This is a genomic window from Clostridium gasigenes, assembly GCF_017348895.1.
Classification (GTDB): Bacteria; Bacillota; Clostridia; order Clostridiales; family Clostridiaceae; genus Clostridium; species Clostridium gasigenes.
In genome coordinates, this window is record NZ_CP071376.1 from 749731 (window position 1) to 792500 (window position 42770).

Annotated in this window: 35 protein-coding genes, 1 tRNA gene, 1 rRNA gene and 1 pseudogene (2 of these 38 only partly in view); 8 read left to right on the forward strand and 30 right to left on the reverse strand. The window is 29.7% G+C overall.

Features of this window, described 5'->3' with window-relative positions; translation table 11 throughout:
- From J1C67_RS03630 to J1C67_RS03645, 4 genes are all read right to left on the reverse strand, one after another.
- Positions 1-438: the start of a DUF3794 and LysM peptidoglycan-binding domain-containing protein gene (locus J1C67_RS03630; protein WP_089973255.1), read on the reverse strand. It extends 1143 nt beyond the left edge of the window; 438 of the gene's 1581 nt are visible here — the first part of the coding sequence; the start codon lies at positions 436-438; its stop codon lies beyond the left edge, outside the window.
- Positions 439-898: 460 nt separating this feature from the next.
- Positions 899-1135 carry a Veg family protein gene (locus J1C67_RS03635; protein ID WP_089973252.1) on the reverse strand — a complete coding sequence of 79 codons (237 nt, stop codon included), beginning with the start codon at positions 1133-1135 and terminating at the stop codon, positions 899-901.
- Between the two features lie 246 nt (positions 1136-1381).
- Positions 1382-2263 (reverse strand): sporulation peptidase YabG, encoded by an 882-nt coding sequence (gene yabG, locus J1C67_RS03640; RefSeq protein ID WP_089973248.1) that lies wholly within the window; start codon positions 2261-2263, stop codon positions 1382-1384.
- Between the two features lie 168 nt (positions 2264-2431).
- Positions 2432-3442 (reverse strand): CotS family spore coat protein, encoded by a 1011-nt coding sequence (locus tag J1C67_RS03645; protein WP_167865805.1) that lies wholly within the window; start codon positions 3440-3442, stop codon positions 2432-2434.
- Between the two features lie 106 nt (positions 3443-3548).
- Here J1C67_RS03645 and J1C67_RS03650 point away from each other — a divergent pair, with 106 nt between their 5' ends.
- Positions 3549-4667, forward strand: a complete 1119-nt coding sequence (locus tag J1C67_RS03650; RefSeq protein WP_089973240.1) for a glycosyltransferase family 4 protein — start codon at positions 3549-3551, stop codon at positions 4665-4667.
- A 50-nt stretch (positions 4668-4717) separates the two neighbouring features.
- On the opposite strand, the gene J1C67_RS03655 is transcribed toward J1C67_RS03650, so the two are convergent.
- The 3 genes from J1C67_RS03655 to J1C67_RS03665 all read right to left on the reverse strand — a co-directional run bounded on the left by J1C67_RS03655 (position 4718) and on the right by J1C67_RS03665 (position 7662).
- Entirely contained in the window at positions 4718-5764 is a 1047-nt protein-coding gene (locus J1C67_RS03655) for a CotS family spore coat protein (protein WP_089973236.1), read from the reverse strand.
- A 36-nt stretch (positions 5765-5800) separates the two neighbouring features.
- Complete coding sequence (locus J1C67_RS03660) at positions 5801-6604, reverse strand: hypothetical protein (RefSeq protein WP_167865806.1); 804 nt, start codon at positions 6602-6604, stop codon at positions 5801-5803.
- 65 nt (positions 6605-6669) lie between these two features.
- Positions 6670-7662 carry a CotS family spore coat protein gene (locus J1C67_RS03665; protein ID WP_175490915.1) on the reverse strand — a complete coding sequence of 331 codons (993 nt, stop codon included), beginning with the start codon at positions 7660-7662 and terminating at the stop codon, positions 6670-6672.
- 224 nt (positions 7663-7886) lie between these two features.
- Between J1C67_RS03665 and J1C67_RS03670 the strand changes: the two genes are divergently transcribed.
- On the forward strand, positions 7887-9002 hold the full coding sequence (locus J1C67_RS03670) for a glycosyltransferase family 4 protein (RefSeq protein ID WP_167865807.1): 1116 nt from the start codon (positions 7887-7889) through the stop codon (positions 9000-9002).
- A gap of 177 nt (positions 9003-9179) precedes the next feature.
- Entirely contained in the window at positions 9180-10064 is an 885-nt protein-coding gene (locus tag J1C67_RS03675) for a LysR family transcriptional regulator (RefSeq protein ID WP_167865808.1), read from the forward strand.
- Positions 10065-10080: 16 nt separating this feature from the next.
- Here the strand turns inward: J1C67_RS03675 and J1C67_RS03680 are convergent, their stop codons facing one another.
- From J1C67_RS03680 to J1C67_RS03695, 4 genes are all read right to left on the reverse strand, one after another.
- Positions 10081-11046 (reverse strand): polyprenyl synthetase family protein, encoded by a 966-nt coding sequence (locus J1C67_RS03680; RefSeq protein ID WP_089973215.1) that lies wholly within the window; start codon positions 11044-11046, stop codon positions 10081-10083.
- A gap of 19 nt (positions 11047-11065) precedes the next feature.
- Positions 11066-11560: a Gx transporter family protein gene (locus tag J1C67_RS03685; RefSeq protein WP_207713856.1), complete on the reverse strand. Its 495-nt coding sequence runs from the start codon at positions 11558-11560 to the stop codon at positions 11066-11068.
- 30 nt (positions 11561-11590) lie between these two features.
- The gene (locus J1C67_RS03690) at positions 11591-11971 is read right to left on the reverse strand and encodes a NusG domain II-containing protein (RefSeq protein ID WP_089973207.1); all 381 of its coding nucleotides are present in this window, start codon (positions 11969-11971) and stop codon (positions 11591-11593) included.
- Between the two features lie 165 nt (positions 11972-12136).
- The gene (locus tag J1C67_RS03695) at positions 12137-14041 is read right to left on the reverse strand and encodes an FAD-dependent oxidoreductase (protein ID WP_089973203.1); all 1905 of its coding nucleotides are present in this window, start codon (positions 14039-14041) and stop codon (positions 12137-12139) included.
- Between the two features lie 403 nt (positions 14042-14444).
- Here J1C67_RS03695 and J1C67_RS03700 point away from each other — a divergent pair, with 403 nt between their 5' ends.
- Both J1C67_RS03700 and J1C67_RS03705 read left to right on the forward strand, forming a co-directional pair.
- The gene (locus J1C67_RS03700; RefSeq protein ID WP_167865809.1) at positions 14445-14867 is read left to right on the forward strand and encodes an FMN-binding protein; all 423 of its coding nucleotides are present in this window, start codon (positions 14445-14447) and stop codon (positions 14865-14867) included.
- A gap of 105 nt (positions 14868-14972) precedes the next feature.
- Positions 14973-16034: an FAD:protein FMN transferase gene (locus tag J1C67_RS03705; protein ID WP_167865810.1), complete on the forward strand. Its 1062-nt coding sequence runs from the start codon at positions 14973-14975 to the stop codon at positions 16032-16034.
- Between the two features lie 143 nt (positions 16035-16177).
- Here the strand turns inward: J1C67_RS03705 and J1C67_RS03710 are convergent, their stop codons facing one another.
- The 9 genes from J1C67_RS03710 to tsaD all read right to left on the reverse strand — a co-directional run bounded on the left by J1C67_RS03710 (position 16178) and on the right by tsaD (position 27539).
- Positions 16178-17452 (reverse strand): PTS sugar transporter subunit IIC, encoded by a 1275-nt coding sequence (locus tag J1C67_RS03710; RefSeq protein WP_167865811.1) that lies wholly within the window; start codon positions 17450-17452, stop codon positions 16178-16180.
- Positions 17453-17919: 467 nt separating this feature from the next.
- Positions 17920-19011 (reverse strand): DUF871 domain-containing protein, encoded by a 1092-nt coding sequence (locus J1C67_RS03715; protein ID WP_167865812.1) that lies wholly within the window; start codon positions 19009-19011, stop codon positions 17920-17922.
- Between the two features lie 59 nt (positions 19012-19070).
- On the reverse strand, positions 19071-19964 hold the full coding sequence (locus tag J1C67_RS03720) for an N-acetylglucosamine kinase (RefSeq protein WP_167865813.1): 894 nt from the start codon (positions 19962-19964) through the stop codon (positions 19071-19073).
- Positions 19965-20078: 114 nt separating this feature from the next.
- A complete protein-coding gene (locus J1C67_RS03725) occupies positions 20079-20384 on the reverse strand; it encodes a PTS sugar transporter subunit IIA (protein WP_089973182.1) in 306 nt (101 codons plus the stop codon).
- An 84-nt stretch (positions 20385-20468) separates the two neighbouring features.
- Entirely contained in the window at positions 20469-20777 is a 309-nt protein-coding gene (locus J1C67_RS03730; RefSeq protein ID WP_167865814.1) for a PTS sugar transporter subunit IIB, read from the reverse strand.
- 242 nt (positions 20778-21019) lie between these two features.
- Positions 21020-23779 (reverse strand): sigma-54-dependent transcriptional regulator, encoded by a 2760-nt coding sequence (locus J1C67_RS03735; protein WP_167865815.1) that lies wholly within the window; start codon positions 23777-23779, stop codon positions 21020-21022.
- Between the two features lie 219 nt (positions 23780-23998).
- On the reverse strand, positions 23999-25291 hold the full coding sequence (locus J1C67_RS03740; protein WP_167865816.1) for a S1C family serine protease: 1293 nt from the start codon (positions 25289-25291) through the stop codon (positions 23999-24001).
- A 166-nt stretch (positions 25292-25457) separates the two neighbouring features.
- Entirely contained in the window at positions 25458-26504 is a 1047-nt protein-coding gene (locus J1C67_RS03745) for an alpha/beta fold hydrolase (RefSeq protein ID WP_167865817.1), read from the reverse strand.
- A 24-nt stretch (positions 26505-26528) separates the two neighbouring features.
- Positions 26529-27539 carry a tRNA (adenosine(37)-N6)-threonylcarbamoyltransferase complex transferase subunit TsaD gene (gene tsaD / locus J1C67_RS03750; RefSeq protein WP_089973161.1) on the reverse strand — a complete coding sequence of 337 codons (1011 nt, stop codon included), beginning with the start codon at positions 27537-27539 and terminating at the stop codon, positions 26529-26531.
- A gap of 286 nt (positions 27540-27825) precedes the next feature.
- Here tsaD and J1C67_RS03755 point away from each other — a divergent pair, with 286 nt between their 5' ends.
- Entirely contained in the window at positions 27826-28449 is a 624-nt protein-coding gene (locus tag J1C67_RS03755) for a RusA family crossover junction endodeoxyribonuclease (RefSeq protein ID WP_167865818.1), read from the forward strand.
- 15 nt (positions 28450-28464) lie between these two features.
- Positions 28465-29046: a GDSL-type esterase/lipase family protein gene (locus J1C67_RS03760; RefSeq protein ID WP_167865819.1), complete on the forward strand. Its 582-nt coding sequence runs from the start codon at positions 28465-28467 to the stop codon at positions 29044-29046.
- A 168-nt stretch (positions 29047-29214) separates the two neighbouring features.
- Here J1C67_RS03760 and J1C67_RS03765 read toward each other — a convergent pair whose 3' ends face one another.
- Positions 29215-30171, reverse strand: coding sequence for an NAD(P)/FAD-dependent oxidoreductase (locus J1C67_RS03765; RefSeq protein ID WP_089973150.1), 957 nt, complete (start codon positions 30169-30171; stop codon positions 29215-29217).
- A gap of 485 nt (positions 30172-30656) precedes the next feature.
- On the opposite strand from J1C67_RS03765, the gene J1C67_RS03770 reads away from it, so the two are divergent.
- Positions 30657-32516: an LTA synthase family protein gene (locus J1C67_RS03770; RefSeq protein WP_089973147.1), complete on the forward strand. Its 1860-nt coding sequence runs from the start codon at positions 30657-30659 to the stop codon at positions 32514-32516.
- An 85-nt stretch (positions 32517-32601) separates the two neighbouring features.
- Here J1C67_RS03770 and J1C67_RS03775 read toward each other — a convergent pair whose 3' ends face one another.
- The 9 genes and pseudogenes from J1C67_RS03775 to J1C67_RS03810 all read right to left on the reverse strand — a co-directional run.
- Complete coding sequence (locus J1C67_RS03775) at positions 32602-33561, reverse strand: TldD/PmbA family protein (RefSeq protein WP_423231046.1); 960 nt, start codon at positions 33559-33561, stop codon at positions 32602-32604.
- 138 nt (positions 33562-33699) lie between these two features.
- Positions 33700-33945, reverse strand: a pseudogene (locus J1C67_RS19840) (PmbA/TldA family metallopeptidase); the annotation flags it as partial.
- 8 nt (positions 33946-33953) lie between these two features.
- Positions 33954-35333, reverse strand: coding sequence for a TldD/PmbA family protein (locus tag J1C67_RS03780; protein ID WP_167865820.1), 1380 nt, complete (start codon positions 35331-35333; stop codon positions 33954-33956).
- 12 nt (positions 35334-35345) lie between these two features.
- The gene (locus J1C67_RS03785) at positions 35346-36815 is read right to left on the reverse strand and encodes a hypothetical protein (protein ID WP_167865821.1); all 1470 of its coding nucleotides are present in this window, start codon (positions 36813-36815) and stop codon (positions 35346-35348) included.
- A 2-nt stretch (positions 36816-36817) separates the two neighbouring features.
- Positions 36818-38212 (reverse strand): sensor histidine kinase, encoded by a 1395-nt coding sequence (locus J1C67_RS03790; RefSeq protein ID WP_167865830.1) that lies wholly within the window; start codon positions 38210-38212, stop codon positions 36818-36820.
- A gap of 11 nt (positions 38213-38223) precedes the next feature.
- Positions 38224-38910: a response regulator transcription factor gene (locus J1C67_RS03795; RefSeq protein WP_089973132.1), complete on the reverse strand. Its 687-nt coding sequence runs from the start codon at positions 38908-38910 to the stop codon at positions 38224-38226.
- Between the two features lie 183 nt (positions 38911-39093).
- The gene (locus J1C67_RS03800; protein ID WP_243176688.1) at positions 39094-40041 is read right to left on the reverse strand and encodes a polysaccharide deacetylase family protein; all 948 of its coding nucleotides are present in this window, start codon (positions 40039-40041) and stop codon (positions 39094-39096) included.
- Positions 40042-40306: 265 nt separating this feature from the next.
- Positions 40307-40381: transfer RNA gene (locus J1C67_RS03805), tRNA-Asn, on the reverse strand.
- Positions 40382-40433: 52 nt separating this feature from the next.
- Positions 40434-42770: ribosomal RNA gene (locus tag J1C67_RS03810) — 23S ribosomal RNA — on the reverse strand; it runs 569 nt beyond the window's last position.

Below are 42770 nucleotides of genomic sequence, written 5' to 3' on the forward strand. Positions count from 1 at the left end.
ACTTCTATAAATTTCCCATTTTAATTCAATGACCCCATCTATTCCTACTTTTCTTTCATTTATTAAATTTGCCTCAATATGTTCAATATCACACTCAACTTCACAAATCACCCTATGTTCATCATTTTCAAGTTCAATGTAATTTGCGAACTTTTCTGTAAATGTAACTGAGTGAATTTTTCTTGAAGCATTTTCCGATATTGCTTCCTCCTTTGGTAGATAAAACATAGTGTAGTTTAATAACCCTTCCACCATTACCTTATCTCCAAGAATTTCTTTATTTGTTATTGTAGCCTTTGCTTCAACTCCTAAAACCTCTTTCATATCAGGATGAGAATCCCTTATTAAATATTCACCCTTTAAAATATGGTTTGATGAGCTTTCTTTTAAAAGTTGCTCATATTGAACTCTTTCTTTTATTACATCAATCTGTGACATATTATCCCTCCTATAGAATACTTCCTACCATAAATATATTTCCATCTCTATATATTTATTCATATATATTTTTATTGTTTATAAAATCATACCCTTTTCTTCGACAAATACTTCTTTTTGTTATGGGATAATATGTATTCAATAATATTATTGTCGAATTTCAAACATAATTTTATTGTTTTTTTTAATTTAATGTTGACAACATAAGAAATTTGTCGTATCCTAATAGAGGTTATTGACCATATAACCTCTCATAAATTCTCAATACCCTTTTATACCATAGTTGAAAGATGGGAACCCACCATCTTTCTTTTTTTTATACTTTTTTATAATATTAAAAATATAAGGCATCTTAAAAAAATAACTAGTCAAAGTTTCCATGGATATTGACTAATTATTTTTCTAGGATGCCTAAATAATATAAAAAAATATAGAACTTCGAAAATCGAAGTTCTATTGTCTATACAGCAAAATATAATTGCACAGTATTTGTTAGTACATCTGAATAACTGTATGTTACAGTTCTTTCATTGTCACTTTCTAATCTTACTACGAAAATGCTTGGATAAACACTTTCTATTACTCCGTTGTTTACTAGGATCTTCTTCCTTCCACCGTTAGCTTTAAGTGTAACCTTTTCGCCTAAATGTCCTTCGATATCTCTTTTGATGGTTGCAATAGTTTTTAACCTTTCCATATAAACACCTTCTTTCCAATTTACATTATACACTACACACCAGTTTTTGTCAAATAAATTTTATATTTTAACACTTTTCTAGTATATTTGTCAATGTAAACTTTTAACTTATTTGTATTGCTAATACACAACTATTAGTATTCCTTTTAACCCTATTTTTATGCACTCTAATTTTAATTATCTATATTAATCATTATAAACATCTAGAATTTCAACTAATCCAATAACTTTGATATGCCTCTTAAGTTAGATATATGTTGACTTTGGGTAACCTTCCCTATATTTCCCTCTTGTTTGAAGCCCTCCTATACCTTTAATTCCTGTTATTGTATTGTTTATCAATTCTTGAATAGATACTATCTCATCAATTCTAGTATAAGCTATTTTTTCACACACAAAAACTGGATCTAAACAATGTATTAACACGCGACTTGGAGAACTTGCAAAATTAGCTCCTGCATCTAACATACATTCATAGCAGGATTGGCATGCCCCTGCAAATATAACTAACTCATCATAGCTTGAATTATAGTCTCTTAAAGCTCTAACCGCTTGAGTATAATACTTAGAATTTCTATAATTATCTAAATCAAGGTAATCTTGCGCCCCTCTAATAACTCCGTCATGGCCCGTTAAAACAACTATATCAGGCTTTATTTCCTTAACTAATGCCACAATAGCTTCTGGTTGTTTACTTTCTGTCACCACTCTTCCTACAGCATTTAAAGATAACTGTTTATATACCTTTAAGCATGTTTCTAAATACTGACTATCTCCATCTACATGTAATATTTTCCCCGGCCGTCCAAACATTAAGTCCTTATTTGCTGCTAACTTTTGAGTTTTTGCCCCTCTACTATTTATCGCTTTGATTGCAACATCATCACCTCTTAATGATATTGCATTTTTAATAGCCGCATTAACTCTACTATTTAAAATCTTTTCCTTTTCACCTATAAAACTATTATCAACTTTCTCAAGATCATCTTTTGATGAATCCGCTATTATTCTTATACTTATTCCTTTTAAAAAATATATTAAGTTTCCATCTTCTTCCTTTATATCGATTATTTTAAATGTAATATCTCTATCATAAGACTTTCTAACAACTAAATCTCCTATAATCATATCTAACCTCTTACTTATTACTTATTACTTATTATTTATAATATGATAAGTAAGATATTTTGCTACATAAAAAAAGCGCCTAAGCACTTTTTCTATTTATAAGTTGTTCTCTGGATAAGTTCTTTTAGGTTTCTGATTTAATAATATACTTCTTTAAATAACCTAACTCTAAGAATCACTTGATAAAAAATATTCATTTTTAAAATTTTCTAAGAATAGTAGAAATTGTTCTTGCTCTTTTATTATAGATTCTATTTTACTTGCGAAAGTATTTTGTCCCCAGTTAACTTCATTGTAATAATATCTATTTGCAAGTCTCCAATACCTTTGTGGAAATTGCATATATGCAAACAACACTTTATATTCATCTTCTCTTAACTCGGATACTTCATTATAAGAATCTATAATTGCTTTTGCAAAATTCATATCCCAATTAACTCTTTTTAGTACCTTTGTCATAAAGTTAGAAATATCAAAGGTTCTTACCTCTCTCTTACAATAATCAAAATCAATTATATTTACATTTTCATCTTTATCAATAATAATATTATGATAAGTATAATCATGGTGGCAGAAATTTTTATCATTTTCTGCTATCTCACATAATTCAATATAGTTTGATTCCTCTAATGTTTTTAATGCTTTTTTACCGATTTCTTTATAAAATTCCATAGATTTTAGATATATTAAATCGAAGTTATTTTTATTATTTTTTTTCCTTACCATATCCCTCATTTTATCAAGAGACTTGATTCTTTTTGCCATAAGGCTCGGCCATCTGCCTAAATCACTTTTAAGCTTTGAATTCTCCGGTGGGTCATACCCCTTAGAAGCTTCGTGCATTTTTGCTAATGTTCTTGCTGCAATTTTCACTTCTTCTATGTTATGAAAATCACATTCTCTTCCATCTAACCACTCAGATAATGTATAAAGATCTTCATTTACTAGTGCATATGGTTCACCTTCTATGTTTAAATAATATTTATCCACACCTTTAAATCCATTATTAATTAAATGATCCTTTGCCCCACATACAAACAATAATTTTTGTGGCCCATAATTTATCCTTTTTAAACACCTTTCGCCCTTATTACTCTTTAAATAATAAATCCCTTTGTTCGCTTTTATAACTTCGATTTTTATATCAAATTGCCTTTCTATTTCAAATTCTCTCATCATAGTGCTCACCCCCTTTTATATTTATATGTGGTTACTCATTCTTTTATTAACATTTTTTCACCTTCTTTAATATAATAAATTAAAAGCATTATGAAAGGATTAAATCATGAAGATAGGCATAGATGGAAGAGCTGCTAAATGGTATAGGGGAACTGGTATAGGAACTTACACTTATCAACTTATAAATAGCTTAAATAAAGTTGATTCTAAGAATGACTACTTAATTTTCTTACCCAACGGCTCCTCTCTAAATTTAAAAGATAATTTTGCAGTGGAGACTGCAGAAGAATTATCTAAAAAAAACTTTTGGGATGACGTTAGAACACCTAATACTTTCCCCTATCACGATATGGAACTATATCATGTTCCTCAAAACGGAGTAGGACTTTCTGAAAATATAAATTGCCTTAAAGCAATTACATTACATGATATAATTCCCTTGAGAATGCCTGAAACAGTAAGTGATAGATATCTTAATATTTTTAATAATGAACTTCCTAAAATTATAGAAAATTGCGATGGTATCTTAACAGTTTCAGAATTTTCTAAGCAAGATATAGCAAAGGAATTTAACTTTCCTAAAGAAAAAATATTTGTTACTCATCTCGCTGCAGAGGATATATACAGACCTTTAAACAAAGATTTATGTAAAAAGAATTTATGTGATAAATATGGTATTAAAGATGATTTTATTTTATATGTTGGGGGCTTTAGTCCTAGAAAAAATATTTTAGGTATTATAGAGGCATTTTCTCTTTTAGATAGTACTATAAAAAAAGATTTAAAATTAGTGATTACAGGTAAAAAGGGAATTTCATACGAACTATATAAAAAGCGTACAGAGGATCTTTTCATAAGTAGCTCTGTAATTTTTACAGATTTTATTCCTTTAAATGATCTTCCTACTTTTTATAATGCTTCAAAGTTATTAGTTTATCCATCATTTTATGAAGGATTTGGTCTTCCCCCACTTGAAGCTATGGCCTGCGGCACTCCTGTAATTTCATCTAATGTAACTTCATTGCCAGAAGTTTGTTTAGATTCTGCTATTTTAATAAATCCATATTCTATATCTGAACTAAAATTATCTATAGAAAATGTTTTAACTGATGATACACTTAGATTAACTATGATACAAAAGGGCCTTTTAACAAGTTCTCTTTATACTTGGGAAAACACTGCACTACAGACAATTAAAGCATATGAAACTATATTAGGCACTTAAAAAAAAATAAGCTAGTTATAATTTAATATAACTAGCTTATTTTCATGTCCCTAATAAAAATATTCTTTAAATTCTTGTATAAAATTATTCAAAAACTCTTTTCTATGAGTTTCATTTTCAAGCTTGCTTTTAAACCTATTTATAAAAACATCTTCATCCCAGCTCTTTTGCTTATAGTAATAATCTGTTACTATTGTTACAAAATCCTTTGGAAATGATAGTATTACGTATAATAACCTTATTTCTTCGTTATCTAATTTTTCTACTTCATTATAGCTATCCAATATAGCTTTTACCTTCTTACTATCATATGCAAAATTCTTTATTACTTTTAATGTGTAATTAGCTACATCAACTACCCTAGTATCAAATTTACAATAATCAAAATCAATTATTTTAACTTCTTCTCCATCTATTATGAAATTGTGATGAGCTAAATCATTATGACATAATACCATCTTTGATTTATTTAATAAAATATTATTATAATCACTTAGGGCTAAAAACTCTAAAGATTTTTCAATTTCCTTTAAATTATAATCTACATTTATAATAAACATTTTATCAAACTCATTTTTATATCTATATTTATTAACATTATATTTTATATTTTCTAATATTTTATAACTATCATTCATTACTCTAATTAAATTTTCCCCTGAATTTTCAATAACTATATCTTCATCCATAGTATCTAATATTCCTTTTGATGCTAAATGCATATTTGCTATTGCCTTAGAACAAAGATTAATTTCAATGGGATTTGAAAAAGTTGCCTCCCTTCCATCTATCATATCTAAAAGCACATAGGTTTCCCCTTTCCAAATCTCATAAACCTTATTGTTTTTATTTTTATAATAACTTAATACATTTGAGTATCTTTTAGATATATAATCTAATGACTTATCTATAAATTCTAATCTTTCTTCTGTAGAATTTACTATTTTCAATATTTTTTTACCTTCTGAAGTTACAAGTACAAAAACCTTTCTTAGAGGTACTATATCATTTATTTCAACTCCTAAATTTTCAAAAAACTCTTCACTTAAATCATATTTACATAATATTTTTTTATCTATATACCTTAACTTATTCACTAAAGTCCTCCTCTCTTAGGAATCTTGAAAAAATAACTAGTAAACAATTTTCTCACGTTGACTATTATTTTTTTCATATTCCCTAGCTATTAATTCCTTCCCATCATTTTTCTTAGCCCTATAGAACCCATCCATATATTCTTCTTCCGTTAAGTTTTTTTTATTTATCCTATATTTTTCCCATAATTTCAAACTCTCCACTGGGTAAGATAGTAGCCCTCTTAAATATTCAATGCTATCATCTTTAAGTAATGATTTTTCTGCAAAATATTTAATTAAACATTCAATATCTAATATATTATTTTTCTTTCTTAGTCTCTTTAAATACGAATAAAAATCATGTTCCACTAAATTATAAGTTAGGTATTTAATTGTTCCAATTTCAACTTTTCCATTTTCGTCCATCCTAAGATTCCCTTCACAAACCCTTCCTAAACATACTTCATAGTTAGCCATACTTCTTCTAATTAGTTTACTATAATTACTATTTTCAACATGATTAATAGCTCTCCTACCTCTACTTAAAAGCATCTCCCCTTCTTCTAATATAAATATATCTACGCTATTCTTATCTATTTTATCAGTTATATAGTCTAAATCTAATTCCAAGTTTTTAACTTGAACCTTGTAGCCTTCTAGATCCCGACCTATGCTACTACCTATTCTAGGCAATATATTATCCTTATAGCCCTTGGCATTATTTTGAAAAACTACTATATTGCTTATTTGTCTTTTAATACTCTCTAAGGATATCTCTCCTCTATTTTCAAAACTATGGTTTACTAATTTTATATCTCTCTTTGTGAAATACGAATATAAGTTGTTATCTATATTATCCACCTCCTATACGACACCTTCAAAAAATAACAAGCCAACCTGTTCGTCTATTTTTTCATATTACTACCCTAAAAAAATTCTTCTATAAACACTTCTCTTTGCTCTACATCCTCTAAATACTTACGTATCTTATTTTCAAGGAATTCATCACTCCAAGGTTGTTGCTCCCAATAATACTGTAGGCCTCTTTGCCAAAATTCTTGTGGGAATCGTATAAATGATTTCATTAAATTTAATTCTTCGTCATAAACCTCATTGCTTTTTGAATAACTATTTAATATTAAATTTGCTATATCGGGCTTCCACTTTCCACCTTTCATAGTCCTTATCATTAATGATGATAAATCATGCAGATGACTATCTAATATACAATAATCAAAATCAATTATATTTATATCTTCCTTTGTATCTATTAATATATTATGATGAGCAAAATCATGATGACAAAATCCTCTCTTCATAACTTCTTTTTCCATTATGTTTATATATTTTTCAGTTTTTAAATCTTCTATGGCTCTTTTTCCTCGTTGTAACTCCCCGTCAATAGCCTCTAAATATAGCCTATCAACATTAGATTTATTAGCCTTTTGATCTATCCTTTTTTTAAAGTCTAAAATTTCACTACACCTAGTCTCAAATACATTAATCCAAGAAAACCATCCTATTCTTGGATTCATATCTTTATTTGTCACAAAACCTTCACTACATTTATGAAGTTCCCCTAGTTTTTCTGTTATTTTCCCTAGTTCATATATATCATCATAATTACTTAGCCTAGAAGTCACCCACTCTGTAAGATACGCATAATTATTCCCAATTTTTATAAACCCACTATTATCTTTTGTTTTTATTATTTCTGGTATTTTATTGAATCCTCTTTTTTGAAGATGATTTATAGCAGATAAAATAAAATTAAAATGAGGATAGTCATATTTTATTATCTTAATACAATATTTCTCATGTTCACTTTCTATTTTAAAAGTATTTTTAACCTTCTCTACACTAACTATTTTCAATAAATAATTACTCTCAAGTATATTTTTTATCTCTAAAACATCCATGGCATTCCCCTCAATATTTCTTCTTTTTATTATATGAATTTCTTCTTTTTATTGTGAGGAATAAAATTTTTAATAACAGTTTGTTATATATATATTATTTTTTAATATGTATATTGTATGTAGAAAAAATATTGTTATAGGTTTAATGCCACCTCAAAAAATATAACTATATACTAGCTATTTTTTTGAAGTTCCCTACCACTAACTTAAAAGGGGTGTGATTTATGAAAATATCAATTGATGCTAGAGGAATTAATTTGTACAAAGGAACTGGAATTGGAACATACACAGAAAATGTTACAAGAGAGTTACTTAATATTGATAAAGAAAATGACTATACTTTATTTTGGACAGGAAAAGATTATGATTTATTTAAAAAATCTAACAGCAAAATAGTTTTTTCCTCTAATCGTCATGGTGGATTTTATGAAAACTTTTATATTCCAAGCTATATAGAAAAAAATAACATTGATTTACATCATATTCCTCAAAATGGAATAGGACTAACAGAAAGTTATTCAACTAATTCAATTATAACTCTTCACGATTTAATACCTTATACATTACCTGAAACTGTAGGAAAAAAATACTTAGAAAGATTTTTAACAGAAATGCCTAAGATTATTGATAAGACCAAAGGAATACTAACTGTTTCAGAGTATTCTAAAAGGGATATTCTAAAGTTTTTTCACGGTTATCCTGAAGAAAAAATCTTTGTTACTCCACTCGCTGCAAATTCTAATTTTAAACCTCTAGATAAAAATGTTTGTAAGGACTTTGTAGCAGAAAATTTTTCAATTAATACACCTTATATCCTATACATAGGAGGATTTAGTACTAGGAAAAATGTTCGTGAACTTATATTAGCTTTTAAACAGATAAATCCAAGTTTAAAAACACCTTATACGTTAGTTCTTGGGGGCTCTGTAAAAGATGAAGGTAAAAAACTTGTATCACTTGTAGAAAGTCTAAATTTACAAAATAATGTTATTTTTACTGGATACTTAAATGATGATATTTTACCTATTCTTTATAACGGTGCAGAAGCTTTTGTTTACCCATCTCTTTATGAAGGGTTTGGTTTGCCACCACTTGAAGCAATGAGTTGTAAAACAGCAGTAATAACCTCTAACCTAACTTCTATACCCGAGGTTACTGGTGATGCTGCAATTCTAATAGACCCATTTGATTCTCAAGATCTTGCTACTAACCTATTTAATATTTTAGATAATGACGAACTTAGAAATGCCCTGGCACTTAAAGGATATCTAAAAAGTCTTGAGTTTTCCTGGAAAAATACTGCACAAAAAACTCTTGAAGCTTATAATTCATTGATCTAAGCTATAAAATAAAGAAACCACCTATATTAAAAAATAATAGGCGGTTTCTTTCTCTTATAACTTTGTATATTTGATTTTTTAGTTAATATTCTCTATAATAGTCTAATAGCAAGACTTTTTTTAATAACTAGTCAGACTTTTTCATCCCCCTAAACTAAAAATGATTGGAGATAACTTATGCATATAGATAGTTTACGATATTTTTATGATGTTGCCCAAAGCAAAAGTATATCTACTGTAGCTAAGCAATCCCATATTTCACAATCTGCACTTAGTCAGCAGCTTGTAAAACTAGAAACAGAATTAAATGTAAAGCTTTTAAACAGAAGTAATAAAGGGGTTACCTTAACTTCTGAAGGTGAAATATTATTTAAACACTGTGAAACAATACTGAATACATATAAAAAAATGGAAGACGAACTTTTTAGCTCAAATCAGAAAAAAAATTATATCTCTATAGAGGCTATAGAGTCTATTAGTTATACCTTTCTTCCAATAGCTATATCAAAATTAAAAAACTCTTTTACAGATTACACTATTAATTTAACATCTCTGTATTGTTGCAGTGCTACTAATCTTTTAAATAATATTTGTGATATATATTTATGTTATAAACGACCTAGCGATTATGAAGGATTAATTATTAATCAACTTGGTAATGATGATATTGTTCTTGTTGCAGATTCATCTTTCTATAAGAACTCCCTTACTTTAGATGAACTTTTAACAACACCATTTATAGAGACTTCTGCTAAAAAATGCTTTAACCTTTTATTAAATCAAACACTAACTGATGCTTTACCTGATTTTAATGGACTTAACGTTATATACAGTACAAACTCTTACTTTTCATCATTGAAGGGTTTAAAAGCATCTAGATCAGTAACCTTTTTACCTAAAAGTATTTATAATAGCTACTCTGTATCTAGTTCTTTAAAATTAATAAATGTTGAAAACATAAAATTCTCTTTACCTATTTACATATGCTATTTTGATAGCTTTTACAAAAACAATTCACCATTTATAAAATCACTAAAAAACATAATAAAAGGCTTCTTATAAAAATAAGAAGCTTTTTTTAATATTCTCTAAGCAATAACCATTTAGATATATCATTTAATATTTCTTTATATTCACTATTTGGTAATGAATCTATTCCTTTAAAGCACTTTTCCATATACTTCCCTGCAAGTTGCCTGGCATCTACAACCCCATTATTTTCCTTAACTTTTTTTATTATTTCTTTTATGTCTTCATCTTCTAACTCATCATTTCCTATAAACTTTTTAAATTCTTTAGGATTATTCATACTAGCATATATAAATGGACTTGTATAAATCCCTTGTTTTAAATCATTACCCGCTGATTTTTTAATACTTTCATCATTACCTTCATAATCTAAAATATCATCTATTATTTGAAACGCCATTCCTAAATTATGTCCTATATTATATAATGTTTTAGTTATATTTTTCTTTGCATCACATTCAGCCGCTCCTAGTGATAACGATAATGAAAATAATTCAGCTGTTTTTCCTGAAATTCTACTTAAATATTCCTTAATAGATAATTTTGTAGAATATCTTGAATTTAACTGATTTACTTCCCCCATACATATTTTAGACATAGCTCTTGAATCCATCTTAATAGCTTGAAGCGATGAACTAGTTGCTAATATTTTAAAGCATACACAGAAAAGATAATCCCCTATATACACTGCATAATCTTTACCATATTTTGATTGAATAGTTTCTTGACCTCTTCTTAATTTAGAATCATCAATTACATCGTCATGTACTAAGCTTGCCATATGCAACATTTCTATTACAGCAGCTGTAGGTACTGATTTTTCTCTATCATAGTTACCAAATTTCGAACCAATTAAAACAAAAGCCGGTCTTAATAATTTCCCACCTGATTCTATTAATTCTATTATTGAGTTTTCAATTTTTTTATCTTTACATTTTACGTTTTTCTTCATTAAATCAAGAACTAATGTAAGCTCACCCTTTAAATCAGGATAGCTGTTCCAAATCTTATCCACTTTAATCACCTTCTATTCCCTATCTAAATATAGATAATTTAGATAAGTGCTTTACTAAATAATTAGCTGTAATTCCAATAAAAATCCCTGTCCCTATTCCTATAGTTGATAATACCGGTAAGTAAAGCATAACCCCTATATTTTTTACAATTAAAGATGCTACTATAAGTTGCCCTACATTATGAAATATTGCGCCTACAGAGCTTACACCTATTATACTCACCTTATCCTTAAATGTTTCTTTTATAAATACCATTCCTAAAAAGCTTAATATTCCACCCATTGCACTATACATAAATGAAGATAAATTCCCACCAAACATTGTTCCTAATGTTAATCTTAGAAAAATTACTAAAAATGCATCCTTCTTATCCTCTAGTGTGTATAAAGCTACTACTGTTATTAAATTTGCAAGTCCAAGTTTTGCACCGGGCGTAATAAACGGTACAGGAATCATTCTTTCAAAAATATGTAATACTAAGGCTTGCGCAACTAGTAAACCTATATAGACCATTCGTCTTGTATCTTTCACTCTTTCACCTCATTAATGAGAGATTATAATATCCTCTTCTATATCACCCTTTATTTCTATCATAAGTTTATTAGGTAAACATACTAATGCATCTCCCGGCTTATTTATATATTCTGGATGCATACATATTTTATCAGCACAACTAGCATCTATTATACCTATATTATTATCTTTTACTTCTATTTTACTCTTTCCATATTTAGTTTCAACTTCAATTATTTCTTTTCCTTTATGAGCTGATAAAGGTATGTTTTTATACACTTCTCCCGCTACTGTTATTTCGGCATATGTACTATTATACTCTTTTCCTAAAATTAATCCAAAAACTATTTCAGGAATAAATGATAGAACCATAAGCACTACTATTATAATAATATCCCATTTCTTAAACATATAAATTCCTCATCTCATTTTATTTTTAGTATTATTATATCAGATGATTTTTTGAATATCCCTTAGAAATAATATCTACAGTAAAATATTTACAAGGTAGAGCAATTTGCTCTACCTTGTAAAAGACCCTTCAATAAGGATCTTTTATTAATTATATCCTATGCACTATAGTTGTGCACTTTCATTTTCTACTAATATTGTTTGTTTGTAAATTGGTTGTTTCTTACCCATCCAGAACTCAGATATAACTTTATTTATCCATGGCATTAAGTAATAATCTAACCCAAATGTTCTACCTGCTCCACCCATTAAGGCTATTGAAACAAAGAAGAACCATAATATTTCCCATCCAGCCATTGCGCATAAAATAAAGTTTATTACCATACCTGCTGAAACACAACTCCATATGAATGTAAATAATCCTACTATTAAACATAGTCCCATACCAATTTCCATTAAAACAACTATTCTTTGGAACCAAACAGCTACTTCTGGGTTTGGCATCATTATTTGCATTATTGAAGCATACCAACCTGGTACTTCTTTTATAATTGGTTTAGCAAATTCTGTTACAGTTTCTGTAGCTGCTGAAGCACCTGTAGTCGCATCATGCAACCATGTAAATGGCATTTTAACATTTCCAGCTGTAATCCAACTATCTGACCCAATTTTAATTTTATCAACGAATTGACTTAAACTATTTGAATCCCACATAGCTTTCCAACTTGTATCACCAAGTAATTTCTTTAAACCTTCAATAGTCCATAAACAACCTATGTAAATTCTTAGAGGTACTAGCCATAATCTATTAGCTTTTGATGCTAAATGACCTCTCATTATAGATCTGTTATCTTCTATACTAAAAAATTCATGTTTTAAATAATTATATATTGCATGTACATCATTTACTCCTAATAAGTAATGCATGTTGATTATATGTTTCATAACCATTGCGAAGAAGCCTGACATCTTAACTCCCATTAAGCTAGCAACGCAGTATTTTCCACCGATTGAAACCATGAATCCATGATATTTTCCCTCGAATTTTTTCATTTCTTTTTCTTCAATTGAAGCAACTATGTTTTTAACAACAGTATCTGCTGTTTGAACTGCAGCTTCAACTATTTGTGGAGTCCCTTGGCCTTCTTTTTCTTCAAAGTACGCCATATCTCCAACTACAAATACATCTTTCTTCCCTACAGCTTGCATATATTCATTTGTTTGTAATCTACCAGCTCTAGCAGTTTTAAGCCCATATTCTTTTGCTTCTTGATTAGCTTGGATTCCACATGTCCATATTAGTGTACTAGTTGATATCTCTTCACCGCTCTTTAAAACAACTTTCTTATCAGTAACTTCAACTATTGGTGAATTCTTTAATAACTCTACACCTTTTTTAGTCATGTATGATTCAGCTTTATCAGCTTGTTTTCTATCAAGCATGTTTAAGATTGTTCCCATAGCTTCAACAACCATTAATCTTACTTCTTTTAAGTCTACATTATATTCTCTTGCAAGCCTATTTTTCCACTCTATTAATTCTCCAGCCATTTCTATTCCAGTGAATCCTGAACCTGCAACAACAAATGTAAGCATTTCTTTTCGTTTACTAGCATTTCTTTCCATAGCTGCTTTTGCAAACATACTTTGGATGTGCTCTCTTATTCTAATAGCATCTTCAAATGACCAAAGAGTAAATCCATTTTCCTTAACTCCTGGAACTCCAAAGAAAGCAGGTTCGCTACCAGTACCTACTACTAAGTAATCATATGAATATTCTCCATAAGTTGTAGTAACCTTTTTATTATCTGTATCTACTTTTTCTATAGTATCAGTAACAACATTAATCTTACTCTTACTGAATATTTTACTTAACTCTACTTGAACCGATTCAGGGTGAACTCTTCCCCCTGCAACTTCATGTAGTTCTGTCATTAATGTATGGTATGGGTTTCTATCTATTATAGTAACTTCCACATCTTCATTCTTCTTGTATTTCTTAGCAAGTTTTTTAGCAGCATGTACACCACCATAACCAGCACCAAGAACAAGAATCTTATTTTTAGACATAATATCACCTAATCCTTTCATTATAATTAATATACTTTAGTAGGGAACTGAAAGAAAATACCAAGCCAAATAATTTGACTAGTTATTTTTTTGAATCTCCCTTATTTTATAGCCATCATTAATTGTATAGCCCATTTAGATATCTGTCTATATTAATTGCTAACCCTATTAGTAGTTTTTTTAACAATTTTTTAAATTTTTCTATTAAGTTAATTAGTCTAATCCCTTTTATAGCTTATCCTAAGATATATTGTTAAAACTTAAACGCTATTAAAAAAACTTATTCAACATAAGTAAAACGAATATCTATATTTTGTCACATTGTGTATAATTAGATAGTGATAATGACTTTTAATAATAATTATTACTATTCTAATTATATAATTTTAAGGGGGATTTTCTTATGAAATCAAATAAAATATTAAGTTTATTAGCTGTTGCAGCATTAGCAACTACTGTATTAGTAGGATGTGGATCTAAAGATGAGGCTAAGGCTTTAAAAGATGGCAAATACGAAGCTAAAAGCACAGCAGATGAAAGAGGTTTTGTTGGTCAAGTAAACATCGAAGTTAAAGATGGTAAAATAGCTACAGTTAAGTATGATGAAATTAACGCTGAAGGTGTTGCTAAATCAACTGACGAAGCATACAACGCAAAAATGAAAGAATTCGGTTCAGCTTCTAATCCAAAAGAAGCCTTCCCTAAATTACAAGATGCTTTAATTGAAAAGCAAGATGCTACAGCTGTTGATGCTGTTACAGCTGTAACTACTTCATCAGATTCATTCAAAACATTAGCTGCTAAAGCTTTAGAAAGCGCTAAGTAGTATTTAAAATTTAAGGCTTTAGGATTTTTCCTAAAGCCTTTTTTTCTTTTATTAAATACTTTGGATATAATAATTCAAATTACAAATGATTTTTAGGAGGTTTATATGAAAAATAAGCAATTAAAATCTTTAGTATTATCTACATTATTAATTTCTTGTATTATCTCTTTTGTAGGTTGTTCTAAAAATAATAAAGTTACTTCTCCTTTAAGTAGAACGGAATCCATTATGGGTACTGTTGTAAAAGTTACTCTATATGATAGTGATGATGAAAAAATTCTAGATAAGGCTTTTGATAGAGTAAGAGAAATTGAAAAATCAGTTAGTATAAATAAAGATGGTACTATACTTGATAAAGTCAATGATTCCTCAGGTATATCACCCGTTATTGTTGATGATGATACTCTTACAATAGTAAAAAAAGGTCTTGAGTATTCCAATATTTCTAATGGTCTTTTTGATATTACTATAGGGCCCTTAGTTAAACTATGGAGTATTGGTTTACCTGAAGAAAGATCGCCACAGCAAGGTGTACCATCAAAAGAAGAACTAGATGTCGCTCTAAGTTATATAAATCATAATGCCGTAGAACTTAATGAAGAAGATAAATCTATTTTTCTTAAGAACCCTCATATGATTATAGATTTAGGTGGAATAGCTAAAGGTTATGCCGCTGACAAAGTTTCAGAGGTTTTAACTGAAAACAACGTTCATAGTGCTATTATCGATTTAGGTGGTAATATTTTTGCTCACGGTAAAAAAACTAGCGGTGAAAATTGGAAAATAGGTATTCAAAACCCAGCTTCTAGCCGTAATGATATTTTAGGGACTATTGAAGTTAATAATAAATCTGTAGTTACATCTGGAACTTATGAAAGATTTGTAGAATATGATGGAGTTAAATACCATCACATACTTAACCCTAAAACTGGGTTTCCTTATGAAAATAATATTTCTGGTATTTCAATAATAAGTGATAAATCCATTGACGGAGATGCACTTTCAACTTCAGTGTTTGCTATGGGTGTTGAAGATGGTTTAGCTTTTATAGAATCTCAATCTGATATAGAAGCTATTTTTGTAACTACCGATAACAAGATATACTTAAGTTCAGGAATGAAGACTATCTTCAACCTAACAAATACAGAATTCCAAATAGCTAACTAATAATATTATACTAAGCAACAATTTACTATCTCTGAAAAATATATAATACAGTAAATTATTATTACATAAAATTTAAAACAAAAAGGTCTGATAGATAAATTTATCTATCAGACCTTTATTTTGTCTTAATTATTTACTAATAATTATTGAGCTAATCCTTGACTTTCTTCTATTACAGCTTTTCTATCAGCTACCTTAACGAAAGGTAGGTAGATTCCTACAGAAATTACAACATTAATTAATGCAATTAATCCAGCTTTAAAGCTAGCTGTAGCAATGAAAGCACTAAGCACTGGTGGAGTAGTCCAATGAACTACCATTCTTGTTGTTGGGATAAATCCCCATGAAGTTGCATAATATGCAATAACTGCACATACTAGTGGAGCTATTACGAAAGGTGCAATATAAATTGGGTTTAATACTATTGGCATACCAAATATTACTGGCTCATTGATATTAAATAATCCTGGAGCAAGACTTATTTTTGCAATAGACTTACTAGCTTTACTCTTGGAAACTAGGAATATAGCTATTAGCAAAGCAATTGTTGCACCTGATCCACCTAAGTTTACAAATGAATCTAAGAATTGTGAAGTAATTATACTAGTTGGTTCTTGTCCTAAGCTAAACGCCTCTATATTTGACAAAGTTAATGGTAATAATACAGTGTTTACTATTGGTGCAACTAGATTTGCTCCATGAAGACCCATGAACCAGAATAATTGTTGGAATAATATTAATATTAATACTGGCACGATACTTGATGAAAACATATCCATAAATGGTTTTTGAATTGCATCAGATACTACTTTGTGTATATTGTTTATTCCAAATACCCAAAGTAGTACTGCTTCAATTATTCCTACTAATGCAAGTACTATTATAGTTGGAAGAATTGCAGCAAATCCCTTTGCAACTGCTGGTGGAACTCCCTCTGGCATCTTTATAAGTAATTTAGGATTTCCAAGTAACTTACAGAATATTGTTCCAAATATTAACGGAACGGCTAAAGCAACGAATAATCCATTTGTGCCTTTAAATGCATCCCCTGCAGCTCCTGGTGCATAAAGCATTGCTGCTACTGCGAAGCATACTACAACACAAGCCATAGCGTCTTTATCATAAGATTTTCCTAAGCTATAAGCCATTGTCACTACAAGTATTAATGACATAACTCCGAATGTACCATTCCATACTGTACCTTGTACATGTCCCCACTCTGCTCCGAAAATTTTTGCCATGAAATCAGCATATCCCGGAATTGGTATGTTGTTAATCATAACTGCTAATGAACCTGCCATAATTAGTGGCATAATACTAACAAATCCATCTCTTATTGCTATTAAATGTTTTTGTGCCCCCATTTTAGAAGCTACTGGTACTACATACTTTTCCATAAAAGCCATGAATTTTTCCATAATGATGTCCTCCCCTTTTTTAATCAAATTTATATCTTCTGATTATCCATTTTAAATATTAATTTAATATGATAATTACGTTTAGTATTAAGATAATCAGTAAATAACTTATTTAGTTTTGTAGTTTATTTATTTAATTGTGTTAAGTAAGATTTATTAAGTTGTAATTTTCTTTCCTTACACTATTATATATAGCAATTGCTGTGCCAATTTTTATCAAATCTATAAATCTTCTTCAAACCCTTATAGCTTGGCTGTTTGCTAGTTATTATAACCTTTACACACTCTATTTACACACTCTTAACTTTAATTACACTAATGTAACCGTATAAAATTTAGTGTAATTTTATAATAAATGTATTAATTTTCAATTTTAATTTCAAAAATATACTATTATTCTATAAATTATATTATAAAAAGCTCTTGTATAAACCAAGAGCTTTTTGTATTTAACATTACCTAATCTTCTATTTCTTTAATTTAAACTCAAATTTATCCCATGGTTGAATTAAATCTAATAAGAATAATTCTTCTGGAATAACCTTGGCAACAACATTAGTTTTCCCACTATTTTTCATAGGTTTTATTGCTAATTGTAGCTCACCTGCATATCTAGTGTATAAATCTGATTCTATTAATACATCTCCTCTTTTTATATCTGGAGTATTAAATGGATGAAATTTTTCACCCTTATATTTAACTCTTGATTGAGTTGATCTTATAACATAGTCAGAGCAATCCCCTCTATTAAAATGAAATTCATCTAAAACTATAATTTTTTCTATTGCAGGAATATCTTCTACAAGCTCTACATCTAATTGTAGCATCTCTCTATTAACTTCACTTAAAGCCTTTAATTCATCTTCTGATGCAAAGCAGTTTCCTATTATAACATCGTCAATAAGCCCTGTAGCAAACAAATGCTTAGCTTGGACCTCTATAGGCATATCTCTATGCATTTCTAATGTACATAAACCTTCCGATACTGGCCATGGACCAAACTCAGCAGATGGTGCATTAACAAATGCAGCTGTTTTAATTCCAAGTTCTTTAAATTGTTTACTACATTTTATAAAGTAATCATAGCTCAGTCCAGTGTAAACATGTGGATAGAAGTTATGACATCCATAAAGATTTTCAACATTTGGTCTAAATGACATTACATTATCAACATATTTAGTTCCATTACTAACATTTAACTCTACTTTTAATCCAAACTTGTTATAAGTCATTATAGATTCTTCATTTCCTGAGAACCCAGCATCTAATCTTATTCCACTTAACCCCATTTTCTTAAACATTGAAAGGTCAGTTATCGAAGCTCCTAAATTTTTGAACACAGTAGGATCTAAATCTGCTATAACTTCCATGTTATGTTTGTTTGCAACATCTAACATGACTTTAAATTCACTAACTATTTCTTCTGTTGATTTACCTTCTGCTGATATTAAACAAGTAAATATTCTACTAAATCCATATTTTGCTGCTAATTCAATGTACTCCACTACTTTATCCATATCTATATGATTTGGATAAACTGATATTCCTAATCTTTTCATTGTTAAATCCCCCATAAATTATAATTTTTATTTAATCTTTTAAAAGCTATTTTTTATTATTACTTATTTTCCTTTTTATATAGATAGTATGCCCCCTTTGCTGGAGATACTTCTATATCAACAAATTCAATTATATTTATATTTTCTTTTAAATATGTTTCAAAAGTCTCTCTAAGAATCACTGATTTTTTTATAGCACTTCCAACTAAACCTATACTACATTTATCAAATTCTAATTTATTAAATATTCTTTCAGCAGCCTTTGCAATTGCAATACCCTCTGTTTTTAATATATTAATAGCTACTTCGTTACCTTCCTCGGCTTCTATAGAAACTAATTCTGCTACATTCGCAATTTCATCCTTTGTTGAAGAATAAATAATTCCTAGAATATCTTCAACTTTTTCAACTCCTAGCTTAGCTAATATATTTTTTGACAGCTTGCTAAGTTCTAACCCGAAATCATTTTCATGAATCATTTGCTTATATGCTTCAATTGATATTTTATAAGCGCTGCCTTCATCCCCTAGAATCTGACCCCACCCGCCACATCTAGCCTGTTTCTTACCATTTACCCCAAATGATGTAGATCCAGTTCCTGCAATAACTAGTATTCCATCCTCACCTTTTAACAATGCCTTTAAAGCTAAATCTCCATCATTCATTATAACTGAATCCACTTCAAATTCAGTTTTTATTTCCTGATGAACTATTTTTGCGTTTTCTCCCACTTCTGATCCCGCAAGTCCTAAATATAAACCCTTTAACCCATCGCTTCCTAACTTATTTAACAGCTCTCCTATTCCAGAAATTACATTTTTAAGAGCTTGTTTTTTATCATTAACTAGATTCCCAAAACCAGTTAATGATGTCGCTAATACATTTCCTTCTAAATCGTAGGCAACGGACTCTGTTTTTGTTCCTCCACCATCTACGCCTATTACATATTCCACCTTTCCCATCTCCTTATATAAGGTACACCCTAAAAATAATAATCTAAAAAATAATCTATTTTTAAAATGCCTTAAAACTAAAACTCTAATGTTATCCATTAGAGTTTCGATTTTTTATTTTGCTTGTATTGCAGCATGTATATCTATTATTTCATTAGCTACATCTTTTAATGTCATAGTTGTCATTAAATGATCTTGCGCATGAACTAATAATAAAGATAACTCAGTTTTATTTCCACCAGCTTCATTTTGAATTAAAGATGTTTGTGAATGATGAGCTTCCCCTAATTCTTCAGCTGATTTTTGAATTAATTCCTTTGCGCCTTTAATATCCCCTGTTTTAGCCAACTCCATAGCTTCCATTGCATAACTTCTAGCTTCTCCACTATGCATTATTAAATTCATTATTATTTCTTCCATTTTGTTATACGCTCCTTCTGTAACTAAGTTATGTTTTATTATATTTTAAGCATATTTAATACTATTGTTTTCTTTATAAAATTATTATTTATTTAATAAATTTTGGGCTTGTTTTAATACTTTAGGACCATTCATTGTACCGTAATCAATCATATTAATTACTTCTACAGGAACATTTTTTGCATCAAACTTAGTTTTTAATTTATTAAATAAGAACCTTACTTGTGGTCCAAGTAATAATACATCTATTTCATTTTCATGATTTTTTAATTGAGCTTCACCATAAGCCTCTATTGAGCATTCAAAACCTTGATCCTTTGCTGCAACTTGCATCTTTGATACTAATAAACTTGTTGACATACCCGCTGAACATACTAATACTATTCTTTTCATAATTAAAATCCTCCTTTTATTATAAACCTATATTTCAATTTGTTTCATTTGTTCTAATAAAATGCATTATCTTTCTCTTCACTATATCATTAGCAATTTGCATGCCAATTCATTTACCATTATATTTTTTTATTCTATATAAAGAGATTGGCTATTTAAAAGACTTTGTCCCTATTCACATTCATAATAATAGTGTGTAAATTCATTACACACCACTGCTTAATTCTTACACTGTTTAGGTATTACACTGTAATTCTATTTTCTATAAACATTCTTACAATAAATGCAAGTTCATTTTCTCCAACATTTATTTTGTAAGTAATTTCTATTTTTTTAATATATTGCTTTATAAGGATAAATTCTTTACTATGATTATTTCTATAGTCATTTAGGTCTTCAAAATATATTTCTCTTCCCCCATTAATTATTCTATCTACTAAGAAGCATAAATGAATAACTATCCCAACTTCAACCTCATGATTAATTTTTATTGCAAGTGCTTCTTCTATTTCTTTAATTGAAATTCTAATAATGGACACTAATTTTTCTCCATTAACATCTTTTATTTGAGAATCTAAAGATATTGCTATTTTAGCAAAGTCTTCTTCATATTCCACTAATTCTTCTAAATAAGTTATTCCATTCCCAGTTAAAATATCTGTCACAGGTATAAATGGAATATCATCTACTAATAAATTAATAGCACTTACTATAGCAACTACATTACTAGTTTTATTAAGTTTTTCTATTTTGTTAATAAAATCTTCTTTATCTAATATGTTTAATGGCACCACTTCAACTTTAAAGGAGTTACTCATTCTTTGTTTTAACATATCTTTAAGCTTTACAGCTGTTCCTTCCCCTGTAAAGCAAGCTGTAATAATAACATTTTTTTTATTAGTCTGAATTTCCTTAATTCCTTGAATTCCAAACCTTGAAATTTCACTACAGGATTTATATATCTCGTTTAACTCTCTACCATTGAAAGCCTTTCTACCAGCTTCAATTACTAAAAGAGTACTAACCATATCTATTGTTTGTATTTGAATTGTTACTTCTTCCTTTATCATTTCACCAAAATTAGTTAATGACCCCATATCCACTAATAATAGTACACCTTTACCTTCATCCATTTCTTTAATTTTATTTTTTGTTGTTTCATACATTTTTTCGGCTTTCATACTTAATGGCATATCTAAAGCTTGTGCACAAGCTTCTCCTATTAAAGAATTTGCTACTTCAACCATACTACTTGCGGTGGAATGTCCATGCATTATTACTAAAACTCCAACTTTACCCTCTTTTTTAATATCATATTCATAAGGTCTCGCTGCTAAAAACATTGTTAAGTAGCCGATTTCATCTAAAGGAACTTGAATATTAAATTTTGAATCTATAAGTTTCGCAACTTCCATTGCTACTACGAATTCATCTGCATATTGAACCCTTATAAAATTTAATTTTGGATGATATATTTTATTTCCTTGTCTAATTCTATCAATGCTACCTTGAAGATGTAATGCTAATCCAAAATAGACCTTTTCATCAAATTCTCTATTTAACTTTTTACTAGTAAATGTTAATATTTCTTCTACTATTTCTACTATTTCTAATTCTACTATTTTAGATATTTCATCTTTTCTAAATTTACCTGGTAAATCTCTTATATATTTTTCAAAGTAACTTTCAATATCTATATTAATTATTTGGCTTATTTCTTTTTCTTCTAATCCTTTACTTTTAAGTTTTTCTAGCTTTTTCTCTATTATGTCATAAAAGTACTCGCCTTTTGTTACATCTTTTTCAGCCGTACCATTGTATATATCATTCTGATTATCTTTGTAAGAAAATTTAAGAACATCTCCCATATTAGCTAACAGTTCATTAATTTCATCTCTATGATCTTGAATTTTCATTAATCCTTTTTTAACTCTTTGATGAGAATCACCTTGTTCAACTATTATAAAATCTTTTGTTTTTGTTTTATAGTTTAAAAATGCCTTTGCACAAGATAACTGTATGTCACTTTTTAACTGTCCTATATTATTTGGGCAATCGTATAATAAAAATGAAATCAAAGCGTTTTTATTAAAGTAAATACTCTTTTCTAACCTTTTTGACTCTGCCTTAATAAATTGCTTTAAAAGATAGTACCTTTCTTTTATACTTCTTTCTGATAAAGAAGGTAAGGTGACACACATTGGAATTCTTCTAGTAAATGTTTTCAATAAAAATGATTGCGGGTCTTCTGTTGTAGCCGCTATAATTTGTGCTTCTACTTTTATTTGTTTATCAGTATCCCCAAGTGGTCTAAAATAACCTTTATCTATATATGTAAACAGCATTTCTTGTCCTTGTGGTGATAGTCTATGTATTTCATCTAAGAATATAATCCCACCATCAGCCTTTTTTAATAAACCTTCTTTATCCGAATCAGCTCCTGTATAAGCGCCTTTTTTAACTCCAAAAATTTGTGCAATAACCAATTGAGGATTATCTGCATAATCTGCACAGTTAAATCTTACAAAGGACGACTCCTTTGGTATTACTCCTGACTCCTTTGAAAACTCATACATTAATTCTGCAAACATTGATTTACCAACCCCTGTTTCACCTAAAATTAATGTGTGTAATCCTCTTGGCGGATAAAGTATAGCTGCTTTTGCTTGTTGAATAGGCACTTGAAGGCTCGTCTCTGAACCTATAAGCATGTCTAAACTATTATCACTACTAATAGTTTTATTGCTTTTAATAGTTCTTTCTTCATCCAATTCACTCACATCTTTTGATAAATTATATTTATTATCTATCCCCGCTGAATATACCACAGGTCTACCATCTATTTTTCTTACTCTACCGTCTTTATAGAGCTGGTTCAAATATCGAGATACATTTGCTCTATCTAAATTCATATAATCGCTTAACTCAGCAGCTGTAATTCCTCTAGTTTCTTTTTTTTCTAAATTAATTAACGCTTCATACACTTGACTAATTTTGCTCACAAAGCTACCCCCTTAATTTGAAATCCTCACCCATTTACTCCTCATATTATTATTATCTTACTTGTATAACTATGTTAATTATACAATATATAACTATATTTATACTACTACTTACTTAACTATATTTACAATTCATTTATATTTTCTATAAAAATAAACACGGTAAAATATTACCGTGCCTATTTTCTATTAATCATATTACTAATCCTTATTATATATTTATTTATCTGATAAAGTTAAATCTACTGTCATTTCTTTTTTATCTCTTATAATTTCTATTTTAACCGTATCTCCAACATTCTTTGTATCCTTTATAGCTTTTAGTTCATCAAATGTTTTTATTCTTTTTCCATCGAATTTTGTAATTAAATCTCTAGGTATTAAACCAGCTTTTTCTGCTGAAGAGTATTCTACAACATTAATTATATATAAACCTTCTTCTAATTCATTTTGTTTTGCAGTATCTTTGTCTACTGCTCTTAGAGTAATTCCTAATTCCATTATTGGTTTTGATAAAGCTTCTATCCGTCCTCTTACTTCATTAATAGGAATTGCGAATCCCATACCTTCTACCTTCAAATCTTTCCCATCAATTTTTCTAGCATTAATTCCAATTACTTGCCCTTTATTATTTACTAAGGGTCCTCCACTATTACCTGGATTTATAGGAGTATCTGTTTGAATAAAGTTTGAGTTAACTCCTTGACTTGTTTGTACAGTTCTATTTACAGCACTAACTATTCCCTTAGTTACAGTTTGTGAAAATTCTTTAGATAATGGTGTTCCTATTGCTATAAGTTCTTCTCCTGGCTTAAGAGCTTCAGAATCCCCTAGTTCAACTACCGCTGGCACCTTTATTTCATCTATTATTTTTAACATCGCTACATCTTGATTTTTATCATAATTTATAACCTTTGCTTTAACTTCTCTCTTATCACTTAATGTTACTGTAACATCTTTTGAACCTTCAATAACGTGATAGTTTGTTAAAATGTAACCTTCCTCGCTTATTATAAACCCTGAACCTATTCCTTCAACTTCTTCAGTTGGTAAAAACCCACCATATTCCTTAATGCTTTTACTTGACACAACTACAACAGCTGGGGCAACTCTTTCAAAAGCTTCTGTTGGAGTAAGCACTGTAGTATCTATATCGAAAGTTGTTGGTCCATTATTTATATTTTTTGTATTACTTTGCAATATATTTTTCTTAAATAATATATAAGTAGCTGTGCTCCCAACTATCCCACTTAAAAGTGAGCATGATATTATAAGCGCTATTATTTTAAATCCACCACGATTTTTCTTCACTCTAGTCTTTTTATTCTTCTTTGATTTTTCCTCACTGCTAATTTCTTCTTCGATTCTACTAGAATTTTCATATTCCATATTAATTTCTCTATTATCATATACCTCTTCTGATTTTATATTATCTAAATATCGGCTATCATTTTTCTCTGTATCTACATGTTGAAAATCATCAACATCATATATCTCTTTATTATCATCCATTAACTAAATCCTCCTTGTATGTCTTTCTATATTTATACTATACCCCTTTTCTGTGACAATTATATGACATACCTATAATCAATATGTTTTAAAATTAAGTATCTTATTCTAAAACATAAAAATAACACTTTAGTTAAATTAACTAAGGCGTTATCTTATATTCAATTTATAGTTTTAATCCTATGTTATTAGCACTAATTTTTTTATTTTTTCTCTCAATATCATTTACTTCTTTTATAACATCTCTAATTCCTATAAGAGTAGCCTCTTCATCTTCTAAAGAAATAAAATTACTGATACATGTTGTTTTATGTATTTTAGTTAACTCTTCACTCCCTAGATTTTGCAGACCTTCTTGTCCATCTTTAGCTATTAAATAATATGGTTTCCCCTCAAACACTCCTGGATTTTGACTATTACTTTCTCCTTCCATAAGTGATCTTAGCTCATTATCCACAGCACTTGTATAATTTGCCTTTGTCCTTTGCACATTAAATTCCTCTAATTGACTTTCTTTAAGTTTATCTTCAAATCCTTCTAATTTCACATCTAACTTAATTGCATCTAATAAGGATGTAAACCCTATATGAGATCCTATGTCTTCTATTTTTCTTCTTATTTTATGTATTCTATTTGATTTAACATATTCTTCACTTTTTATTTCTTCTTCTACTATTGGGTTTATTAAAACTGACCCTACAATTGTTTCAGGAAAAAGTTTTGCAAAATTAGTTAAAACTAAACTTCCATATTCTTCACCTACAAGAATATACGGCTCTGGTGCCCCTGCTTTTCTTAATAATATTTTAAGATCCTTAGCTTGTTCTTCTGGAGTAATTTTACTACCCGAATCACTATACCCATATCCTCTTCTATTATAAACAAAAGTGCTAACATCAGCATTTGACTTATTAAGTTCCTTAGTTATATTTGTCCACTGGTTTAAGTTTCCACCTAAATTCCCATCAAAAATTACAGTGTACTTCCCATCCCCTTTCAAAATATAATCTAATCTTTTGTCATTTACTCTTGTATAATCTACTTTTGACTTAAGAGTTTCCCTTGCTACAAAATCACTTGTTTTCTGATAAATTAACCCGATTAATATTAAAGCCGTAATAAAAATCAAAACATATTTGACTATTTCCTTTGGCTTTAATTTTCTTCTCATATTAACTTTATACACTCCATTTGAATGTGGTAAAAGCTTCATAAACATCCTCCCATACCCCTGTAATTATAATTTTAAATTTGGTTTAGCATTTAAGTCTAAACTACTTGTTTTATTACTAATAAAATTAAAGTATGCAGCACTTCCTATCATAGCTGCGTTATCTGTACATAATATTGGTGATGGGAATAATACTTCTATTCCATTTTTTTTAGCTACTTCAGTTAATTTAAATCTCAGTGCTGAATTTGAAGCTACTCCTCCTGCTATAGCAATTTTATTAACATCTTTCTTTTTACAAGCTTTAAGTGCATTTTCTATTAATACATCTACAACTGCCTTTTGGAAAGATGCTGCTACATCCGCTTTATTAACTTCAATATTTTGCATTTTATTCTTATTCAAGTAATTTAAAACTGATGATTTAACACCACTAAATGAAAAATCTAATGTATCTTCATGGAAATTAGCCTTTGGAAACTTTATTGCATCTGGATTTCCTTCTTTTGATAGTTTATCAATTTTAGGACCGCCTGGATATCCTAGCCCTAAAGCTCTTGCAACTTTATCGTAAGCTTCTCCTGCTGCATCATCTCTTGTTTCTCCAATTACTTCATATTCTCCATAATTTTTAACATGTACTATAAATGTATGCCCACCAGATACTACTAATGACACAAAAGGTGGTTTTAAATCTTTATGCTCTATATAATTAGCACTTATATGTCCTTCTATATGATTTACGCCTATTAATGGTTTCTTAGTTGAAAAAGCTAATCCTTTTGCATATTGTAATCCAACTAATAGAGCTCCAACAAGACCTGGCCCATAGGTTACCCCTATAGCATCAATGTCTTTCAATGTAACTTTTGCTTCTTCTAAAGCTTCCATTACAACTTTATTTATAACTTCTATATGCATTCGTGATGCTACTTCTGGAACAACCCCGCCATATTTTTCATGTGTAGATATTTGAGAAGCTATTATATTTGATAAAACTTCTCTTCCATTTTCTATTACTGCTGCTGATGTTTCATCACAACTTGATTCTATTGACAAAATTAAATTTTTCTTCATATTTTTATACCCCTGCTTTTCAATAAATAATTCCATATAAAATATACCAATCTATTTATCAGTTATTTTTTTATATGATTAAACCTTTATTATCAAAAGTATTATACTCTACTTACATTACATTTTCAATTTTTATAGCTTGTTAAAGTAAATTTACTAATGTATATTAAAAATAATAATTCCTATCTCCATATTCTATTAAATATTATATACTTTTTAAAAAAAATATTCATTATTTGTTATTAGAATTTTTGGATTATTTAGGATAATGAAAGGAGATTAATAAATGTTACCCTATGCTAAAGTTATTGTTTTAGGCTCACCTATATCAAAATCAAATTTCAAATTACATAATAAAAATGGAAGAGCTATTCTTCCTTCTAATACAGGTCAGGCGCATGATAAATATGCACTATACGAAGAAGAAATTGCTTATTATGCCCGAAGTCAAAATCCTAATATAATTTTAGATGAATCTTTAATTGCCATTCTTAAAGTTTATTATAAAAGCGATAAACGTCATCCTGATACTGCTAACATTACAAAAAGTATTTTTGATGGCATTGAAAAAAGCGGATTAATAGTTAACGATGCTCAAATACGAAGAATAATTACAGAAGAGTTTTATGATAAGGAAAACCCCCGCTTTGAATTAGAATTTTACGGAGAAAGTCAATTCGAACTTTCTTATACAATAAAAAAAGTAGAAATTCCTATTGAAAAATTATTATATAAACCTATAACTACTGGAAAAGTTGGACAAAATATAAATACCTCTGCTAAAACTACAGCTAATAGTAATAAAATAGTTTGTGAATTTTGCAGGAAATCCATAAAAGAAATTGATCCTATAAAAGCTAATGGTGGAAAAACCCTTATATGCAGATCTTGCTTTACTAAACTATTTTAAAGGAGACTTAAAATTATGGAAAATGATTTATTTATTCTTATAGGTGATAGCTTAACCTTTGGTTATGGTATTCCTAAAAATGAAAATTGGGTTTATAAACTTCAACAATCACTTAATTACAATTTAATTAATAAAGGTGTTAATGGGAATACTACTATAGACATGCTTATTAGATTTTCAGAAGATGTTATAGCTAATAATCCCACCTTAATATTTATTATGGGTGGAACTAACGATTTATTATCTAATAAATCATTAAGTTCAATTATCAAAAACATTGAACTTATGATAAAAGAATCACTTTCAATAAATTCTAAAGTTATACTTGGAATTCCACCTACTATAATAGGATCAGATGCTTATAAACTTTTTTCACCATCATCTACCTATGATTATTGTGAAAATGAATTATCAAAACTTAGAGAGGAACTTATAAAGTTAAGTAACAAATATAATTTGCAATATTGGGATTTTTATAACCTTACCTTAGAAAATATGTATACCGATATATTTAATGATGGTATTCATTTAAATATAAAAGGACAAAATTTATTATTTAATTACGCTAGTAATACTTTAACCCATAACAACCCTTAACCTTTTAATATAAATTATATACTTTGAATCATATTCTAAAATAACTAGTCAGGTGCTGCTCTATTTTGCGCTATATCCAGCACCCTAACCCTTACTAACAATTTTTCTGAGCTGGTTAGTTTCTTGACCTAGTTCAGAACATTTGGCTTATTATTTTCTTTCATGTCACTAGATAATATATTTATTTAAATAATCTGCAACTATTGCACCTACCTTGCACCCTTCTTCTCCACTAAATCCTATTCCTGCCTCTCCATTTAATACAGTTCCACAAGCATATATTCCTTTAATTGATGTTTCATACTCATTTGTAAGTAATTGTATCTTCTCATCATCAAGCCTAATCTTAGATTTTCTTAGAAAATCAACTTCCGGAAAGTATCCAACACTTAATACTAATGAATCACAATCTATTTTTATAATACTTTCATCCTCATCACTCTGTATCCCAACTGCCTCTACTCTTTCATTTCCTAAAATTTCAACAACATATGATTTATTTATTATAGGTATATTAAACCCTTCCACTATATCTAATTCCTCTTCGGTTATAAATCCATTTGGTGAGTTGTCTATTATTGCTTTAATTTTTGCACCTTCTATTATTAATCTTCTAGCTAATATTAATGCCCACTTACTTTTTCCTAAAATAACAACTTCTTTGCCTGGTAAATATCCTTCTAAGTTAACAAGCCTATGAGCTGAACCTATAGTAAAAATACCTGTATGCTTATGAATTGGAACTATAATGTTCCCTGTGTATCTATCTCTACATCCACTCGCGACTATAATTGTAGTTCCACTTATTTCTGTTATTCCATCTTTAGGATTAACATAAGAAATAACTCTCCCCTTTGTTATTTCTAATACTTGAGTTTCAACTTTTATTTTCCCACCTAAAAATTTATATTCCCTAATTAAAAAACTTGAAAGTTCCGGTCCTGTTACTTCTTCACCTAAATAATACGCTCCAAACCCCTTATGTATAAAAACATTTAAGTTTCCACCTAAATAATTATTTCTTTCTACTATTAAGACATTTTTAATTCCTCTCTTTAAAGCCTCAACCCCTGCAGTCAGACCTGATGCTCCCCCTCCAATTATAACTAAATCATAATTAACCATTACGCTACCTCCATAAAGGGAATTTCAAAAAAATAGCCAGTAATATTCTTGTTATTTTCTTTCAGCTCCCAAACTTAAATATCTTATATCTTATTTTTATATCTCTTATTCTCTTATCCACCAATTATAAAATCTAATAATTCTTCTTATATATTAACTATAAAGCATTATAAAATAAATAACTAGTCAAAGATTCTTATGATTTTTTGAACTTAAAAAGACAACTACATAAAAATATCTATTAATTTCTAATTTTTATTTTGTCTTACAGTATATACAAAAAACATATAAATTCTTAATAGTTTACTATTTGTATTCTAGACATAATTATAATATAATCTATATATTATAATTATTTAGGTTCTTTCGAAAAAATATAACTACTTATTATTTAATTTGTTATATTTTTTTATTATGCTTAAAACATATTCAAAAAATAACTAGTAAATATGCTAGTATATTAATTATATTTAAGAGGTGAATTTATGGACAAACTATTCATTAATATAAAATCATTTTTCAAAAATAAAATAGGGATTGAAGGATTTGCTAGATTTATATTATTTATAATTCCATTAATAGCAATCGTACTTAAGAGTATCTTATTTCAAGGTTTCTTAACAAGTGAAAATCCTTATGATTTTGACTTTAACAAAGGATATTCAACTGCAAAAAGCTTTTTAATGTATTATTACGCTTTTACGCTTTTTATTTTAAGCTTCGCATTATTATTTAAAGGAAAAGGTAGAATTATTTACTTATTTGCTACCGATTTCTTTATAACAGTTCTAATAATAGCTGATTTAGGATACTTTAGAGGTTTCTTAACACTACCATCTGCTCTTCTCCTAACACAGACATCAAATATGGATAATATGGGTGCAACAATCCTATCTATGTTTAGTAAATATGATGTACTATTTTTTATTGATTTTATTATTATGGGACTTTTCCTATTCTTCAATAAAAAATTAATAACAAAGGTTAAAAGAAGAGCCCCTATTAGTTTTGTTATTTCTATTATTATAACAGTTCTTTATGTAGGATATGTTCCTTTTAATTTATATATCTTACATAATGAAGAAGTTGAAAATGCTTGGATATTTTCTAATTATGACCCTACTAACACAGCTAAATTCTTTTCTCCAGTAGGATATCATGCTTTTGACTTATATACAGTTTATAGAGATTCTAAGCCTTATGAATTAACTAAAGAGGAACAATTAGAAATTGATAATTTCTTTAAAAACAAACAAGAAAATTTACCTGATAATAAATACGCAGGTATGTTTAAAGATAAAAATTTAATAGTTATTCAAGTAGAATCATTAGAAAGCTTTATTATTGGAAAAGAAGTTAATAATCAAAAATTAACTCCTGTAATGGATAATTTAATAAATACAGGCTTATACTTCCCTAATATATATGAACAAGTAAACGAAGGTACAAGTTCTGATTGCGATTTAATGGTAAATACATCAATGTTGCCTTTAAGACGGGGTAGTACCTTCTTTAGGTATCCAAACACAACTTATAATTCACTTCCTTTATTATTAAAAGATACTGGCTATGAAACCGCTGCTATCCATTCCGATAAAGGATCCTTTTGGAACTACGTTGGTGGTTTAACAGGTATAGGCTTCGAAAACTTTCTTGATTATTTTTCATTTAATATGGATGAGGAAATAGGAATGGGTTTAAGTGATGAAAGTTACTTTAAACAACTGATTCCTAAACTAAAAGACATGAAAGATCCTTTCTATTCATTTACAGTTACATTAACAAGCCACGGACCATTTGATTTACCTGATGAATATAGGAAATTAGGTCTTGATACTGAACTTGCTAATAATGAAATGGGTGGCTACTTTGAAAGCATTAAATATACAGATGCTGCAATTGGTAATTTCTTAAAATCACTTGATTCAGAAGGATTACTTGATAATACTGTAGTAGTTATTGAAGGTGATCATACTGGAGTTCATAAATATTATAACAATAGTATAGACAAATTAAGTAACCCTGAAGAATGGTATAAAGATACTGGACATCCTACTGTTCCATTTATAATATGGAATAAAGATATTGAAGCTCCAAAAACCTTTGATACAATTGGTGGACAAATAGATATTATGCCAACTCTTTTATATGCAATGGGCGTTCCATCAGAAAAATATTCCCATACTGCACTTGGAAGAAATCTACTTAATACAAATAAATCTTTCTCGGTTTTAACTAATAATACACTAGTTGAAGAGGGTTTATCCGAAGAAGAAAAGGAAATGCATCTAAATATTTTAGATCTTTCAGACAAAATGATAAGAAGTAATTACTTAGCTAAATAGTTAAAAGGTGTGTCTAAATTTTAGACACACCTTTTCTTTAGGCATTTTCAACTAATAATTATTAAAGATTCTAACTATTATCAGTTTATTTACCAGCTACTGATAATTCATTTACTATAACAGATGGACTTCCAACGCTACTCATTGGGAACTTCAAATCTGTTCCTATTCTATTTATATCTTTTAATAGCTTAAAGAAATTTCCTGCAACTGTTATTTGTTCTACTGGGAATGTCTTTTTTCCATCCTTTATATAGAAACCTTTGGCTGCTAATGAAAAATCTCCTGTTATTGAATTTGCGCCCGAATGCAGGCCTGCAAAATCTGTAATAATTAACCCTTCCCCAACCTCTTCTAATAGTTCATCAAAAGTTTTATCTCCAGGTTCTATATAAAAGTTTGTTGGTGAAACTCCAACTGGTGATGCATAAGATGCCTTAAATCCATTCCCTGTTGTAGTTTTATTTTCTTTATTTGCAGTTTTTAAATTATGAATTAATGTATTTAAAACTCCGCACTTAATTAATTCTGTTTTAGAAGTTGCAACCCCTTCATCATCAAATGATACTGAACCTAATCCTTTATATAAATGAGGATCGTCAACTAATGTAACTATGCTACTAGCTATTACTTCCCCCTCCTTATCCTTAAGTAAACTAAGTCCCTTTTGCGTTGCATCTGCACTAAATATACCTGCATAAGTAGATAACATCGAAACCATAGCTTCATTGTTTATTACAACTTTATAAATTCCAGAAGGTATTGATTTTGCCCCTATTTTTGATAAAGCTTCCTTAACTCCATCCTCTGCTATTTTTTTAGGATTTACTTCATTTAAAGAGGTAGCAACTGCATATCCCATACCATCATGCATGTTTTCTCCATCCTTTATTATTGGACATACATATGCAGTTAATAAATTAGATTTATTTTCTAAATTTAATCCCTTTGAATTTATTATTCCATACTTTGAATTACTATATCCAATACCACATGCACTAAAGTTGTGTACCTTATCACTTAATAATTTACACTCCTTTTCCATTTGCATTCCCAGTTCTATTAATTTTTCCGGGTTAATATTTTCTAATTCAGTATAATAGGATTCTATTTCTTTATAGTCCTTATCCCCTTCATATATAAATTGAATATCATTATTTTCAATTGCAAGTGCACTTTCTTTAGCATTTCTTATCATCATATCTATTGCATCTTTATCTAAAATTTGTGTATATGAATACCCTATTTTATTTCCTATTTTTCCTCTAAATGATAATCCATAGGAATTAGTTAACTTATATTTATCAACTTCTTCTTTATATATATTTATACTTAAACTTTCACTATCAGTGTAATATACTTCATACTCTTCGAACCCTACTTTTTTAGCTTCTTTAAATAACACGTCTATAAAAATCTTGAATTCCATATCTATACCTACCTTCCACCTACAGTGATTTCTTTTACTCTAATTAAAGGTTGCCCTACATCTGTTGGTATACTTCCTGATGAAGAACCACACATTCCTTGACCACGGCTTAAGTTGTTTCCAACCATATCTATATTCATAAGAATATCACTACCTTTACCAATAAGACTAGCTCCTCTAACAGGCTTCTGAATAACTCCATTCTTAACTATATATCCTTCTGATACTGAAAAATTAAATTCACCTGTTACTGGGTTAACTGAACCTCCACCCATTTTCTTTGCATATAATCCATCTGAAATTGATTTTATAATATCCTCTGTGCTATCAGTTCCATTCTCAATATAAGTATTAGTCATTCTTGAAGTTGGGGCAAATTTATAGTTTTGTCTTCTACCACTACCAGTTGACTCTTCTCCCATTCTTCTACCGTTTAATTTATCTATCATATATGATTTTAATATACCATTTTCTATTAGTATGTTTTTCCTTGTTTTATTTCCTTCATCATCAATATTAGTTGAACCCCAAGCATTTGCTATTGTACCGTCATCAATAGCAGTTACCTTAGTTGATGCTATTTGTTTTCCAATCATATCAGTAAATACTGAATTCCCCTTTGCAACAGCTGTAGCTTCTAAGGAGTGTCCACAAGCTTCATGGAATATAACTCCGCCAAACCCATTGTCTATTGCAACTGTCATTCTTCCAGCAGGGCAATTATCTGCATGTAACATAGTATGTGCTACTCTTGAGGCTTCTCTTCCATGGTATTCTGGATCTATTTCATTAAATATTTCAAATCCCATACTTCTTCCTGGTCCTTCCGTACCAGTTTGGTTTTCTCCATTAAATGAAGCTACTGAACTTATATATAATCTAGTTCTAACTCTTTTATCTTCTGTATATAGACCTTCTGAATTTGCAATTAATACATTTTGCTCTTTATCAGAATAACCTACTGATACTTGAGTGATTTCGCTATTGTAATTTTTAGCCCCATTATAGGCTACTTTCATTACACTAATTTTCTTATTAAGCCCAATAGTTGATGGAAGATATATTATAGGATTATTATTTATAACTATAGTGCTATTTAATATAATTTTGCCCTCTTCCCCTATTTCACCTAAAGCTAATGCCGCTTTTTGAGCAACATCTAAAAGTGAAGTTAAACTATTGTTATTTGTATAAGTATATACACTTTTAAGTCCTTTAAATATTCTTATTCCAACACCATAGCTCCTACCTGAAATAGAATTTTCAACTTTTCCATCAAGTATATTAATTGTAGTATCTATTGTATCCTCTTCAAATATTTCTGCAAAATCTCCTCCTGTTATTAAACATCTTTGTATTACTTTTGAAATAATATCTTTTGATAACATTTAATTCCCTCCTTAATTTGTTATATCTATTCCATCATTGAATACTTTTGCCCATTTTTCTACATACCCACCAGTACTCCATTCTGACATTATTACCTGTTCATTACCTATATTTATATTTGCTAAAGGTGCCCCCTTTAATATTTTATCCTTTATTTCATAAATTGCCAAATTATCTTCAAATAAAATAATTGCTATTCTTTGATTAGGTGATATATATGCATCTCTTATAGAAGGAATATCCCCTTTTAACATCTTCCAAGGTATTATTAAGTTATCATAATTTAACATTTTATTACTGGGTCTTAAATTTAATAAATATTCTTCATTTTGTCCATTTTTATCCACCCTACCTAAACTTCCTACTAACTGCCACTTACCCTCTTTTCTCTTTACAGTAAAATTATTATAATCAATATCAGAAGTATTACTTGGCTTATCTAGTGAAATATCATTTAAAGCCTTTTTATATTCTATTTCATATTTATTATTTATATCCTTAGAATATAGTTCCTCTATTTTTAATCCACTACTAGAATTTATATTATCTATTGGTACAACCTTATAATTAGTGAAAATATTATTGAAGTTCTCACCACTATATTCTTCTATTCCTATATAGTTATTTCCTATAAATGTTATATTTTTAAAAATAGCTTTATTGCTTATAATTTCATAAGTAGATATATTTTTATTATCTACTGAACCTACTTCAAAATACTCTTGATAATGTTTATCTGTTTTTGAAAATTTATTTTCTAAACTCCAAATACCATTAATTCTTGGAAAAATAATATTTTTTTTCTCTACTATAGGCATTAATTTCCCATCTTTAAAAGAAATCCATAAGGTTCTATACTCTTCACTTGTGAATGTTCCATCTACATTTTTTATTCTTGGTGTTTTTAATCCCACCATTACACCTGTTTCACTTTCATAATAATTTATGTCTGCAGTATCCTTAACTTCATCATTTATTATCTTATCATCTGTATTAGGTATAGTATTATTACTAACTTTATATACTTCTATTAAAGATCCCATATATATTATATAGCCCTTATCTTTCTCTGTTAATATAAATTCACTAATCATATTATTATTTGAAATTATTGATATTACATCCCTTTTTTCTTTTTCATCCATAAAATCTTCTATTTTTATATTGGACTCATAAGATAAAATATAATCCTTATCAACTACCTTCAATTTATAACTTGGATTTAAATATACAGTGTCTATAAAATTTATTTTATCATTCGAAAATTCTATTTCCTTACCATTAATACTATCTATATCCTCAAATACATTTATTTCTTTATCAAATACTTTTATGGATTTAATTTTCCATTTACCATATATGTTTAAAGAATTATTAGTTGGTGATTTTATTGCCCTTGTATCTTCGGCAGTTGCTTTACTACATCCTATAGTTACTATTGATAGTATCAATAGTAACATTCCACATACTATTTTTTTCATAATTATTCTACCTCACTTGTTGTTGGAATAATTATTTCAACAACAGTACCTACATCAATTTTACTCTTTATATTAAAAGTTCCTTTATGCAACCTTATAATCTCATCACATATTGATAATCCAATTCCATTTTGTGATTTAGAATTTTTCCCTTTAAAAAATTTTTCTTTTACTTTAGGTAGATCCTCTTCACTTATTCCACATCCAGTATCATTAATAATAAATATTATTTTATTATGTTCTTTACTAACTGTTAAATTTATTTTTCCTAAGGTCTCTGTAAATTTAAAAGAATTATCTAAAATATTAATTAATACTTGTTTAAATCTATCTCTATCTATATATACATTCCCTAAACTATTTAAAATTTTAACTTCAAAAAGTAAGCCTTCTCTATTTGCCCTTGGTCCCATATATGTTTCTACATGATTAACAAATAAATCTAAATCTAACTTAGTTTTTCTAAGGGTTATTTCCCCATTAAGAAGTTTTGAAAATCCTAGAAGTTCCTCAACCATAACACTTAATCTATCAGTTTCATTTTCTATTATTTCAAACCCTATTTTTAATGTTTCATTATCTGTAGTTTCATCATTTAAAGTTATCGCCCATCCCTTTATTGCTGTTAAAGGAGTTCTTAACTCATGAGAGACTGATGATATAAATTCATTTTTTAGTTGCTCTCTTTTTTCTAATTCATCTGCCATTAAATTAAAAGTTTCAGCTAATTTACCAACTTCATTATTGTCTTGTATATTACTTCTTATTTTAAGATTTCCACCAGCCATTTTTTCTGCTACTTTAGTTAATGATTTTATAGGATTTATTATGCTATTTGCTATAACTATACTAAGTAATATTCCAATCCCTAAAACTACTATAGAAATACTAAAGAAAAATATTAATATAGTGTTTATAGTTCCATCGATATCTTTTAAGGATGTAATAAATCTTATTACACCTAATACCTCTCCATCTGAAACAAGCGGTTGAGATACTATCATTACTTTATTTTCATAATAGCTAACATTACCTACCCATCTTGCACTTTGCCCTTGTAATGCTTTCCCTATATCATCCGTTTTTAATATATTATCATCTCTAACTCCTATGGAATCCATTATTAAGTCTCCATTCTTATCTAATATTTCAACTTGTGCATTACTTTGACTCCAGAATGAATCTACATTATCATATATATTATCTATAAGTGTTGATGCTGAAAAATGCTTACTATAAAAATTAGCCGAAACTTCTATTTGGCTTTTTAATAATTGCTCAGTATTATCATAGTAATATTTTCTAACAAATACCATTAAAAATACATCTAAAATAACTATAGTTGAAAATATAACAATAAAAAAATCCTTTATTAGCTTAGTTCTAATACTTTTTATTTTAATATTTTTTATTTTAGTATTTTCCACCTATAACCCACCCCCCATATAGTTTCAATATACTTGGGTTCTGATGAATTTTCTTCTATTTTTGCTCTAAGTCTTCTTATATTAACATCTATTAATTTTGAATCACCAAAATAACTATACCCCCAAACCAAGTCTAGTAATTCGTCTCTACTAAATCCCTTATTTGGGTTTTCTATAAATAATTTTATTAATGCATATTCTTTAGGTGTCACATCTATTTCTACATGATTTTTTAATAATTTTTTAGAATATAGATCTATAATAAACGGTCCATTAATAAGTTTATCTTTATTACTATTAACATTACCTACTCTTCTTAATAAAGCTTTTACTCTTAATACTACTTCTATAGGATTAAATGGTTTTAAAATATAATCATCAGCACCATATTCAAGCCCCATTATTTTATCCATATCCTGCCCCTTAGCAGTTAACATTATTATTCCCATTTCTGGATACTCAAGTCGTAACTTTTCACAAACTTGAAATCCATCAATTCCTGGCAACATAACATCTAATATAGCTATGCTAGGTTTTTCTTTAATAGCTTTTTCTATTCCTTCTTCACCAGTTCCTGCTTCAATTACCTCAAATTCATTTCTTATTAAATTTATTTTTAAAAATCCTCTTATACTAACTTCATCTTCAACCAATAAAATCTTAGTCATTTAAAAATCTCCACCTCACTCATTTACTTATATTTTTTGCTTATATCTTACTCTATTATAAATTATACCCTAATATATTCTTTTGCTTTTATATTAACTATACTTTATTTATTATTTTTTTGAAAATGCTTGAAACTTAGCATCACCTGATATTAAAATAGAGACGCATAAAATGCGTCTCTATTATTTTAATGTCTTAAATTCAAATCCTTGTGATTTTAAATAATTTATTGCACTTTGTAGATATTCTACAGTATTCTTTTTCTCATCAGTATCATGCATTAATACTATTAACGTATCATAATCTGACATAGTTTTCTTTAAAGTTTCTAATAATTCCTGTGGATTTTTTGGTTTACCTTCAGCATCTCCATTAAGTGAATTCCAATCTGTTTGATAATATCCTTTTGCTTTTAAAGCTTCGTTAAGGGGTGTAACCCCATACCATGTCCCATATCCACCCGGCATTCTAAGTACTCTTGTATTAAAATCCCGTCCTAAAATACCTCTTAAAAGCTGTAAATTCATATCCATATCATTCATAAATGCTTTTACATCTATAACACCATTTGGATATAAAATTTTATACTTATGTGAATATCCATGATTTGCTATGGCATGTCCGCTTTTTGCCATATGCTTTAATATTTTTGGAGCTTTATGATTACTTTTAATTGAACTACCAAGAACAAAAAATGTAGCTTTAACACTATTCCTATCAAGTATATCTAATATTTGAGTAGTTACTTCTGTAGATGGCCCATCATCAAATGTTAAATAAACAATTTTCTTTCCATCTTTTCTATTGAAATTCCATTTATGCATAGTTTCTGGTAATACTATTGATGCATCATCTGCATTAATATCCTTTTCCAATGGTAAATATCCTGAATTATCTAAAACTACTTCTTTTGAGATTTCTTCTGTTGCTTCTGTTGTATTTTTATTCTCAGTTTCTATAGTTTCTGCATTCGCATCAACTATATTGGCTTTTAATCCACCTGAAAACATTGTTACTCCTGCTAAAGAAACAATTATTAATACTATTAATAATATGAATATTTTTTTATCTCTTATCATACTTTTACTATGCTTTCCACGACTTCTCATTTTTACCCCTACTTCTCTCATACTATTTTATTTGTTATACTATTTTTTTCTTATACTATTTTATATTAAACATCTTAATATAATTATATATGCCTATTATTTTTAAATGATTACAAATATAATACTAAATACTACAAATAAGTTACATTTTAAATTTAATATACCATATTTATGTAAATTTTAACATATATTTTTATAATAATCTTTATATAAATTATTAATATATTTTTTTGCAAAAAAAAAGACAAGAATTTAATTCTTATCTATATTATCTATAGTAATAAAATGGCTCCGCGAAGAGGATTTGAACCTCCAACCTATCGGTTAACAGCCGAGTGCTCCACCGTTGAGCTATCGCGGAATATTATAATACAGAGAATGTTCTCTGAAAATTGCACATGAATTATTGTAAATTGGTCAAGCCCTCGACCTATTAGTATCAGTCAGCTAAATATGTTGCCATACTTACACCTCTGACCTATCAACCTCGTGTTCTTCAAGGGGTCTTACTAGCTTATGCTATGGGAAATCTCATCTTGAGGGAGGCTTCACGCTTAGATGCTTTCAGCGTTTATCCCGTCCCGACTTAGCTACCCAGCGATGCTCCTGGCGGAACAACTGGTGCACCATAGGTCGGTCCATCCCGGTCCTCTCGTACTAAGGACAGCTCCTCTCAAATTTCCTACGCCCGCGACGGATAGGGACCGAACTGTCTCACGACGTTCTGAACCCAGCTCGCGTGCCGCTTTAATGGGCGAACAGCCCAACCCTTGGGACCTACTACAGCCCCAGGATGCGACGAGCCGACATCGAGGTGCCAAACCTCCCCGTCGATGTGGACTCTTGGGGGAGATCAGCCTGTTATCCCCGAGGTAGCTTTTATCCGTTGAGCGATGGCCCTCCCACGAGGTACCACCGGATCACTAAGTCCGACTTTCGTCCCTGCTCCACTTGTAGGTGTCGCAGTCAGGCTCCCTTCTGCCTTTGCACTCTTCGAACGATTTCCGACCGTTCTGAGGGAACCTTTGAGCGCCTCCGTTACTTTTTAGGAGGCGACCGCCCCAGTCAAACTGCCCACCTAACAATGTCCTGTCACCAGTTTCATGGCGTCCAGTTAGAACCTCAGTACTGTCAGGGTGGTATCCCAAGGATGACTCCACCAAGGCTAACGCCCTAGCTTCCCAGTCTCCCACCTATCCTGTACAGACAATACCGAAATTCAATGCTAAGCTACAGTAAAGCTCTACGGGGTCTTTCCGTCCAATCGCGGGTAGCGAGCATCTTCACTCGCACTACAACTTCGCCGGATTTGCAGTTGAGACAGTGCTCAAGTCATTACTCCATTCGTGCGGGTCAGAACTTACCTGACAAGGAATTTCGCTACCTTAGGACCGTTATAGTTACGGCCGCCGTTTACTGGGGCTTAAGTTCACACCTTCGCTTGCGCTAAGCATTCCCCTTAACCTTCCAGCACCGGGCAGGAGTCAGCCCCTATACATCAGCTTACGCTTTAGCAGAGACCTGTGTTTTTGTTAAACAGTTGCTTGAGCCTATTCTCTGCGGCCTGCTCTCGCAGGCACCCCTTCTCCCGAAGTTACGGGGTTAATTTGCCTAGTTCCTTAACTGCAATTCTTCCGATGGTCTTAGGATTCTCTCCTCACCTACCTGTGTCGGTTTGCGGTACGGGCACTACTTCTCTTTCTAGATGCTTTTCTTGGAAGCATGGAATCAGATACTTCAGCCTAAAAGGCCTTCCCCATTACGCCTCAGAATTGTTAAAGCGGATTTGCCTACCTTAACTCCCTAAACGCTTAGACTAGCATTTCCATTCGCTAGCACATCCTATCCTTCTCCGTCACACCATCGATAATAACGATTGTAGTGGTATTGGAATATCAACCAATTGTCCATCGCCTACGCCTTTCGGCCTCGGCTTAGGTCCCGACTAACCCTGGGCGGACGAGCCTTCCCCAGGAAACCTTAGGTTTTCGACCTGTAAGATTCTCACTTACATCTCGCTACTAATGCCAACATTCTCACTCGTAATCAGTCCACCGCTCCTTACGGTACGACTTCAGCCCGATTACGACGCTCCTCTACCGCTCGTATTAAATACAAGCCCGTAGCTTCGGTGGTAAGTTTGAGCCCCGGACATTTTCGGCGCAGGATCTCTTGACTAGTGAGCTATTACGCACTCTTTCAATGAATGGCTGCTTCTGAGCCAACATCCTAGTTGTCTTTGAAATCCCACATCCTTTTCCACTTAACTTACACTTTGGGACCTTAGCTGACGATCTGGGCTTTTTCCCTTTCGACCATGGATCTTATCATTCATAGTCTGACTGCCGGACTAATAGTATATGGCATTCGGAGTTTGATAAGGTTCAGTAAGCGATACGCCCCCTAGCCCATTCAGTGCTCTACCTCCATTACTCATATCCGACGCTAGCCCTAAAGCTATTTCGAGGAGAACCAGCTATCTCCGAGTTCGATTGGAATTTCTCCGCTATCCACAGCTCATCCCATGCTTTTTCAACAGCAACGTGGTTCGGTCCTCCACGGGGTTTTACCCCCGCTTCAACCTGGCCATGGATAGGTCACTCGGTTTCGGGTCTACGGCATGCAACTAGTCGCCCTATTAAGACTTGGTTTCCCTTCGGCTCCGTACCTTAAGTACTTAACCTTGCTACATACCGTAACTCGTTGGCTCGTTCTACAAAAAGCACATCATCACCCTCGTATGGGGCTTT

Coding starts and splice junctions, on each gene's coding strand:
- J1C67_RS03770 (WP_089973147.1), top strand. CDS start 30,657: ATGGACAAACTATTCATTAATATAAAATCATTTTTCAAAAATAAAATA.
- tsaD (WP_089973161.1), bottom strand. CDS start 27,539: ATGAAGAAAAATTTAATTTTGTCAATAGAATCAAGTTGTGATGAAACA.
- J1C67_RS03685 (WP_207713856.1), bottom strand. CDS start 11,560: ATGGTCTATATAGGTTTACTAGTTGCGCAAGCCTTAGTATTACATATT.
- J1C67_RS03785 (WP_167865821.1), bottom strand. CDS start 36,815: ATGAAAAAAATAGTATGTGGAATGTTACTATTGATACTATCAATAGTA.
- J1C67_RS03760 (WP_167865819.1), top strand. CDS start 28,465: ATGGAAAATGATTTATTTATTCTTATAGGTGATAGCTTAACCTTTGGT.
- yabG (WP_089973248.1), bottom strand. CDS start 2,263: ATGATTATAGGAGATTTAGTTGTTAGAAAGTCTTATGATAGAGATATT.
- J1C67_RS03775 (WP_423231046.1), bottom strand. CDS start 33,561: ATGGAAAAGGAGTGTAAATTATTAAGTGATAAGGTACACAACTTTAGT.
- J1C67_RS03715 (WP_167865812.1), bottom strand. CDS start 19,011: ATGAAAAGATTAGGAATATCAGTTTATCCAAATCATATAGATATGGAT.
- J1C67_RS03725 (WP_089973182.1), bottom strand. CDS start 20,384: ATGGAAGAAATAATAATGAATTTAATAATGCATAGTGGAGAAGCTAGA.
- J1C67_RS03765 (WP_089973150.1), bottom strand. CDS start 30,171: ATGGTTAATTATGATTTAGTTATAATTGGAGGGGGAGCATCAGGTCTG.
- J1C67_RS03635 (WP_089973252.1), bottom strand. CDS start 1,135: ATGGAAAGGTTAAAAACTATTGCAACCATCAAAAGAGATATCGAAGGA.
- J1C67_RS03695 (WP_089973203.1), bottom strand. CDS start 14,041: ATGTCTAAAAATAAGATTCTTGTTCTTGGTGCTGGTTATGGTGGTGTA.
- J1C67_RS03665 (WP_175490915.1), bottom strand. CDS start 7,662: ATGGATGTTTTAGAGATAAAAAATATACTTGAGAGTAATTATTTATTG.
- J1C67_RS03705 (WP_167865810.1), top strand. CDS start 14,973: ATGAAAAATAAGCAATTAAAATCTTTAGTATTATCTACATTATTAATT.
- J1C67_RS03670 (WP_167865807.1), top strand. CDS start 7,887: ATGAAAATATCAATTGATGCTAGAGGAATTAATTTGTACAAAGGAACT.
- J1C67_RS03745 (WP_167865817.1), bottom strand. CDS start 26,504: ATGAAGCTTTTACCACATTCAAATGGAGTGTATAAAGTTAATATGAGA.
- J1C67_RS03645 (WP_167865805.1), bottom strand. CDS start 3,442: ATGATGAGAGAATTTGAAATAGAAAGGCAATTTGATATAAAAATCGAA.
- J1C67_RS03740 (WP_167865816.1), bottom strand. CDS start 25,291: ATGGATGATAATAAAGAGATATATGATGTTGATGATTTTCAACATGTA.
- J1C67_RS03710 (WP_167865811.1), bottom strand. CDS start 17,452: ATGGAAAAATTCATGGCTTTTATGGAAAAGTATGTAGTACCAGTAGCT.
- J1C67_RS03650 (WP_089973240.1), top strand. CDS start 3,549: ATGAAGATAGGCATAGATGGAAGAGCTGCTAAATGGTATAGGGGAACT.
- J1C67_RS03675 (WP_167865808.1), top strand. CDS start 9,180: ATGCATATAGATAGTTTACGATATTTTTATGATGTTGCCCAAAGCAAA.
- J1C67_RS03690 (WP_089973207.1), bottom strand. CDS start 11,971: ATGTTTAAGAAATGGGATATTATTATAATAGTAGTGCTTATGGTTCTA.
- J1C67_RS03800 (WP_243176688.1), bottom strand. CDS start 40,041: ATGAGAGAAGTAGGGGTAAAAATGAGAAGTCGTGGAAAGCATAGTAAA.
- J1C67_RS03700 (WP_167865809.1), top strand. CDS start 14,445: ATGAAATCAAATAAAATATTAAGTTTATTAGCTGTTGCAGCATTAGCA.
- J1C67_RS03755 (WP_167865818.1), top strand. CDS start 27,826: ATGTTACCCTATGCTAAAGTTATTGTTTTAGGCTCACCTATATCAAAA.
- J1C67_RS03795 (WP_089973132.1), bottom strand. CDS start 38,910: ATGACTAAGATTTTATTGGTTGAAGATGAAGTTAGTATAAGAGGATTT.
- J1C67_RS03730 (WP_167865814.1), bottom strand. CDS start 20,777: ATGAAAAGAATAGTATTAGTATGTTCAGCGGGTATGTCAACAAGTTTA.
- J1C67_RS03780 (WP_167865820.1), bottom strand. CDS start 35,333: ATGTTATCAAAAGATATTATTTCAAAAGTAATACAAAGATGTTTAATA.